Origin of the sequence: Pseudomonas sp. PICF6 (assembly GCF_009831705.1) — a bacterium.
Taxonomy (GTDB): domain Bacteria; phylum Pseudomonadota; class Gammaproteobacteria; order Pseudomonadales; family Pseudomonadaceae; genus Aquipseudomonas; species Aquipseudomonas rhizophila.
Map to the genome: position 1 here is coordinate 157,399 of NZ_WUUD01000017.1, position 43,067 is coordinate 200,465.

Annotated in this window: 38 protein-coding genes and 1 pseudogene; 17 read left to right on the forward strand and 22 right to left on the reverse strand. The window is 61.4% G+C overall.

From position 1 onward, the window contains the following. The 6 genes from GSM73_RS27210 to yghX form a co-directional block, all read left to right on the forward strand. Window positions 1-790 (forward strand): aldehyde dehydrogenase family protein (locus GSM73_RS27210; RefSeq protein WP_256676833.1); only part of this gene is annotated, 790 nt, incomplete at its 5' end. Window positions 791-1,027: 237 nt separating this feature from the next. Continuing rightward, complete coding sequence (pqqA, locus tag GSM73_RS10975; RefSeq protein ID WP_003243383.1) at window positions 1,028-1,099, forward strand: pyrroloquinoline quinone precursor peptide PqqA; 72 nt, start codon at window positions 1,028-1,030, stop codon at window positions 1,097-1,099. Between the two features lie 113 nt (window positions 1,100-1,212). Next, window positions 1,213-2,376, forward strand: a complete 1,164-nt coding sequence (gene ercA, locus GSM73_RS10980) for an alcohol dehydrogenase-like regulatory protein ErcA (protein ID WP_076385145.1) — start codon at window positions 1,213-1,215, stop codon at window positions 2,374-2,376. Next, window positions 2,360-3,730, forward strand: coding sequence for a hybrid sensor histidine kinase/response regulator (locus GSM73_RS10985; RefSeq protein ID WP_047229924.1), 1,371 nt, complete (start codon window positions 2,360-2,362; stop codon window positions 3,728-3,730). The genes ercA and GSM73_RS10985 overlap by 17 nt, the downstream gene beginning before the upstream one ends. A 485-nt stretch (window positions 3,731-4,215) precedes the next feature. Then, window positions 4,216-5,859 (forward strand): malate dehydrogenase (quinone), encoded by a 1,644-nt coding sequence (gene mqo / locus GSM73_RS10990; RefSeq protein WP_047229923.1) that lies wholly within the window; start codon window positions 4,216-4,218, stop codon window positions 5,857-5,859. A 91-nt stretch (window positions 5,860-5,950) separates the two neighbouring features. After that, on the forward strand, window positions 5,951-6,841 hold the full coding sequence (yghX, locus tag GSM73_RS10995; RefSeq protein WP_160892512.1) for a YghX family hydrolase: 891 nt from the start codon (window positions 5,951-5,953) through the stop codon (window positions 6,839-6,841). A 15-nt stretch (window positions 6,842-6,856) separates the two neighbouring features. Here the strand turns inward: yghX and GSM73_RS11000 are convergent, their stop codons facing one another. Beyond that, window positions 6,857-8,344, reverse strand: coding sequence for an aldehyde dehydrogenase family protein (locus GSM73_RS11000; RefSeq protein WP_139050444.1), 1,488 nt, complete (start codon window positions 8,342-8,344; stop codon window positions 6,857-6,859). A gap of 213 nt (window positions 8,345-8,557) precedes the next feature. Between GSM73_RS11000 and GSM73_RS28085 the strand changes: the two genes are divergently transcribed. Next, window positions 8,558-9,529: a methyl-accepting chemotaxis protein gene (locus GSM73_RS28085; RefSeq protein WP_160892514.1), complete on the forward strand. Its 972-nt coding sequence runs from the start codon at window positions 8,558-8,560 to the stop codon at window positions 9,527-9,529. Window positions 9,530-9,568: 39 nt separating this feature from the next. Here the strand turns inward: GSM73_RS28085 and GSM73_RS11010 are convergent, their stop codons facing one another. Continuing rightward, window positions 9,569-10,897 carry an alginate export family protein gene (locus tag GSM73_RS11010; protein ID WP_160892546.1) on the reverse strand — a complete coding sequence of 443 codons (1,329 nt, stop codon included), beginning with the start codon at window positions 10,895-10,897 and terminating at the stop codon, window positions 9,569-9,571. A 292-nt stretch (window positions 10,898-11,189) separates the two neighbouring features. On the opposite strand from GSM73_RS11010, the gene GSM73_RS11015 reads away from it, so the two are divergent. The 3 genes from GSM73_RS11015 to feaR all read left to right on the forward strand — a co-directional run bounded on the left by GSM73_RS11015 (window position 11,190) and on the right by feaR (window position 14,340). Further along, window positions 11,190-12,689: an APC family permease gene (locus GSM73_RS11015; RefSeq protein ID WP_160892516.1), complete on the forward strand. Its 1,500-nt coding sequence runs from the start codon at window positions 11,190-11,192 to the stop codon at window positions 12,687-12,689. Then, window positions 12,634-13,254 (forward strand): DUF3156 family protein, encoded by a 621-nt coding sequence (locus tag GSM73_RS11020; protein ID WP_160892518.1) that lies wholly within the window; start codon window positions 12,634-12,636, stop codon window positions 13,252-13,254. The genes GSM73_RS11015 and GSM73_RS11020 overlap by 56 nt, the downstream gene beginning before the upstream one ends. Before the next feature lie 123 nt (window positions 13,255-13,377). Then, window positions 13,378-14,340, forward strand: coding sequence for a transcriptional regulator FeaR (feaR, locus tag GSM73_RS11025; RefSeq protein WP_047229917.1), 963 nt, complete (start codon window positions 13,378-13,380; stop codon window positions 14,338-14,340). Window positions 14,341-14,500: 160 nt separating this feature from the next. On the opposite strand, the gene GSM73_RS11030 is transcribed toward feaR, so the two are convergent. The 6 genes from GSM73_RS11030 to GSM73_RS11055 all read right to left on the reverse strand — a co-directional run bounded on the left by GSM73_RS11030 (window position 14,501) and on the right by GSM73_RS11055 (window position 19,479). Continuing rightward, a complete protein-coding gene (locus tag GSM73_RS11030) occupies window positions 14,501-15,268 on the reverse strand; it encodes an SDR family oxidoreductase (protein WP_160892520.1) in 768 nt (255 codons plus the stop codon). Continuing rightward, window positions 15,261-16,061, reverse strand: a complete 801-nt coding sequence (locus GSM73_RS11035) for an SDR family NAD(P)-dependent oxidoreductase (protein ID WP_160892522.1) — start codon at window positions 16,059-16,061, stop codon at window positions 15,261-15,263. The genes GSM73_RS11030 and GSM73_RS11035 overlap by 8 nt, the downstream gene beginning before the upstream one ends. After that, entirely contained in the window at window positions 16,054-16,875 is an 822-nt protein-coding gene (locus tag GSM73_RS11040; protein WP_160892524.1) for a molybdenum cofactor biosynthesis F family protein, read from the reverse strand. The genes GSM73_RS11035 and GSM73_RS11040 overlap by 8 nt, the downstream gene beginning before the upstream one ends. A gap of 97 nt (window positions 16,876-16,972) precedes the next feature. After that, window positions 16,973-17,632: a helix-turn-helix transcriptional regulator gene (locus GSM73_RS11045; RefSeq protein WP_160892526.1), complete on the reverse strand. Its 660-nt coding sequence runs from the start codon at window positions 17,630-17,632 to the stop codon at window positions 16,973-16,975. 52 nt (window positions 17,633-17,684) lie between these two features. Beyond that, window positions 17,685-18,050, reverse strand: a complete 366-nt coding sequence (locus tag GSM73_RS11050; protein WP_160892528.1) for a cupin domain-containing protein — start codon at window positions 18,048-18,050, stop codon at window positions 17,685-17,687. 130 nt (window positions 18,051-18,180) lie between these two features. Continuing rightward, a complete protein-coding gene (locus GSM73_RS11055; protein ID WP_160892530.1) occupies window positions 18,181-19,479 on the reverse strand; it encodes an FAD-binding oxidoreductase in 1,299 nt (432 codons plus the stop codon). A 313-nt stretch (window positions 19,480-19,792) separates the two neighbouring features. On the opposite strand from GSM73_RS11055, the gene GSM73_RS11060 reads away from it, so the two are divergent. From GSM73_RS11060 to hpaR (GSM73_RS11070), 3 genes are all read left to right on the forward strand, one after another. Continuing rightward, window positions 19,793-20,962 (forward strand): p-hydroxyphenylacetate 3-hydroxylase oxygenase component, encoded by a 1,170-nt coding sequence (locus tag GSM73_RS11060; protein ID WP_047229910.1) that lies wholly within the window; start codon window positions 19,793-19,795, stop codon window positions 20,960-20,962. A 71-nt stretch (window positions 20,963-21,033) separates the two neighbouring features. Next, window positions 21,034-21,975 carry a p-hydroxyphenylacetate 3-hydroxylase reductase component gene (locus GSM73_RS11065; protein WP_047229909.1) on the forward strand — a complete coding sequence of 314 codons (942 nt, stop codon included), beginning with the start codon at window positions 21,034-21,036 and terminating at the stop codon, window positions 21,973-21,975. Window positions 21,976-22,108: 133 nt separating this feature from the next. Continuing rightward, entirely contained in the window at window positions 22,109-22,531 is a 423-nt protein-coding gene (gene hpaR / locus GSM73_RS11070; RefSeq protein ID WP_047229908.1) for a homoprotocatechuate degradation operon regulator HpaR, read from the forward strand. Window positions 22,532-22,670: 139 nt separating this feature from the next. Here hpaR (GSM73_RS11070) and hpaI read toward each other — a convergent pair whose 3' ends face one another. The 8 genes and pseudogenes from hpaI to GSM73_RS11110 form a co-directional block, all read right to left on the reverse strand. Continuing rightward, window positions 22,671-23,468, reverse strand: coding sequence for a 4-hydroxy-2-oxoheptanedioate aldolase (gene hpaI, locus GSM73_RS11075; RefSeq protein WP_076385127.1), 798 nt, complete (start codon window positions 23,466-23,468; stop codon window positions 22,671-22,673). 14 nt (window positions 23,469-23,482) lie between these two features. Beyond that, window positions 23,483-24,286: a 2-oxo-hept-4-ene-1,7-dioate hydratase gene (gene hpaH / locus GSM73_RS11080; protein ID WP_076385125.1), complete on the reverse strand. Its 804-nt coding sequence runs from the start codon at window positions 24,284-24,286 to the stop codon at window positions 23,483-23,485. A 12-nt stretch (window positions 24,287-24,298) separates the two neighbouring features. Continuing rightward, a pseudogene (locus tag GSM73_RS11085) lies at window positions 24,299-25,602 on the reverse strand (MFS transporter). Window positions 25,603-25,652: 50 nt separating this feature from the next. Then, entirely contained in the window at window positions 25,653-26,045 is a 393-nt protein-coding gene (locus GSM73_RS11090; protein WP_160892532.1) for a 5-carboxymethyl-2-hydroxymuconate Delta-isomerase, read from the reverse strand. A 76-nt stretch (window positions 26,046-26,121) separates the two neighbouring features. Further along, window positions 26,122-26,979 (reverse strand): 3,4-dihydroxyphenylacetate 2,3-dioxygenase, encoded by an 858-nt coding sequence (gene hpaD, locus GSM73_RS11095; RefSeq protein WP_076385123.1) that lies wholly within the window; start codon window positions 26,977-26,979, stop codon window positions 26,122-26,124. Window positions 26,980-27,208: 229 nt separating this feature from the next. Then, window positions 27,209-28,669: a 5-carboxymethyl-2-hydroxymuconate semialdehyde dehydrogenase gene (gene hpaE / locus GSM73_RS11100; RefSeq protein ID WP_076385121.1), complete on the reverse strand. Its 1,461-nt coding sequence runs from the start codon at window positions 28,667-28,669 to the stop codon at window positions 27,209-27,211. Between the two features lie 5 nt (window positions 28,670-28,674). Next, entirely contained in the window at window positions 28,675-29,445 is a 771-nt protein-coding gene (locus GSM73_RS11105; RefSeq protein ID WP_107321715.1) for a fumarylacetoacetate hydrolase family protein, read from the reverse strand. Next, window positions 29,442-30,119, reverse strand: a complete 678-nt coding sequence (locus GSM73_RS11110; protein ID WP_047229900.1) for a fumarylacetoacetate hydrolase family protein — start codon at window positions 30,117-30,119, stop codon at window positions 29,442-29,444. Before GSM73_RS11110 ends, GSM73_RS11105 begins: the two co-directional genes overlap by 4 nt. A gap of 186 nt (window positions 30,120-30,305) precedes the next feature. On the opposite strand from GSM73_RS11110, the gene hpaA reads away from it, so the two are divergent. After that, window positions 30,306-31,211 carry a 4-hydroxyphenylacetate catabolism regulatory protein HpaA gene (gene hpaA, locus GSM73_RS11115; protein ID WP_076385117.1) on the forward strand — a complete coding sequence of 302 codons (906 nt, stop codon included), beginning with the start codon at window positions 30,306-30,308 and terminating at the stop codon, window positions 31,209-31,211. A 123-nt stretch (window positions 31,212-31,334) separates the two neighbouring features. Continuing rightward, on the forward strand, window positions 31,335-31,757 hold the full coding sequence (gene hpaR / locus GSM73_RS11120) for a homoprotocatechuate degradation operon regulator HpaR (RefSeq protein WP_003201625.1): 423 nt from the start codon (window positions 31,335-31,337) through the stop codon (window positions 31,755-31,757). A 99-nt stretch (window positions 31,758-31,856) separates the two neighbouring features. On the opposite strand, the gene GSM73_RS11125 is transcribed toward hpaR (GSM73_RS11120), so the two are convergent. From GSM73_RS11125 to wecB, 6 genes are all read right to left on the reverse strand, one after another. Next, on the reverse strand, window positions 31,857-32,153 hold the full coding sequence (locus GSM73_RS11125; RefSeq protein ID WP_160892534.1) for a phage infection protein: 297 nt from the start codon (window positions 32,151-32,153) through the stop codon (window positions 31,857-31,859). 200 nt (window positions 32,154-32,353) lie between these two features. Continuing rightward, complete coding sequence (locus tag GSM73_RS11130; RefSeq protein WP_076386684.1) at window positions 32,354-33,229, reverse strand: hypothetical protein; 876 nt, start codon at window positions 33,227-33,229, stop codon at window positions 32,354-32,356. Window positions 33,230-33,268: 39 nt separating this feature from the next. Beyond that, on the reverse strand, window positions 33,269-35,074 hold the full coding sequence (locus GSM73_RS11135) for a bacteriophage N4 adsorption protein A (RefSeq protein WP_160892536.1): 1,806 nt from the start codon (window positions 35,072-35,074) through the stop codon (window positions 33,269-33,271). Further along, window positions 35,071-36,903, reverse strand: a complete 1,833-nt coding sequence (locus GSM73_RS11140; RefSeq protein WP_160892538.1) for a glycosyl transferase family protein — start codon at window positions 36,901-36,903, stop codon at window positions 35,071-35,073. Before GSM73_RS11140 ends, GSM73_RS11135 begins: the two co-directional genes overlap by 4 nt. A gap of 12 nt (window positions 36,904-36,915) precedes the next feature. Further along, window positions 36,916-39,129, reverse strand: coding sequence for a hypothetical protein (locus GSM73_RS11145; protein WP_076385111.1), 2,214 nt, complete (start codon window positions 39,127-39,129; stop codon window positions 36,916-36,918). 37 nt (window positions 39,130-39,166) lie between these two features. After that, entirely contained in the window at window positions 39,167-40,324 is a 1,158-nt protein-coding gene (gene wecB, locus GSM73_RS11150; RefSeq protein WP_047229892.1) for a non-hydrolyzing UDP-N-acetylglucosamine 2-epimerase, read from the reverse strand. 1,010 nt (window positions 40,325-41,334) lie between these two features. Here wecB and GSM73_RS11155 point away from each other — a divergent pair. Further along, the gene (locus GSM73_RS11155) at window positions 41,335-41,883 is read left to right on the forward strand and encodes a TRAP transporter small permease (protein WP_076385109.1); all 549 of its coding nucleotides are present in this window, start codon (window positions 41,335-41,337) and stop codon (window positions 41,881-41,883) included. Next, window positions 41,880-43,067: TRAP transporter large permease subunit (locus tag GSM73_RS11160; RefSeq protein WP_160892540.1), on the forward strand; the 1,188-nt coding region annotated here is incomplete at its 3' end. The genes GSM73_RS11155 and GSM73_RS11160, both read left to right, overlap by 4 nt.

Below are 43,067 nucleotides of genomic sequence, written 5' to 3' on the forward strand. Positions count from 1 at the left end.
GGGCTCGCACATCATGAAATGCGCCGCCGAGAACATCATCCCGTCCACCGTGGAGCTGGGCGGCAAGTCGCCGAACATCTTCTTCGAAGACATCATGCAGGCCGAGCCGGCGTTCATCGAAAAGGCCGCCGAAGGCCTGGTGCTGGCGTTCTTCAACCAGGGCGAAGTCTGCACCTGCCCATCACGGGCGCTGGTGCAGGAGTCGATCTACGCGCCGTTCATGGCCGAGGTCATGAAGAAGATCGCCAAGATCAAGCGCGGCAATCCGCTGGATACCGAAACCATGGTCGGCGCCCAGGCGTCCCAGCAGCAGTACGACAAGATTCTTTCGTACCTGGACATCGCCCGGGAGGAGGGCGCCGAGCTGCTCACGGGCGGCGCGGCGGAACATCTTGAAGGGGATTTGTCGAGCGGCTATTACATCCAGCCGACCCTGCTCAAGGGCCACAACAAGATGCGCGTGTTCCAGGAAGAGATCTTCGGCCCGGTGGTAGGCGTGACCACGTTCAAGGATGAAGCCGAAGCCCTGGCGATTGCCAACGACACCGAGTTCGGCCTCGGCGCCGGTCTCTGGACCCGTGACATCAATCGCGCCTACCGCATGGGTCGGGCAATCAAGGCCGGGCGTGTCTGGACCAACTGCTACCACCTGTACCCGGCCCACGCCGCGTTCGGTGGCTACAAGAAGTCTGGCGTGGGTCGTGAAACCCACAAGATGATGCTCGACCATTACCAGCAGACCAAGAACCTGCTGGTGAGCTACGACGTTAATCCGTTGGGCTTCTTCTAACCCAGAACCCCCCCTGTGGGAGCGAGCCTGCTCGCGATAGCGGTAGATCATTCAACCTCTATGTTGAATGTTCCGGCGTCATCGCGAGCAGGCTCGCTCCCACATTTGGATTTGTGTGATTGCAGCATTGCTACCAACGCACCCCACCCACCGCTTCGAAAGTAGCATTCGAACGCCGGGTACAGCGTGCATTAATGACGTTGCCGGAATGGCCCGGTACAAGAAGAGGAAAGACCCATGTGGACTAAACCCGCGTACACCGACCTGCGTATAGGCTTTGAAGTGACGATGTACTTCGCCAACCGATGAGCGCTGGCCCGGCCTGAGATGTTCAGGCCGGGCTACCCATTTGGTCTGATTGCAATCACGGTGGGATGCTTTAGGCTCAGGGTATTCCCGGAACAATAAGAACAGGCTTACCGATGAGCCAGAGTCTCAGCCCGCTGCGCAAGTTCGTTTCACCTGAAATCATGTTTGGCGCCGGTTGCCGGCACAATGTCGGCAATTACGCCAAGACGTTCGGCGCACGCAAGGTGCTGATCGTCACCGATCCCGGCGTGATCGCCGCAGGATGGGTCGCCGACGTCGAGGCCAGCCTCCAGGCCCAGGCCATCGATTACTGCATCTACAGTGCCGTCTCGCCCAATCCCCGGGTCGAAGAAGTCATGCTCGGGGCCGAGCTGTACCGGGAAAACCACTGCGATGTCATCGTCGCGGTCGGTGGCGGCAGCCCCATGGATTGCGGTAAAGGCATCGGCATCGTCGTTGCCCATGGTCGCAATATCCTGGAATTCGAAGGCGTGGACACCTTGCACGTGCCCAGCCCACCGTTGATCCTGATTCCCACCACCGCCGGCACCTCGGCGGACGTGTCGCAGTTCGTGATCATTTCCAACCAGCAAGAGCGCATGAAGTTTTCCATCGTCAGCAAGGCCGCGGTGCCGGACGTGTCGCTGATCGACCCGGAAACGACCCTGAGCATGGACCCGTTCCTGTCCGCCTGCACCGGCATCGATGCGCTGGTGCATGCCATCGAGGCGTTTGTATCCACCGGCCACGGCCCGCTCACCGACCCCCATGCGCTGGAGGCCATGCGGCTGATCAACAGCAATCTGGTGCAGATGATCGCCAACCCGGCGGATGTCGCCCTGCGGGAAAAGATCATGCTGGGCAGCATGCAGGCCGGCCTGGCGTTCTCCAACGCGATTCTCGGTGCGGTGCACGCGATGTCCCACAGCCTGGGCGGGTTCCTGGATTTGCCCCATGGCTTGTGCAACGCGGTGCTGGTGGAGCATGTGGTGGCGTTCAACTACAACTCGGCCCCCGAGCGTTTCAAGGTGATTGCCCAGACGCTGGGTATCGATTGCCGGGGCCTCAATCACCGGCAGATCCGCACCCGGCTGGTGGAACACCTGATTGCCCTCAAACGCACCATCGGCTTTCACGAAACCCTGGGGCTGCACGGGGTGAGCACTTCGGATATTCCGTTCCTGTCGCAACATGCGATGCATGATCCGTGCATTCTCACCAATCCTCGGGAGTCGAGCCAGCGGGATGTCGAGGTCGTCTATGGCGAAGCCCTCTGACGAACAGCAAAAAGCCCTGGCCGGGCTGCTGGGACTGGGCAATCACTCCACGCGCAAGAGCCACTATCCGGAACTGGCCGCGCGCCTTGATGAGCTGGAACAGGCTCGGCAACACCTGCAACAGCTCAACGATCAGTTGGAACAGCGGGTGGCCGAACGTACCGACGCGCTGCTGGAGGCCAACCGCAACCTGCAACAACAGATCACCCAACGCGAGCTGATCGAACAACAACTGCGCGACGCTCGGGACGCTGCGCAGGCGGCCAACCGCAGCAAGGACAAATACCTGGCCGCCGCCAGCCATGACCTGCTGCAACCACTCAACGCCGCACGCTTACTGATCGCCACATTACGCGAACGCTCGCTGCCCACCTCCGAACACGTGCTGGTGGAGCGTACCCACCAGGCGCTCGAAGGGGCGGAGGACCTGCTCACCGACCTGCTGGACATCTCCCGGCTGGACCAGGCTGCAGTCAGGCCGGACCTGGCGCCGTATCGGCTGGATGAGTTGCTCGCGCCGCTGGCTTCGGAGTTTCAATCGGTGGCTGGCGCTGCCGGCTTGGAGCTACGGGTACGTTTCGGCGACGAAACAGTGATGACCGACCTGCGGCTGATGACCCGGATCTTGCGCAACCTGCTCAGCAATGCCTGTCGCTACACCGCTCAGGGCGGCATCCTGTTGGCCGCGCGGCGTCGGGGCGAGCGGTTGAGCCTGGAGGTCTGGGACACGGGGCGCGGTATTGCCGCCGACTGCCTGGAGTCGATCTTCCTGGAGTTCAACCAGCTGGACGTAGGTCGCGCTGCCGATCGCAAGGGGGTCGGCCTGGGTTTGGCGATTGTCGAGCGTATCGCCCACATTCTCGGTTATCGGGTCCAGGTACGTTCCCGCCCGGGGCGCGGTTCGGTATTCAGCATCGAGGTGCCGTTGTCTGCTGAAAGACTGCTGCCCATGGCCCAGATGCCCGCCCAGGCCGTCGCCGGTAACCCGCTGCCTGGCCGCCGTCTGCTGGTCATCGACAATGAGCTGAGCATTTTGCAAAGCATGGCCGCGCTGCTGGGGCAGTGGGGGTGTGACGTGTTGACCGCCACGGACGAGGCGGGTGCCTTTGACGTGCTGCAAGGCCGCGCGCCGGAACTGATCCTGGCGGATTTCCACCTGGATCATGGCGTCGTCGGGTGCGAAGTGGTCAAGCACTTGCGCGAGCATTTTCAACAGACGATCCCGGCGGTGATCATCACCGCCGATCGCAGCGACCAGTGCCGCCGCGCCTTGCGCAAACTCAATGCGCCACTGCTCAACAAACCGGTCAAGCCCGGCAAATTGCGGGCGGTGTTGAGTCAGTTGCTCGGGTAGCGGGTGGAGAGGTGACGCCAGATTTCACCAACAATCCCTTGTGGGAGCGAGCCTGCTCGCGATAGCACTGGGTCAGCTTGCATCACTGTCTAATGCGCCACCGCCATCGCGAGCAGGCTCGCTCCCACATTTTTCAGCCAGTGCGCCATCAAAACGCCGTCATTTGGTCGGTGTTTATGCCTTGAATGAAAAAAGAGGCTTCGGTCTGTTTAGTTCATTCTGTAAACTCCCCCCGCTGCGACAATCGGGCGCGGCCATGTCTGGCCCGATTACAAGCGTTTTGCAGTGTCCCTCACCCAGCTGAAGCCAAGACCTACAAGAAGTCAGCGCCGGAGAGACATAAAAGCGAGGCCGATGATTCTCGGCCCCTGTAGGTCCGTCCTCCAGTCCCGTCTCGACCCCAGTCATGCCGTATGCCGGCCATGGCGTGGTCTATCCTTGCAGGACTGGTGGGCGGAATGGCGTTCTACCCTAGGGATACACACATGTTGAAGAGAACACACACGGCGCTGCTGGGCCTGGCGATGGCGATGGGTCTTGCGACCACGCACGCCGCCGAGGCAAAAAAAGTGGATGTCCTGCTCATTGGTGGCGGCATCATGAGCTCGACACTCGGCGTTTGGCTCAATGAGCTGGAACCGGACTGGACCATGGAAATGGTCGAGCGCCTGGACGGTGTTGCCCAAGAGAGTTCCAACGGCTGGAACAACGCCGGTACCGGCCACTCCGCGCTGGCCGAGCTGAACTACACGCCCGAAGACAAGAATGGCAAGGTCGAAATCGCCAAGGCCATCGAGATCAACGAAGCGTTCCAGGTTTCCCGTCAGTTCTGGGCCTGGCAGGTCAAGAACGGCGTGCTGAAGAACCCGCGCTCGTTCATCAACTCCACCCCGCACATGAGCTTTGTCTGGGGTGAGGACAACATCGCGTTCCTGAAGAAGCGCTACGAAGCCCTTCAGGCCAGCCCGTTGTTCGCCGGCATGCAGTACTCCGAAGATCGCGAGCAGATCAACAAGTGGGTACCGCTGATGATGCAAGGGCGTGATCCGAGCCAGAAAGTCGCGGCCACCTGGAGTCCCTTGGGCACCGACGTGAATTTCGGCGAAATCACCCGTCAGTTTGCTGCTCACCTGCAAACCAAACCGAACTTCTCCCTCAAGCTGTCCAGCGAAGTGCAGGACATCACCCGCAACGAAGACGGCACCTGGCGCGTTGCGTACAAGAACCTGAAGGACGGTAGCGAAACCGAGACCGACGCCAAGTTCGTGTTCATCGGCGCTGGCGGCGGTGCCTTGCACCTGCTGCAGGAAGCCGACATCCCCGAAGCCCGTGAATACGCCGGCTTCCCGGTAGGCGGCTCGTTCCTGGTGACCGAGAACCCGACCGTCGCCCAGATGCACCTGGCCAAGGCCTACGGCAAGGCTTCGGTTGGCGCACCGCCGATGTCGGTTCCGCACCTGGACACCCGCGTGCTCGACGGCAAGCGTGTGATTCTGTTTGGCCCGTTCGCCACTTTCTCCACCAAGTTCCTGAAGAACGGTTCGTACTTTGACCTGCTGACCAGCACCACCACCCACAACGTGTGGCCGATGACCAAGGTGGGTATCGAACAGTACCCGCTGGTTGAATACCTGGCCGGCCAGTTGATGCAGTCGGACGAAGATCGCTTCAACGCCCTGAAGGAATACTTCCCGGACGCCAAGCAGCAAGACTGGCGCCTGTGGCAGGCCGGCCAGCGCGTGCAGATCATCAAGCGTGATGAAGAGAAGGGCGGCGTTCTGAAACTGGGTACTGAAGTGGTCGCCTCCCAGGACGGCAGCATCGCCGCTCTGCTGGGTGCTTCGCCAGGTGCCTCGACTGCTGCGCCGATCATGCTGACGGTGCTTGAGAAGGTCTTCAAGGACAAGGTCGCCACCCCGGCCTGGCAGGAAAAACTGCATCAGATCGTGCCAAGCTACGGCACCAAGCTCAACGAAAGCCCTGAGCGTGTGGCTCAGGAGTGGGCTTACACCAGCGAAGTCCTGCAGCTGGACACGCCACCGACGATCGGCCAGCAGCGCACCGCGCCTGCACCGACTGCGCCGGCCGCTGCCCCGCAAAGCAACCCGGCGGCCGACATGGCGCTGTAAACCGGACGTTGTCTGGTGAATAAAAAACGCCGCTCATCGAGCGGCGTTTTTTTTCGTCTATGATTTTTCGATCCCCGAAGAGGATCAAACCATGACTCGCCTGACCGCCAAGGACTTTGCCCCCGAACTGCTCGAGCTTTACGATTTTTACGCCCACGGCCAGATATCCCGAAGGATCTTCCTGGAGCGGGCCAGTCAGTTTGCGGTGGGCGGGCTGACGGCCGGCGCACTGCTGGCGTCGTTGAGCCCCAACTATGCCCAAGCGATGCAGGTGAACTTCACCGACCCGGATATCGTGGCGCAGTACATCACTTATCCCTCTCCCAACGGTCACGGTCAGGTGCGCGGCTATCTGGTCCGGCCAGCCAAGGCTAGCGGCCCGGTGCCCGGTGTGGTGGTCGCCCATGAGAACCGTGGCTTGAACCCCTATATCGAGGACGTCGCCCGGCGTGTGGCCAAGGCCGGTTTCGTGGCGCTGGCGCCGGACGGCCTGACCTCGGTGGGCGGGTATCCGGGTAACGATGACAAGGGGCGCGAGCTTCAGCAGCAGGTTGACCCCGAGAAGCTGATGAACGATTTTTTCGCTGCTGTTGAGTTTCTGATGAAACACGACGCCATTGGCGGCAAGAAAGTCGGCATCACCGGTTTCTGCTACGGCGGCGGGGTGGCCAATGCCGCCGCCGTGGCGTATCCCGAGCTCGGCGCGGCGGTGCCATTCTACGGGCGCGGGCCCAAACCTGAGGACGTGCAGCGAATCAAAGCACCGTTGCTGATCCACTACGCCGAACTCGACACCCGCATCAACGAAGGCTGGCCGGCCTATGAAGCAGCGCTCAAGGCCGGGAAGAAGACCTATCAGGCCTATATCTATCCGGGCGTCAACCATGGCTTCCACAACGACTCGACCCCGCGCTATGACGAAGCGGCTGCCGAACTGGCGTGGGGGCGCACCCTTGAGTGGTTCAAGCGTTACCTGGGGTGAGCGCCACGTCGCGGCTCAGTAGCGAATCATCACGGACTTGAGTTCCGTGTAGTCGTCGATGAAGGCGCTGCCGAACTCCCGGCCCATCCCCGAAGACTTGCTGCCGCCAAAGGGCACGGCCGGGTCGAGCAGGGTGTGCATGTTCACCCATACGGTGCCAGCTTCGATGGCGGGCACCATGCGCAGGGCCTTGCCCAGGTCATTGGTCCAGAGGCTGGCACTCAGGCCGAACGGCGTGTCGTTCATCAGCTCCAGCAGTTCTTCTTCACTGTCGTAAGGCAAGAACGTGGCGATCGGGCCGAAGGTCTCTTCGTGAAGCAAGGTATCGCTGCGACTGTTGGCAAGGATGATGGTCGGCTCGACATAACAGCCCGGTCCGTCGATCAACTTGCCGCCGTGAATGATGGTGTTGTCTTGCGCCCGGGCCTTGGCAAAGAACTCACCGAGTTTGCGCTGATGCTGGCGGTTGGTGACCGGGCCGAACTCGGTGGCTTCGTCCAGGGGCGAGCCGATATTGAGTTTGCTCAGGCGCTGGGCCAGTTTGTCCATGATCGGTTCAAGCTGCGAACGATGGACAAAGAACCGCTCGGCCGCGGCGCAGATTTGCCCTGAGTGCAGAAAACCCGCTTCGATGATGCCGTTGACCGCCACGTCCGCCGTCACGTCCGGCAGAAAACCCGCCGCATTCTTGCCGCCCAGTTCCAGTGTGGCACGGGTCAGCCCGGCGCCCATGGCGCTCTGGCCGACGGCGAGGCCGGTTGGCACGGAACCGGTGAACGAAACCTTGTTTGTGCCAGGGTGCTCGATCAACCCTTTGCCTACTTGACCACCGCCGGTCACCACGTTGAGGGCACCCGGTGGCAGGCCCGCGTCCATGGCCAGTTCGGCGATGCGCAGGATGGTCAGCGGCGTGAACTCGCTGGGTTTGATGATGATGCTGCAGCCGGTCACCAGTGCCGAGGCGAGTTTCCAGATGGCAATCATGGTGGAGAAGTTCCACGGCACGATGCCGACCACCACGCCCACCGGTTCGCGTAGCGTGAACGCGGTGTAGCGTTCACCGGCGAAGGAGGGCAGCGACGGGGTGATGGTCTGGCCGCTGATCTTGGTGGCCCAGCCGGCGTAATAACGCAAAAAATGCGCGGCCTGGTCGACCTCGAAAGCGCGGGATATCTGGATGATCTTGCCCGACTGGCAGGTTTCGATCTGCGCCAGTTCTTCGCGATGGCGCTCCAGTAGGTCCGCCAGCTTGAGCAGCACGTGACCGCGCACGGCCGGTGCCGCCGCAGACCACTGTTTGAATCCGCGCCGCGCCGACTCCACCGCCGCATCGATATCGCCTGGCGAGGCTTCGCTGACCTGTGCGATGACCTGGCCGGTGGCGGGGTTGACGACGTCCAGCGTCTGCGCGCTTTGGCTTTGGACATAACGACCGTCGATGAACAGCGCGTGGTGTCGGGCGAGAAAAGCTTCGACCTGAGGCAGCAGGGCAATATCGCTCATGAGGGTTTCCTGATCGCGGGCAAGGGAAAGTCTGGAGGTTAATCCCTGGGGGCCGATGCGGCTTGACTGTGCCTGCCGCGGGGTATGTCTGTGGCTGCCAGTTTCCGGGAGGGGCTGGCAGCCAGGAGCAAAAGCCATTGCAGCCATGTACAAGCCAGCGCGACCGGTTTGCGTTCAGATCAGTGTTTCGACTGACGGGCAAAGGGGCGGGCGATGTTTCTCCAGACCAACAAACAGAAGCTGGCGTTGATCGCGCAAATACAACGCGCATTGGCCGGAGAGGGCGGCGACGCCCCGATGCTGGAGGTGTATCCGTCACTGCGGGACTGTCTTGAGCAACACGCACGGCAGATGACGCAGGCAAGCGAAGACCTGCACAATGCCCAGGCACAGGTGAGCGAGCAGAGCGCGCGAGGCCGGCAACGTGAGCATGAACTTGAGGTGACTCGCCAGCAGTTGGAACAGACCCTGGAGCGCGAGCATCGGCTTGACGCACGCCTGGATGAACACCGCCAGCAGTTGCAGCAACTCCAGCAGCAAGCGCACATCTGGGAGCTGCTGCAATCGACCCTGACCGAAGGCTGCTGGGACATCACGGTGGTCAATGGCGATCTGCAACACCCCGCCAGCGCCATGCGTTTTTCCAGTCAGTTTCGCTCGCTGCTGGGCTACACCGCCGATGAGTTACCCGATGGCTGGGATGCCCAGGTCAGCATCACCCACCCTGACGACCTGCCAAAGATCATGGCGATTTTCGAGCGGGAAATCCTTGGCTCCCAGGGCAGCGGCGAGTACGTATTCGAATACCGGATGCGCCATAAGAGCCGGGATTACATCTGGTGTCGCGAGCGTGGTCGGGCGTTACGGGATTCGCACGCACGCCTGGTTCGGGTCATCGGTGCGGTGCGCGATATCAGCGATGAACGCTCGGCCCAATCCACCCACCAGCGCATGCTGGAGCAGAACCAAGTGACCTACGCCCAGATTGCCACCGTGGTGGGGGTGATCAAGGGCATCGCCGAGCAGACCAATCTGCTGGCCTTGAACGCCGCCATTGAAGCGGCCAGGGCGGGCGAGGTCGGGCGCGGTTTTTCCGTGGTGGCCGATGAGGTGCGCAAACTGGCAGAAAGCACTCGCCAGGCGACCCATCAGATCCAGACCATGTTGCATCAGCACAAACAATAATCCGCCCGGGAGCTGCCTTCGGGGCAGCTCCCGGTTGCTTCAGAATGGAAACGCTACCACCAGTTGGCTGTAGACATTGGTGCCGTTGCCATTCACTTGATTGCCGCCGTTGCTCGCGTCCTTTTCCGGCTTGTACAGACCCACCAGTGGCGTGACGATCAGGTGTTCGTTCACGGCCCATTCCACATACAGGTCCAGCTCCCGTCCATCGAGATTCAGCGCGTCGCGGGTGTGCAGGGTCTTGTAGTCGAAGAATAGCGCGCCGATAGTCACTGCCTCTGTTGGCTTGAGCTTGAGCCCCAGGTGCTGGACAGCGGTGTTGCTGTTGAACGGCCCGGAATAGTTGCCGGTGACTTCGCCCTGGAACCAGGTGCCATAGCCGCGACTCGTGCCGTTGAACATCGAGTCCCAGTCCTTGGAGTAGCGGCTGTAGCGATAGGTCAGGTCCGGGGACCAGGGCAGCTCAGCGAAGGTGTAGCCGGCTTCGGTGTACCAGGCTTTCTCCGGGCCCGCGTCCTTGTCCTGCCAGGCATATTCGAAGGCAAAGTGGGCATTGTCGATGCCGGCATTCCCCGCGCCCCGCAGGCTGTAGATGTCCATGCCTTCGCGCTGCTTCTGGAACTCGCTGGCGTAGCGATCATCGACGTCGATGCCATGGATGTAGGTCAGCCCCAGTGTGCCTGGTGCGGCGCTGTATTGCAGGGTACCGGCGGCCATTTCGGTATTGGCCTGGGCGCGGTTGTCGGACTTGATCCACATCAGGCTGCCGTGTACGCCTTCCTGGCCGCCCAGGCGCAGCACGGCGGTCTTGTCGAAGGCATGACGGGCCGCCAGGTAATAGGCGCCGCCGCGGTTGAACTCACCGTCGGCCACGCCTTTGCCCAGGTTCAGACCGTCGTCATTGATGATGAAACCATCGCCGAGGGTAATGACCTGGCGACCGTAGGACAGGTCGACGCCGTCCTTGCCCAGCGCCGGGAACAGGTCCCCTGAACGCCAGCCGGCAAACGCTTCATCGAACTTGGTGGTGCGTTCGGATCCGTCGCTCAGGCCCGCGGCATCTCCGTCGCCCCAGGTACCGGAGCTGACCAGATTGGCCGTCCCGTAGACGCTGCCCATGGCACCGAGTGTCTGGTCGATACTCAGGCCATACTTGATAAAACCCTCACGCCAACTTGAGCCGCCGCGGGTGCCGTCATAGTTCTTGCGACTATTGAACATCCCGTAGACCGCCAGGAAGTTGCCGGTAACCGTGGTGTCGTCGTCGGCGTAAAGCTCATAGGCCTGGGCCGACGAATCAGCCACCAGCAGGGCGATCCCAAGGCCGATGGCGTTGCGCAGCAAAGGTGTATTGCGGGTGTGCTCCATGGTGTTTTCCCCAGTGTGATAGGACATCAGAGCGCCCATTAAGGGGAGACCGGGGCAGGGAAGTCTTTTACCTGCCTGCCAGATAATTGATCCAGCCCGCCAAGGCGCGAGCGCTGGCAGGCAGCAACAAAACCGGCGGCAGACACGGGCAAGACGCTCGGGCCGAGGGCGGCGCACAGTGATCCTGCACGCGACGCCGTTTCGATCAGGGACTGGCTGGGGAAGGCTTGAGCGCCGGCTCCTGGACGGCAGTGGCATCCATACTAAAAATCCGCTTTCGAGGATCTTCACGATGTCGATCAATGACAGGCTCACCGAGCACTTGAACCGGGGTACGGTGGGCTTTCCCACCGCGTTGGCCAGCACCATTGGCCTGATCATGGCAAGCCCGGTGATTCTCACCGCCACCATGGGCTTCGGTATTGGCGGCAGCGCCTTTGCCGTGGCGATGTTGATCGCCGTGGTCATGATGCTGGCCCAGGCGACCACCTTCGCCGAAGCCGCCTCGATCCTGCCCACCACCGGCTCGGTCTACGACTACATCAACTGTGGCATGGGACGCTTTTTTGCAATCACCGGTACGCTGTCGGCCTACCTGATTGTCCATGTGTTCGCCGGGACTGCGGAAACGATCCTGGCCGGGGTCATGGCCCTGGTGAATTTCGAGCACCTCAACACCCTGGCCGAATCGGCGGGTGGCTCCTGGCTGTTGGGCGTAGGGTTCGTCGTGGTCTTCGGCGTGCTGAACGCGTTTGGTGTCAGCGCCTTCGGCCGGGCCGAGATCATCCTCACGTTCGGCATGTGGACGACCCTGATGGTGTTCGGCGTATTGGGCTTGATCGCCGCTCCGGCGGTGGAGCTGGAGGGGTGGTTTGGCGCATCCGTGGTGGGCACCGATCTGGTGACGGTGCTGTCGCTGGTGGGCATGGCCATGTTCATGTTTGTCGGTTGCGAGTTCGTCACGCCACTGGCGCCAGACCTGCGGCGCTCGGCCACGACCATGCCGCGGGCCATGATGCTGGGGTTGTTCGGCGTTGCCACGTGCATGTTCATTTATGGCGCGGCGATGAAGCGCCAGGTCGAAAATGTACTGCTCGATGCCAACAGCGGCGTGCACTTGCTGGACACGCCCATGGCGATTCCGCGATTCGCCGAGCAGGTCATGGGCGATATCGGTCCGATGTGGCTGGGGATCGGCTTCCTGTTTGCCGGAGCGGCGACCATCAACACCCTGATGGCCGGTGTGCCGCGGATTCTGTATGGCATGGCGGTGGATGGTGCGCTGCCGCGGTTTTTCACCTATCTGCACCCGCGTTTCAAGACCCCCGTGCTGTGCATCCTTGTGGCGATGCTGATTCCCTGTCTGCACGCGCTGTGGCTCGGCGGCAATACCGACAACATCATGCATCTGGTGCTGGCTGCAGTGTGTGCCTGGAGTTTTGCCTACCTGTTGGTGACCGTGTCGGTGATCAGCCTGCGGATCCGTCGTCCGGATCTGCCACGGGCCTATCGCTCACCGTTTTTCCCGCTGCCTCAGATCCTGTCCAGTGTCGGCATCGTCATCGGCATGTGGTTCATCACTCCACCAGGCATGAATCCGGCAGACATTTACGTTCCATTCGCGGTGATGCTCGGTGGCACTGCGGCCTACGCCTTGTTCTGGACCCTGGTGGTGCAGAAGGTCAATCCATTCAAGCCCGCGTCGGTGGAAGACGTGCTGGCCAAGGAGTTTTCCCATGAGCCAGGGCAACCTGTCAGCGAGTTTGACGAACGTGCTGCGAAGACTGTCTGAGCTGTTCAGTGCCCACCGCGCCCCGGTCGGTTATCGTCCCGGGGTGACGCTGGAACACTTGCGGCGCAACCTCGGGCTGGCGCGATTCGAGATGTCCGGCCCGGTGATGGCGATGGCCGTCACCGATGATGGTTGCTTGCAGGTGGAGATCGTCGAGCGCACCGAGTCGCAGTTGTTGATGCACCTGGTGATGACCGAGTTCGTGCTGCGCGTGCCTGCGTCGAGAGAGGGCACGGCACGCGTGGAACTGCACCATGGCGGGGCCGTGCGTCGCCAGGGTATTCGTTGTCGGCTCAAGGAAGGGGACAATCAGCTGTCGGCTCGTTTGAAGACGGCGATAGAGGGCGATCCGGCGCTGTACCAAGCCCTCATGCCGCTGGACTTCAAACGCCTGCGCATCGATCTGCAAGACCACCAGTGGTGCGTGCGGCTGGAGCACATGGGCGGCAGTGAGGTGGTGAATCGGATGCCGGCCTTTCGGCGCTACATTGCTTTGAGCCGCGAGCAACGGATTGCCTTGTGGGCGGTCTTGAGAGGCTTGCAAAGGGTGCTGGGAACACTCTGATTTGTGGGCTTTGCCCTGGCATCAATTGTGCTACTGCTCTGGCGATCAGGTACTTGTTGCGTGCATATAGATAACATGTTAACTATTGCCGTACAAAAACAATAAGCCACTGCGGAGAGCGCCATGAGCATGCATCAGGTTGGGCAAGACGGGCTGGAGACCTGGAACCGGGATCTGCGCGCGACTTGCGGCCATTTCGAGACGGAACTGGCCTTTAATCGCGCGCTGTTTATCGGTGAGGTGTCGAATTTCTTCCGTGGCGGTCTTTCCCTCGCCAACTTGCGTACCAACGCTGGCTGTATCAAGCGTCACTCGCCAAATCCCGACCACGATGACGACCAGGATTGCTTCCTGGTCAGTCAGCGCAGTGGATATTCGCGCATTACTCAGAACGGCCTGAGCATCCAGCTGGCGCCCGGCGAACTGCTATTGATGGATTCGGTGGGCTCGCTCGAGATCAGCCCGTTCGGCCTGATTGAACACGCGGTGTTGTCTCTGTCCCGCCAGGATGTGTCCAGGAAACTGGGCGGGGAAACCCGGACCTTCGGCAAGATCTCCTCGCGCAAGGCTTGTGGGCGCATGTTGCACGTCTTGATGGATCAGCTGTGCAAGGACACTCCCGACGGTGAGGGCGCCACAGGAGAAGGCGAAGCCTTGCAGAATGCGTTTGTTTCGCTGCTCGGTTCGGCCCTGGAGCAGGGCACCGGATCGGAGGATGACGGCGTTGCGTTGCAAGGCAGTCACTTGCGCAGTTATGTGCAGAAAGTCATCGACGAGTCCCTGACCCAGCCCGGCTTGAGCCCGGTGGGCCTGGCCAACCGTCTGAACATTTCGGTGCGACATCTGTACCGTTTATTCGAAGAACAGGATGACAGCGTCTGCCGCTACATCCAGCGGGCCCGGCTCAAGCGCAGCGCCGATGACCTGACCAATCCGTTCCTGCGGGACGAATCCATCACTTCGATCGCCTACAAATGGGGCTTCACCGATTCGGCCCATTTCAGCCGTTCGTTCAAGAAACAGTTCGAGCTATCGCCCAAGGAATTTCGTGCCAGCCATCTGCAACAGGTACAGGGGGTGGTTTGAGTGGTGGGCGCATTCAGGGTCGGCTCAAGCTGACCCACGGCTATCGCGAGCAGGCTCGCTCCCACAGTGGATGGGGGGAGGATGGGGCTGTGGGAGCAGGGCTGCCGGTGATGACGGCTGCGTCGACATCATCGCCAGCCGACGCACCGCTCCCACACGCTCAAACCTCGGGCAAGGTCGAGCCGCCGTCCACCACCAGGGTTTGTCCGGTCACATACGCGGCCAGGTCCGATGCCAGAAAGAGCATGGCGCCGGCGATGTCGGACGGGGTGCCCAGGCGTCCCAGCGGTACCCGACGGGCGATGTCTTGATTGACCGCATCATCCCCCAGGTTCTCCATGGCCGGTGTCGCGATCATCCCGGGTTCGACGCCGTTGACCCGGATATGCTCACTCGCCAGTTCCAGTGCCGCATTGCGGATGAACCCGTTGACTCCGGCCTTGGACGCCGCATAGTGACTGAGCCCTGGATAAGCCACCCGCGGGCCGGTGACCGAGGAGGTCACCAGCACGCAGCCCTGGCCCTGCCGACGGAACATCGGCAATGCTCCCTGAGTCAGCCAGAACAGCGCCGAAAGGTTGACTGCCAGCGTGCGCTCAAGCATCGCTGGTGTGATCCCGGCAAAGGGTGTCAGGGGAAAGTACCCGGCGTTGTGCACCAGAACATCCAGCCTCCCCAGACGCTGCTCCAGATTAGCCATCAGCGTACTGATCGCCGTTGCATCGGCCAGGTCCACGCCCACGGCCTGTACCTGACAACCTGTAGCGGTCAATTCGCTCGCCACCGCCTCGGCCTGTGCCAGGTCCAGGTCAGCGATCACCACACGGCCCCCACGCCAGGCGAAGGCTTCGACGATGGCCCGGCCTATACCCTGGGCACCGCCTGTGACCAGCACCGTTTTTGCGCTGAAATCCAGATCATCAGGCATCCATGACCTCCATCCGGCTGAAGGCCAGGGTTGGTACGTCTACGATGCTGGAGCCACCGTCGACCACCAGTGCCGCGCCAGTGATGATCGAGGCTTGATTCGAGGCCAGGAAGCGACACACATGGGCAATCTCCAGCGCGCTGGCGGGCCTGCGCAATGGCACGTCCGCGCAGACCCTGTCGTAGGCCTGCTGCAGCGTTTCGCCGTGAAACTGCATCAAGACCTGCATTTCCTCATCAGCCATCGGCGTGCGCACCCAGCCCGGGCAGACGGCGTTGACCCGCACCCCGCGCGGGCCGTAATCGCGCGCCAGGGAGCGGGTCAGCCCCAGCAGCGCGTGCTTGGCGGTGGTATAGCCGCAGACTTGCGGGCCTGCCGCCAACGACGCGATAGATGCGATCAGCACAATGTTGCCAGCGCTTTCCTGCAGCAGCGGCAGGCACGCCCGGGCGCTGTAGAAGGCGCTGTCGAGATTGCTGCGCATGGCCGCTTCCCAGGCCTGCGGGCTGGTCTGGGTGGCGCTGCCCAGGCCCATACCGCCAGCGCAGGCCAGCAGCACATCGAGCCGGCCATAACGCTCGCGGATCTGTGCGACGAAGCCGTCCCAGGTCGTCGGGCATGCGGCATCGCCCACCAGCACCAGGCCGCCTATTTCCTCGGCCAGTTGCGCCAGAGGTTCGCGGCGTCGGCCGATCAGCACCAGGTTGGCGCCCTCAGCGGCATACAACCGGGCGCAGGCGGCACCGATGCCAGTGCCCGCGCCCGTGATCACGATGGTGCGCAATTCAGGCATCGGGATATTCCGTCCGGTTGAGAACCTGGCAGTAGGAACTGACGGGGAAATTGGAAAACTCATCGAAAGACGCGCCGGCATAACCGAAAATCTTGCCGTCGCTGCGGTGCTGCTGCATGTCGATCAGCACCAGGCCCAGGGTCGGGATGATCTTTTCCCGCCAGACGAACAGGTACAACTGATCGGCGATCTTGTAGGTGTCACACCGGTCGGTATCGCACAGGCCCTGTTCGACACCCTTGAGGCACTGCCAGGAATAGAACCGGTCGTTGAGATAGATGTGTTCGTAGACTTCGCTGGGGCTGTAGCGATACAGGTTGCGCAGGCCCACCAGTTCGGTGGTCGGTGCATGTGGGCACAGGCCCTGCTGCCAGGGGCGGTCGAGACTGCCGTGAAGGAACTCCACTTTCACGCCCGTCAGTGGCTGGCCGGCCAGCGCGCGGCTGTACAGACCTTCGCGAGTTTGTTCTTGCCCGGGCATGCTGCCGATCACTGCGGTGAACGCCGCGTGAGCGGTATCAAGTACCAGGCTGACCGACCAGGCTTGTGCGCCTTCGTGCTTGACGAAATCCACCAGGTAGAGGCCTGGCCGCACCGACGTGGCTCGATAAGGCGCGGTGCCGCTGGAATGGCCGTCGGCTGCGTTCCATGACAGGATTTGCTGTTCGAAGCGGTGTTCGATCTGCCAGCCATTGGCGAAATTCAGCGTGAAGGTCTTACCATTCAGGTCGGCCAGGTTCGGCAGGATGAACGCTTCAGGGGCAAAGCCGTCAGCCAGGGCGCCGACGGTGATCCAGTCTGTAGGTGTGGTCATTGCAAGACTCCGGTTGGATGAGATAGCCACCCGGATCATGGCGCCTTGCGCGGGGCTGGCCCATCAACCGAATGGTTGAACCGGCACAGGCAATGGCTTAGAGGAACAGGCTGCTGACCAGCTCGGTTCGATTGCTCACGCCGGTCTTGCGAAACAGGTTGATCAGATGCGTCTTGACCGTGGGCAGGCCGACGTCCAGCTCTCGGGCCAACTCTTTGTTACTGACGCCCTGGCGCAGCAGCAACGCTATCTGGCGTTCCTTGGGGGTCAGGCTACTGAGCGAGTCGTCCTGCGGCGGCAGGTTGGCGACGGCCAGTTGCAGTAACGCTTGCAGCGCTGCGAGCTGCGTCAGTTGCTCGCTGGTGAAGACGCCTTGCTCGGCGGTGCGCAACAAGGAAATAGCCGCTTGAGGCCGACTGCCCCGATGGGCGAAGACTTCCACCACATCCACCACGTCGTAGCGCTGTAAAAAATGGCGGTAGCGATGGCTTTCACGGATTGGCTGGCGGGCCATGGCCAGGCCAAGAGGCACCACGGCCAGGTCGCTGGAAACGTAGTTGCGCGGCTGCAACGGGTCGAACTGGCGATAGTTGTCCAGATAGTCGCGATGCATCTCGCCGCTCATGCCATGCAGGCTGAAGTCATGGGCTTGCAACTGTCGGTCGACGCAATAGAAGGCCGCTCGACTGGCGGGAACGAGCTGGGTGAACGCGTGCAGGCAATGGCCGGCGATGTCCTGGGAGGGGATGACGTACATGCTCGCAACCTTCGCCAAGAGGGCTGCCGGTGAATCCGGCAGCCGGGTCCGGTCAGACTACCGCGAAGTAGTGTTTGACAAAACTTTCGCTGACCACTTCCCACAATACCGGCGTACCTTTGGTCACGAACCAGCTGTCGCCGGCCTTGTAGCGGGTGCTCTGGCCGCTGGCTTCATCGGTCAGCACCACTTCGCCAGTGACCACGGTGGCCTGTTCGGCGAACGGATAAACCATTCGGAACTTGCCCTTGGTCGTGCCGAAGTAGGCGCTGCTGACCGCATCGGTGGGGGCGCCGAAGGTCATTTTGCCGAAGGCTTTGACTTCGCCTTCGAGAATCTGCGAACCGAGATCGGTGACGGTGCCCCAGGCGTCCAGGTCGGACAGCTGGATGTCTTTCTTGAGGTTGATAAGGGGCATGGCAGTGACTCCTGATGAGTGAAAAAAACAGCGGGTATGTATGTCTAGTACCGGTCAGTGAAGGCGCTGAATCTGTGGGAGCGGGCTTGCTCCCACAGGGGTTTCGCTTAACTGACGGGCATCAAGGCCATCAGCGACGGCCATTCCAGTAACCCGAGAGCTGGTGCCAGGACTTGCCGGCGGTCAGCAGCAGTGGACGGATGGCGTCCTTGCCGATGATGGTCGGGCGCCTGACGGAGCTGACTAGGTCGTAGCGCGCCGAGCCTTCGCTCATGCCTTCGGCCAGCACCTTGCAGATGATGTGGCTGGGGGTGACGCCAAAGCCTGAATAGCCCTGGACGAAAAACGCATTGTTGCGGCCGGGCAGGGTGCCGATCTGCGGAAACAGGTTCGGGCTGCACGCCATCGGGCCGCCCCAGGCCAGGTCGATCTTCACGTCCTTGAGGTACGGGAAAATCTTCAGCATCAGGCGCCGATTCCAGGCCTTGAGGTCCTGGGGGATGTGTTCTATCAACGGCGTCGCCGCACCGAACAGCAGGCGGTTTTCATTGGTGACGCGGTAGTAGTCGATCACCGGGCGAATATCGCTGTAGGCGCCGCGAATCGGGCTGATGCGCTGGATCAGCTCCTCCGACAATGGCTCGGTCATCATCTGGAAGGCATAGGTATTGATGGTCGAGCGATGCAGCTCCGGCTCCAGTTTGTTGAGGAAGCTGTCGCAGGCCCACAACAGCTTGCTGGCCTTGACCGAGCCACGCCCGGTGCGCACGGTGATGCGCTCGCCGTAGCTGACTTCCAGGGCCGGACTGTTCTCGAAAATCCGCACGCCGTGGCTGACCAGTGCCTTGGCTTCGCCCAGCAACAGGTTCAGCGAATGCACGTGCCCGCCGCCCATGTGCAGCAATGCACTGCTGTAGGCCTTGGACCCGATGATTTGCTGCACGTCGGAACCGCCGAGAAAGCGGATCTCATGCTTGCTGTTGATCGACTTGAAGTCTTTTTCCCAGGCCCGCAGGGTTTTTTCCTGGCGAGCGTTGAAGCCCATGTAGCCGTAGCCATGGCAGAAGTCGGCATCGATGTCGTACTTGGCGATGCGGTCCTTGATGATGTCCGCGCCCAGATCGCTGATCTCGAAGACCTGCCGCAGCCCGTCTTCTCCCACATCCTTCTTGATTTTTTCCAGGTCATGGCCGATGCCGGCCATGATCTGCCCGCCATTGCGCCCGGTGCCGCCGAACCCCAGGTAACGCGCCTCCAGCACCACGATATTGGTAATGCCTTTTTCAGCGAGTTCCAGCGCGGTATTGATGCCGGAGAAACCGCCGCCAATCACCACGACGTCGGCTTCCACGTCCTGTTCCAGGGTTGGGAAACTGAGGTTGTATTTCTTGGTAGCGGTGTAATAGGTGGGCGTTTCGATATTGATCATGACGCAACCTGACAAAGTGAAAAGAAACGCCGTGACAAGCGCCTTCGCAAGACACTGCACGCGATGGCCCTATTAAGAGCCCTGGTGCTGGCGCCTGTCTTGATCATCCGTGCCGGCGGATTTGATCGAGCGCGCCATGGCAGTGAAGGTCGCACCGTGGAAAGTACAATCTTGGGTCTGGAAGGTGCATTTTTCAGTTGCCCCGGATTACCCATACTGAACGGGCCTTAATCACTGATTCCGCCATTTCTGCAGCACCGGGTTGCCGGGCAAAGGCGGGATCGGCAGATGCCAATAATAAAAGAGCCCGTCCATGAAAAAGCCAAATCCGTTGCTCGAAGATCTCAAGCCTATCCTGCCGGTCATTGCCGCCAATGCCTTCCAGGCAGAGAAGGACCGTAGCGTTCCTGTCGAAAATATAGCCTTGCTCAAAGGTATCGGCATGCACCGGGCTTTCCAGCCGAAAAAGTACGGCGGCATGGAAATATCGCTACCGCAGTTCGCCGACTGCATCGCGTTGCTGGCCGGCTCCTGCGCCAGCACCGCCTGGGCCATGAGCCTGTTGTGCACCCACAGCCATCAATTGGCAATGTTCCCGGCCAAAACCCAGGAAGAAGTCTGGGGTGACGATCCCGATGCGACTGCCAGTAGCAGCATTGCACCTTTCGGTCGCACCGAGGAGGTCGAGGGCGGTGTGATGTTCAGCGGCGAAATGGGCTGGAGCAGCGGCTGTGACCATGCCGAGTGGGCGATCGTGGGATTTCGCCGCAAAAATGCCGAAGGAACCCAGGACTATTGCTTCGCGGTGCTGCCTCGCAGCGATTATGAAATCCGCGATGACTGGTACGCGGTAGGCATGCGCGGCAGTGGCAGCAAGACCTTGATCATCGACAACGCGTTTGTGCCGGAACACCGGATTCAGAAAGCCAAGGACATGATGGAAGGCAAATCCGCCGGGTTTGGCCTGTACCCCGACAGCAAGATTTTCTACTCGCCGTATCGCCCGTATTTCGCCAGCGGTTTCTCCACCGTGAGCCTGGGTGTGGCGGAACGCATGCTGGAGGTTTTTCGCGAGAAAACCCGAACCCGCGTGCGCGCCTACACCGGCGCGGCGGTCGGCGCCGCCACTCCAGCGCTGATGCGCCTGGCCGAGTCCACTCATCAGGTGGCGGCAGCCCGGGCGTTTCTGGAGAAAACCTGGCAAGAGCATGCCGAGCACAGTGAGCGCCACCAATACCCCAGCCGCGAAACCCTGGCGTTCTGGCGGACCAACCAGGGGTACGCCACCAAAATGTGCATTCAGGCAGTGGATCGCCTGATGGAAGCAGCCGGGGGTGGCGCCTGGTTCGAGACCAATGAACTGCAACGACTGTTCCGCGATGCCCATTTGACCGGTGCTCACGCCTACACCGACTACGACGTCTGCGCGCAGATTCTGGGCCGTGAACTGATGGGCCTGGAGCCCGACCCCACCATGGTTTGACCGCCTGCTCGCTGAGCCTGGCTCATATAAAAACAATTGAGGCCGTCGACTGAGGCGGCCGGGAGTCTTGTATGTCTGATGTGTGCGATAGCGCTTTCGACACCCGTGCGTTTCGCCGGGCCCTGGGTAACTTTGCCACTGGCGTGACCGTGGTCACTGCGGCCGCCGAAGATGGTCGCAAGGTCGGTGTGACGGCCAACAGTTTCAACTCGGTGTCCCTGGATCCGCCGCTGATTCTCTGGAGCATCGACAAGCGCTCCAGCAGTCACGGTGTGTTCGAGGCCGCCAGCCATTTTGCGGTGAACGTGCTGGCCGCCGATCAGATCGACCTGTCGAACAACTTCGCTCGGCCCAAGGAGGATCGGTTCGCCGAGATCCAGTTCGAGGCCGGGGAGGGAGGTGCTCCGGTGTTTGTCGATTGCTCGGCGCGTTTTCACTGTGAAAAATTCCAACAGGTCGATGGCGGTGATCACTGGATCATGATCGGTAAAGTCGTGGCGTTTGATGATTACGGCCGCTCACCGTTGCTCTATCACCAGGGCGCCTACTCGATGATCTTGCCCCACACCCGCATGACCAAACGGGAGGAGGGACAGTCCCCCAGCAGTCACTTCCAGGGCCGTTTGAGCCACAACCTGTATTACCTGATGACCCAGGCGCTGCGGGCCTATCAGGCCAGTTACCAGCCGCGCCAGCTGTCCACCGGGCTGCGCACCAGCGAAGCACGGATGTTGATGGTGCTGGAAAACGATGCAGGGCTGAACCTGTGCGACCTGCAACGGGAAGTGGCGATGCCGGCGCGTGAGATCGAAGAGGCCGTGGCTAACCTCAAGCGCAAGGGCCTGGTCACCGATGAGGGCGAGCGAGTGCGTCTGACCGTCAAGGGCGTGGACGAAACCGAAGGACTCTGGGCAATTGCCAAGGAGCAGCAGGACAAGGTATTCGGCCAGTTCAGCGAGCAACAGGTGGAGCATTTCAAGGCCGTGCTCAAAGGCGTCATCAAAGGCGCTTGAGTTGTTACAGGGGTTCAAGCGCGACACTCAGCCTTGTGGCGAGGAGAGAAATCCCTTCGCCCCAAGGTAACTTGGCGCCGAAGCTGTTAAGATTTAGTTAACTCATTAACTAAATTTCCTCGCGAACACACCTATGCCCAAACCGCGCCAATCCTTGACCCTCACCCTTCTACAGGCCCGTGAAGCGGCCATGGGTTTTTTCCGTCCCTCCCTCAACCAGCACGGTTTGACCGAACAGCAATGGCGAGTCATCCGTATCCTCAGCCAGCACGACGAACTGGAGATCAATCGCCTGGCTGAACTGGCCTGCATTCTCAAACCGAGCATGACCGGCGTGCTGACGCGCATGGAAGCGGCGGGCATGGTGGAACGGCGCAAGGCCGAACAGGATCAGCGGCGGGTGCTGGTGCGCCTGGCGCCGCAGGGGCAGGCGAGCTTCGATTCGATGAGCCAGAGCATGGAAGAGAATTACCAGCGTTTGCAGGGCAAGTTGGGGGAGCAGAAGTTGCAGACGTTGCTGGAGTTGCTCAATGACCTGAAAGCGATCAGGCGTTGAGATCCCGGGTTGGTTAACTTCTCTGGGAGCAAGGCTTGCCCGCGATGAAGGCACTGCGGTCTCTCAGAAACCGAGGTGCCGGTTTCGCGAGCAAGCTTTGCTCCCACAGGCCCCCTCGCCACAGAGGTTTGTGTTGCTATCAGTACACACCGCTAGCCGCAGGTTTTGGTGTGTCTTTGAACGTCGCCGCAAGGCTTTGCAAACCGCGCATCAACACGGTTGTATCCACCCCCACCGCGACAAACCCAGCGCCCAGCTCGATATAACGCCGGGCGAGCTTTTCATCGGCGCTGAGAATCCCGGCCGCTTTGCCGGCCTGGCGGATGCGGGCGATGGCGTCCTCGATGGCGGCTTGCACGGTCGGATGCCCGGGATTGCCACGAAAACCCATGGACGCGCTCAGGTCCGCCGGACCAATGAAGACCCCGTCGACACCTTCCACTGCGGCGATGGCATCCAGGTTGGCCAGGCCCTCGCGGCTTTCGATCTGCACCAGCAGGCACATCTGTTCGTCGGCCTTATCGAGGTAACCGGCAATACTGTTCCAGCGTGATGCACGGGCCAGCGCACTGCCGACGCCTCGGACGCCTTGAGGCGGGTAATGAATGGCGCGCACCAGTTCGCGAGCCTGGCCGGCGCTTTCGACCATCGGCACCAGCAAGGTTTGCACACCGATGTCGAGCACCTGCTTGATCAATGCGGTGTCGCCGACCACCGGGCGGATCACCGGTTGGCTGGGGTAGGGGGCCACGGCCTGGAGCTGGCCGAGCATCCCGCGCACATCATTGGGCGCGTGTTCGCCGTCGATCAGCAACCAGTCGAAGCCGGCGTTGGCCGCCAGTTCCGCACAGTAGGCGTCGGCCAGGCCCAGCCACAGGCCAATCTGCGCCTCACCGCTGCGCAGCCGTTGCTTGAAGGTATTGATGGGCATGTCCATGAGTCAGTCTCCGATCAGACGAAACGGCAAGCGATGGAACCGAGCATGTCGTAGTCGACATGGAAGGTATCCCCCGGGTTGGCCGCCACGGGACGGGTGAAGGAGCCGCCGAGAATGATTTGCCCCGGCTGCAGGGTGACGTCGTAGGCCGCCAGTTTGTTCGCCAGCCAGGCCACGCCTTTGGCCGGGTGATTGAGCACCGCTGCCGAGACGCCGGATTCCTCGATCACGCCGTTGCGGTAGAGCACCGCAGGCACCTTGCGCAGGTCGATTTCAGTGGGGCGCACCGCGCGCCCGCCCATGACCACGCCGGCGTTGGCGGCATTGTCTGAGATGGTGTCGAAGACTTTGCGGGTGGCCTTGCTTTGTGGATCGATCTGCTGGATGCGGGCATCAATGATTTCCAGTGCCGGGATCACCCATTCGGTGGCGTCCAGCACGTCGAATACCGTCACGTTCGGGCCTTTCAACGGCTTGCCGAGGATGAACGCCAGTTCCACTTCTACCCGGGGCACGATGAAACGCTCGAACGGGATGTCGGTGCCCTCGTCGAAGAACATGTCATCGAGCAGGGCACCATAGTCCGGCTCAGTGATGTTCGACGAGACCTGCATGGCCCGGGAGGTCAGGCCGATCTTGTGGCCGACCAGCTTGCGGCCGTCCTTGATCTTTTGCGCAACCCAGGCGCGCTGGATGGCGTAAGCGTCGTCCAGGGTGATATACGGATGGTCGAGGGAAAACTGCCGCACCTGTTCGCGCGAACGTTCTGCGTGGTCGAGGCGGGCGGCGGCCTGCTGGATGAGGTTTTGATCGAGCATGAAGAGCATCTCTTATTGAGGGTTGACGATGGCGGCCTGGGTGCGAAGCACCAGCAGGCCCCCACGGCGATGAGCAGCGCCAGCACATAAAGGGCCAGGCTGGCGCTCTGGGTGGTGTCGCGCATCCAGCCGATCAGATAGGGCGCCAGGAATGAGGCAATGCTGCCGAAGGAGCTGATCAGTGCGATGCCGGCGGCCTGGGTGCTGTTGGACAGGAAGGCCGGCGGCAGTTGCCAGAACATCGGCAACGCTGCACTGGCACCCATACCCGCGATGATCAGGCCACCCAGTACCAGGGTTGGGCTGGTGGGTGAGAGACCGGCGATGGCAATGCCTGCCGCCGCCATCAGCAGCGGTACGCAGAGGTGCCAGCGCCGTTCGCGATGGCGGTCTGACGAACGGCCGCAGCCGATCATGAAAAAGCAGCCGGCCAGATACGGCACGGCGCTGAGCAATCCAACCTGACCGTCGCTGCCGATTCCGGCGCCGTGAATCAACGTGGGCATCCAGAAAGCCAGGGTGTTCACCGCCAGCATCACGGCGAAATACACCGCCACCAGCAACCAGACCTGCGGGTTGTTGAGAATCGCCGAGAACGAGGTGATGGATTTGCGTTGTTCTTCGACGCTCAGTTGCGCGCGCAGTTGCTGTTTGGCTTGCGGTGTCAGCCAGTTGACCGTCTCGAAACTGTCCGGCAGGCACTTGAGCACCACCAGGCCGAGCAGAATCACCGGCAGCCCTTCGATGACGAACATCCACTGCCAGCCGCGCAGGCCACCGAAGTCATGGAAGTGTTCAAGGATGCCGCCCGACAAGGGCCCGCCAATCACGCCGGCCATCGGCACGGCAATGGCAAACAGCGCGGTCACCTGGGCGCGGCGTCGTGCCGGGTACCAACGGTTGAGAAAGACCAGAATGCCCGGGAAGAACCCGGCTTCGGCCACCCCCAGCAGAAAGCGCAACACGTAGAACCCGGCGGCGCTTTCGATCAGGAACATGCCGGTGGACAAAGCCCCCCAGACCACCATCAGCGTGGCGATCCAGCGGCGCGGGCCGACCCGGTCCAGGGCGATGTTGCTTGGCACGCCGAACAGCGCGTAGGCGATGAAGAACAGGCCCGCGCCGAAGCCATAGACCGTGTCGCTAAACTGCAGGTCGGCGCTCATCTGCATCTTGGCAAAGCCAATGTTGATGCGGTCCAGGTGGGCGAAAAGGTAGCAGACCAACAGCAATGGCATCAGTCGCCAGGTGACGGTGGCATGGGTGCGGTCGTGGGCGATTGTGCCGGCAGTGTCGGCGGTATTGGCTGTGCTCATGATTTTGTACTTTTTGTCAGAGAGGCCGAAGGGCGAACGGGCAGGCGGGTTTAATGGGCCTGGGTGTTGAGGAAGGCGTGAACGTTGTTGGCCTTGAAGTTGAGCTGTTCGTGCAGCTCGATCATCTCGAACGACAGCGCCAGCAAGCGCTGGGCCTGGAGTTCGGCGAAGTGCGCCGTGATCACTTCAAAGAGCTTTTGCGCCACTTTCTGGCGGGTAGCCAGGTCACGGCCATGGCCGACCTTCAAGGTCATGTGGACGAAGGCATAGTCGTGCTTGCCGTCGGCCATGCGCCAGGTATCCAGGCGCACACCACGGCTGCGGATACCACCCAGGGGAAACACACCGCTGTCACCCAGCAGGGTGTGAACCTTTTCAAACAGGCCGGGCAGATCGGCTTGTTGTTCGATGTTGTCGGTGTATTCGGCAATGAAGTGGGGCATGGAGGCCTCCTGCGTCGGCAGCTGTGAGTGGCAAGCTTCAAGCGGCAAGTCGAGGGTGGTCGGCTGCCGCTGTGGCTCAAACTGGAAAAATGGCGTTGATCTGGCCCGTACCGGAACTGCCGAAAGGTTCGGTGATGATTTCGGCGGGTTTGGCATAGTCCGGCCCACCGAGCAGCCCCAGAAGCATGGCGGTGTCATGCATCTTGCCCTCACCGAAACAGTGCTCGGCGTAATCGGGCAGCATGGCGCAGAACTCTTTCCAGCGACCCTGGCGCCACAGCTCCACGACATGCAGGTCGACCTGTTTGTCGAACTCGCGCGTCCAGTTGTGGATGTTGGCTTCGGCATTGCGATCATCGGAAAAGCGGTGCGACAGCGAGCCGGAAGCCAGCACCAGCACCTTGCGATCACTTTTTTCGATGGCCCGGCGCACGGCGGCACCGAAGGTGAAGCTGTCTTGCAGACGGTGCCAGGCGCACCAGGCGGCAACCGACACCACGTCGAATTTCTGGTCTTGCGGAACATCCATGTGCATGTAGCGCATGGGCACCAGCGTGCCGTATTCCAGCTCCAGGCTCGGGATGTTGTGGGCCAGGGTGCGCACGTCGGCGGCATTGGCCTCGGCGGCGATCAATTCGCCCAGTTCCGGAGCGCCGGAGTATTCGTACTCCATGTTCTTGATGAAGTGCGGCAACTCGTTGCTGGTGTAGATGCCTTTGAAGTGCGTGCCACTGTTGACGTGGTAGGCGCTGTTGACCAGCCAGTGCACGTCAAACACCACGGCGGTGTCGGCGCCCAGTTCACGGGCGCGGCGACCGATTTCCTTATGGCCGGCAATGGCCGCTGCGCGGCAGCCGTGGTGTTTGCCCGGCAGCTCCGACAGGTACATCGAGGGAACGTGGCAGATTTTCGCAGCCAGGACGACTTCGCCCATGATGATTCTCCTGAAAAATTGTTCTTGTTGAATCTCGGATAACGGGTGAATCGGGTCTTGATGCTCTGGGTGGATCACTGCATTTGTGGCGAGGGGATTTATCCCCGCTGGGGCGCGGAGCGGCCCCTCAATAGGCCTGACACACCGAGTCGTCGGGTGTAGGGCTGCTGTGCAGCCCAGCGGGGATAAATCCCCTCGCCACAAGGTTAATCACCCGATTTGTCTGTGATCATGCCCCCCAGCGCGGAATGTGATGCCCGCCCATGGAGATGCAGACGTTCTTGATCTCGGCGAAGACTTCAAAGCTGTACTGTCCACCTTCGCGGCCGGTTCCGGAACCCTTCACGCCGCCGAAAGGCTGGCGCAGGTCGCGCACGTTCTGGCTGTTGATGAACACCATGCCGGCCTCGATGCCATGGGCCAGGCGATGGGCCTTGCCGATGTCCTGGGTCCAGATGTACGAGGCCAGCCCATAGTCAGTCTCGTTGGCCAGTTGCAAGGCTTGTGCTTCGTCCTTGAACGGGATCAGGCACACCACCGGGCCGAAGATTTCTTCCTGGGCGATGCGCATGTTGTTGTCCACGTTGGCGAACACTGTCGGCTGGATGAACTGGCCGCGACTCAAGTGCGCCGGTAGGTTGGCCGGGCGCTCCAGGCCACCGGCCAGGAGCGTGGCGCCTTCTTCGAGGCCGATCTTGATGTAGCCGGTGACCTTGTCGTAGTGGGCCTGGGTGATCATCGAGCCGACCTGGGTTTTCGGGTCTTGCGGATCACCGACAATCAGGCGTTTGGCCCGGGCGGCGAACTCGGCCACGAACTGGGGGTAGACGCTTTCCTGGATGAAGATCCGGCTGCCGGCGGTGCAACGTTCGCCATTGAGCGAGAAGATGGTGAACAGCGCTGCGTCGAGGGCCCGTTCAAGGTCGGCGTCTTCGAAAATCAGTACCGGCGACTTGCCGCCCAGTTCCATCGAATACTTTTTCAGCCCGGCGGTCTGCATGATCTTCTTGCCGGTGGCGGTGCCGCCTGTGAAGGAAATCGCCCGCACATCCGGATGACGCACCAACGCGTCGCCGGCCGTGGCGCCATAACCCTGGATCACGTTCAACACACCGTTGGGAATGCCGGCTTCCACCGCCAGGCGCCCCAGCTCGTTCGCGGTCAGCGGCGACAGCTCGGACATTTTCAGCACGGCGGTGTTGCCCAGCGACAGGCACGGCGCGGTCTTCCACGTTGCAGTCATGAACGGCACGTTCCAGGGCGAGACCAATGCACAGACACCCACCGGTTGGTACAGGGTGTAGTTAAGCATCTGGTCGTCGACCGGATAGGTGTGGCCGTCCATCCGCGTGCAGACTTCGGCGAAAAAGTCGAAGTTGTGGGAGGCGCGCGGGATCAGCACGTTCTTGGTCTGATGAATCGGCAAGCCAGTGTCGAGGGTTTCCAGTTCGGCCAGTTTCGGCACGTTCTGCTCGATCAGTTCACCGAGCTTGCGCATCAGTCGGGCGCGCTCCTTGGCCGGCGTGTTGGCCCACTTCGGGAAAGCGTCCTTGGCCGCGGCCACGGCCTGGGCAACTTCTTCGGCGCCGCCGCTGGCAACTTCGCCAATGGCATCACCGGTGGCCGGGTTGTAGTTGACGAACACATCTTTGCTTTCGACCTCACGGCCGTTGATCCAGTGCTTGATCATGCTGCTCACGCCTCTTTACGGGATGCGAAGAACTCGGCTTCGCTGACAATTCGATTGACCAGGCGGCCGACGCCTTCCACTTCCACGACTACTTCATCACCGGGCACCACGTCCGCCAGGCCTTCGGGCGTGCCGGTGGCGATCATGTCGCCGGGTTGCAGGGTCATGAAGCTGGACAGGTATTCGATCAGGTAGGGGATGTCGAAAATCATGTCGCGGGTCGAGCCTTCCTGGCGCAGTTCGCCGTTGATCCAGGTGCGCAACTTCAGGTTGCCGGGGTCCGGTACATCGGCCACATCGACCATCCACGGGCCGACAGGTGTGGTGGCATCACGGTTTTTCACCCGCAGGTTGGGGCGGTAGTAGTTTTCCAGGTAGTCGCGGATCGCATAGTCGTTGCACACGGTGTAACCGGCCAGGTAACCCAGCGCGTCCTCGCGCTTGACGTTGCGCGCGGCTTTGCCGATGACCGCCACCAGCTCGCACTCGTAGTGCATGTAGGCGACGTTGTCGGGGCGCCAGGTCATCTGGTTGTGGCCGGTGTAGGTGCCCGGGGATTTGATGAACGCCAACGGTTCGGTTGGCGGCTTGAACGCCAGTTCGGCGGCGTGATCGGCGTAGTTCAGGCCCAGGGCGAACATGCTGCCGGTGGCCGGCGGCAACCACTGGACCTGATCCTCGGCCAGCAGCCTACCGTCGGCCAGGCGAACGGCGTTGTGAGCTTCAACGGTGACCGTGTGGACCTGGCCTTCAAAACCAATGCGCGCGTGTTTCATGAACGTGCTCCTGTGTGCTCGGCCACAACGCTATTGACGAGGCGGCCCAGGCCGCTGATCTCCACTTCGACGCGATCGCCAGGCACGACATCAACCCGGCCCTCGGGCGTGCCAGTGATCAGAACGTCGCCGGCATGCAACGTCATGAACTCGCTGATCTCGGCGATCAATTGGGGAATGTTGCGAACGAAATTGGCCGTGTTGTTGTGCTGGCGCACCTCGCCGTTGACGTACAGCCTGATTGTCAGGCTATGGGGGTCGGCAACGTTGGCCGTGGGCACCAGTTCAGGCCCGATGGCACAGAAGCCGTCCCGGCACTTGGCCTTGACGGCGGGGCGGTAATAGCTGTCTTCCGGCAGGCTGAATTCATTGACCACGGTATAGCCGGCCACATAGTCCAGTGCTTCGGCGGCGCTGACACGGCTGGCCGACTTGCCCATCACCACGCCAAGCGCGGGCCCCGGTTGCAGCCGCTGGCCGTGACCTGGATGAACCACGTCGGCGTCGTGCCGGTTGCGGGTGTTGGGTGTCTTGATGAACAACACCGGTTTGACCGGCGGCTTCTGGTAAGGCGGTTGCTCGAACTCGGCGAGGCGCTGTTTCAGCAGCCCCTGATAGTTCAGTGCAACCCCAAACAGGGTGCCGGTCGCGACGTCATGCAGGGCACGGCTCATGCTTGTCTCCTGGCAGCGGCAGAGATGAGGGCTCTGCAGATATTGTTAATGTATTAACAGTTATAATTAAGATGTTAACTATCGTCAAGCGTGGCAGAATCACCGGACACTGGTTGCCCTCGGGAAATCGGCGCAGGATGAATCCAAGCCGCTGCCTGAATCAGAATAAAAAACGAGAAATGCGTGATGACTGACCGTCAGCCAATCCCCAACATCAACATTGGCCAGGTGTACGACCAGCGTTACAGCGATGCCGAGGTTCACTACGATCGGCTTGCCAACCTGGCGGGTTTCTTCGGTCGCAATATGCCGGTGCATCGGCATGACCGTTTCTTTCAGGTTCACTACGTGAAAAGCGGCGCCGTACGGGTGTATCTGGACGACCAGCAATACGTCGAATCCGGGCCTATGTTTTTCCTTACGCCACCCACCATTCCCCATTCTTTTGTGACCGAAGCCGACAGTGACGGGCATGTGTTGACCGTTCGTCAGCAATTGGTGTGGCAGTTGATCGACGCTGATCCGAGCCTGGCGCCGGCGGGTGTGCAAATGCCTGCGGCCTGCGTTGCGTTGGCGCAGTTGGGGCCGGAACAGGCGGGGGAGGTGCGGCGACTGGAGTACCTGTTCGAGGAGCTGAGCGAGGAGGTCTGTGCCGAGCGGCCGGGGCGCAGCGCGGCGCTGGACGGTTTGACGCGGCTGATCATGATCAGTCTGCTGCGTCTGTGTTCCAATTCTCTGCAGGCACGACCGGCCCGGCATGAGGACCTGAAGATTTTCCACCGCTTCAATGAGCTGATCGAAGCTCACTATCTGCAACATTGGCCGTTGTCGCGCTACGCCGAGGGCATCGGCGTCACCGAGGCGCGGCTCAACGATGTGTGCCGACGGATCGCCGACCTGCCTTCCAAGCAGCTGATCATGGAACGGCTGATGCAGGAGGCCAAGCGGTTGCTGTTGTTTACCGGCAGTTCAGCCAATGAAATCTGCTACCAGCTCGGGTTCAAGGACCCGGCGTATTTCAGTCGTTTCTTCCAGCGCTACGCCCGGCTCACACCAGGGGAGTATCGCCAGCGGCAATCGGGGTTGCGTTGAGCGTTGTTGCTGGTGGAGCACTCGCCACCGGCGTCATGCAGCCGTCCAGTGCGCGGCGTTGTTTCTTGCAGCCGCTTGTCCGCAACACTAAGCTGCCAGCTCGTCCATCCAAACAGTCCGAACATGGCCAACCCCAGACCTTCATTGACACTGACCCTGTTGCAAGCGCGCGAAGCGGCCATGGCTTTTTTCCGCCCGGCGCTGAACCAGCATGACCTTACGGAACAACAATGGCGGGTGATCCGTATCCTGCATCAGCAAGGAGAGCTGGAGAGCCACCAGCTCGCTCATCAGGCCTGCATCCTCAAACCCAGCATGACCGGTGTGCTCAGCCGTCTGGAGCGTGATGGGCTGGTGCGTCGGCAGAAGTCGAGCCAGGATCAGCGTCGGGTTTTCGTAGGGCTGACCGAGCGTGGGCAGCAGTGCTTCGTGTCGATGAGTGAGGGGATGGAAAGCAACTATCGCCGCATCGAAGAACAGTTTGGTGAAGAAAAGATGCAGCAACTGTTGGCGCTGCTCAACGAGCTGAAGAACATCAAGCCGTGAGCCAGGCAAACATTCGGGGTGAGAGGGCAAGCTCCCTCACCCCGAATAATCCATTGCGCTGAGACTTCGATCCAAACTCGGCACGGCTATCGGCAACTCTTAAGCGTTGCGTTCGCGCAGTTCCTGAAGACGATCAGCGCCACCTTCAGCCACGCGGTTTTGAAGCAGACGATCGGAGCCACCTTCAGCCACGCGGTTCTGAAGCAGACGATCGGAGCCACCCTCGGCTACGCGGTGCTGGCTCAGACGATCGGAGCCGCCTTCAACCACCAACTGTGCAGCCTGACCCTTCGCCGCTGCACTCATGGCCGTGGCCGAAGCGATGTTCGACAGGCCGAGCCCGCCCATCAGTGTCAGAGCGATTGCCAGGGACGAAACTTTCGAGAAAGTGAACATGGTGATTCTCCTTGCGCTTGATTGAGTGGGCCGGTGGCAACGGGTGTGCTGCTGTCCGGTGATCACAGTTAAACGCGAAGGTGTATCGACGTTGTGTGTCGGCAAGGCTCGAAGTCAGCGATTTCGTATCAACTCGCCGTTCATATACACAGCGATACAAATCTATGGGGCCAGGCCAGGACGAAGGCCTCGAGCCATGATCACGGCTTGGCCAAGGATTGCTCCAGCTGCTCCACCAACTCAGGCGTCAGATAATGGGGGCCGTCGAACAGGTACAGCGGATAGCCGGCATAGGCGGCCAGTTGGGGTGTGAGTTCGGCAACCGTGGCCGAGCGAAAGCCGCCGCCGAACTTGGGGCGGAAGGCTTCGACGATGATCCGCACGCGATCCTTCCCGAGCCGGTCACGCAGGGTGTCGGCGTAGTCCCGGGCCACCGGGGCGGTGCGGGCGTAGACGCCGACGCCATCCTGGAAGAACACGCCAATATCGTCCGGCAACCATTGCTTGAGCCAGTCGGCAGTGGCGGCGGGGCCGATGTTGGCGCCGTCGTAGACGCTGATCCACAACGGGCGCGGCAGCTTGGCCAGCAAGGCGGGCAGTTCCTTGGCGCGAGACCAGCTGGGATCGACCTCGGCCGGAAAGTACCACCCAGTCACGTGCAGTGGCGTCGGCAGTTGCGCAATGCGCTCCGACACCGTGGCCAGTTGCTCGATGTTGTCCCTGGAGCGGTTTTCACTGAAATGGCCGGCCAGCCCGAGGATGACATCCTGGGCCCAGGGCGCCTTGGCGATGCGCGCCCAGTCAGGCAGCAGCGGCACGCTGGGCAGGCCGGTGCCGGGCACGAAGGCCTGGTCATCCACCACCGTCCATTGCACCAGCAGCTCGCGCACCCCCAGCTTTTCCCAGTTGCCTTTGATGCCCACGGTCTGGTTGTCTGGCTGCCAGACGATGCCAACGATGTTCGGTGCAACCTCCTGGTTCATCATGTAATACGTCCCTGTGCCTGCGCCGAGGGCCGTGGCCAGCGAGAGCGCCGCCACAGCCGTGCGACTGATGATATGGCCGAAGATTTTCAAGCGAGCGTCTTCTTGCAATTGCACATCACATCAACGGCCTCAATAGGAGTAGGTCAAGCGAGCGAACACGCCTTTGGCGCGTTCCTCGCCAAATACCCTGGCCCTGTACTGCAGGGAAAAATCCACATAGGAGCGCGGGGCGTTGTAGGCGTCTTCGCGGAACCAGTAGCGTACGTTGTTGCCCACGCCGATCCCGCCGGCGTTGCCGGACGAGAAGTCACCGTCGGCGCCGCTTTTCATCTTGGAATCGTAGTCCACCGCCGCCACGACATGGGGGAAGGTCACCCAGCGCGAGCCGGTACCGCCGATGGCGTAGCTGCGTCCCACTTGCCATTCGCTGTTGAAATAATTGCGCGAGTCGTTGATGTATCGACCGACTTCGGCGTACAGCTGCGAGGTCCACCAACTGGGCGCATCGACCCGCAGGTCGGTGCCGATACTCGAACCGTAGCCCAGGCGCGCCAGCCAGTCGCCCTCGACGTTCGAGGAGCCCAGGGGAAAGGTGCGTTCAAAGGCGGCCATGATGTTGATGGAGCTGAAGGGTTTGATCCGTACCCCCAGCGCCCCTTGCAAGGCATCCGCACCGGTGTCCGAGTCGCTGTTCTTGCTCCACAGGGTGTCGGTGACGCGCCCGTAGAGTTCGACGAAACGCGCATTGCGATACCCCAGCGGCCGCCAGGACAGCTCAGTGCTGTTCTGCAGTTGATCATTGCTTTGGCTGCCGCTGTTGCTGGTGCCCGGAGCAGCGCTCAGGCCACTGGAACTGTTGCCGCGATAGCTGGTGGTGCTGGTCAAGCCCATGGTGCGTGAAATGTCGCCCACGGCACGACGGGTATCGAACAGCTGTTGTGCTGACATGGGCGACTCAGCGGTTGCCTGGGCATCGATGACGCGCTTGAAATACGCCACCGCTTCGTCGTCTTCATGAACGCGCATGGCGTTGTAAGCTGCATCCTGAGCCGCTGCCGGGGCGAGCCGGGTGCTGGCATCGGCCCTGCGGAACGCGGCGTGGGCCGCCTCGTCGTCACCGGCCCGGACTGAATCATAGGCCAGCTGCAAATCACTGACCGGTGCCTGTCCTTCGGTATTATCCGGCCGGGTGGCGCACGTCAGGCCGAAGGTACTTTCCTGGCACTCGAGAATCGGTGCGTCGCGATCCTCGGCCGTCAGCAGCGCGCTGTTGAGCAATTGCTGGTTGGCGGCGATTTCCGGAGCCCAAGCCACGGCTTGGCGAGCCTTGTCCACGGCCAGCACCGCATCGCCTTGCTGCAAGGCACGGTAGCCCTGGACCGCCAGCGGCGCCGCCAGTTGACGACGAATCGCCGTTCGACGCATCAGGAGCGCGTCATCGTTGGCGAAGACCCTGAGCGCTTCGCCCACAGCCTGGTCGGCTTCGACCAGAAGATGCTGGCGCTGCAAGGCGTCGATCAGCAATAGCCGGTACTCCCGGCGACGGGGAGCCTGGGCAATCGCCTCGCGAGCCGATTGCGCAGCCAGACCGAACCGTTCGCGATCATAGGCCCTGTACCCTTGGGTGGCGGCCATGAAACCCGGTGCCGCGGCCACGGCGGACGAAGCGGCGGTCCGGGGCTGGTCGCGCAGTTTCTTGTCACGTTCGGCCATGGCGATCAGGGTGTGCAGACGCGTCACGTCGGCGCGCAGTCGCAGGGCCTCGCGCGCCTTGGCGATGGCCAGGTCGTAGTCCTTGCGCTCGTAGGCGCTGTAGGCTTGGTTGGCGGCGGTGTAGGCCGGGCCGGACAACGGCAATGGCAAGGTTTCGGCAGCAGCCACGGCCGGTATCAGGCTCAGCCCCGTGGCCAAGAGGGTCAGAAGGGCGCGGTTCATGCCGGAAGCTCCATGGGGTAGACGCTGTGCTGACGCGCCACCACCTGTTCGATAGTGGCCCGGGGCAGCACACCGCTGTCGACCAGGTAATCGCCGATCCGACCGTGGTGCTGCGGTCGATACTGCAACATGGCGCGGCTGAACTGATCGCGATCGAGCAGGCCCATTTCGATCAGCAAGTCACCCAGTAGCGGTGCACTGGCATTCGGTACGGCGTGGCCGTTGCGTTCCGGCAATTGGCGCAACAGCGCGAGAATTTCACTTTCCCTGGCAATCAGTTGCACCGGCTCGCTGCCCAGTTCGGCGGCGATCTGTTGCAGGCCTTCGTCGGACAGGGGGTTGGCAACGGCGATCTGTTCGCAGCCGTCAGCGTTGCGGCCCAGGGGAATGACCCGCCAGCGCAGGGCAAACTCGCCGGTCAGTGACGAGGTCGAGGCGGCGGCTTTTTGCGACACGTCGAAGACCCGGGGCAGGTCATTCTGGAACGCGATGGCTTCGGCCAGGGTTTCGTCGTCCAGCCAGCCGTTGTTGAGCAAAATGCGCCCCAGGGGCATGTTGCGTGATTGTTGCTGGTCCAGGGCACTCTGCAGGTGGGTGTCGGTAATGGCCTGCCAGGACAGCAACACGCTGCCCAGGCGGCGGGGCGCGATGGCCACCAGGTCGGTGGAAGGGAAGTCGTGCATGGTCTTGTCCCAGACCAGTTTGCGATTCATCACCTTGCCCACCAGGAACATCCGCCAGGCTCTGGACGCGGCCATGAAGTTGACGAAGTTACCCACCAGCATGCGCGGGATTGACAGCAAGCCATGCTGCCAGCCGTACAGCACGGTGGTGAAATAACAACGGTGCAGGATCCGCCAGAGCAGGGCAATGCCATTGGCCACCAGCAGGTATTTGATCAGGTCGTTGGTTTCAAAGGGCGTTGGGAAGGTGACGTCCCACCAGCCGCTGTTGCGCAGAATGATCAAGCCCAGCAGCTGCACCAGAATCACGTAGGCGATGATGCTGACGAACGCCGTCACCACGCCCTTGCGGTCGCGAAACAGCAGGTAGCGGTTGGCCAACGAGCCGCTCCAGCCCATCTGTTCCCAGCCTTGCAGGCCGATGCCCAGAGTCCAGCGGGCCTTTTGTCGGAACGCCGTGCGGAAGGTGTCCGGGAAGAACTCGCGCACGCACAGTGGCATCGTCAGGGTCGATTCGTAGGGCTTGCGGAACCAGGATTTGCGCAGCACCCGAAACTGCACCGGGAAACGCACGAAGATGGCGTTCATGCCGACCTTGGCCAGCCGCGCGCCGACGTCGTAGTCCTCGGTGAGGCTGTCGGTGTTGAACGGCTGGTTTTCGGTTTCGCCGGCCAGTACCCGCAACGCGCGATGGGAGAAACAGGTGCCGACGCCGGCCGAGGGCACGGTGTCGGTCATGCTTTCACGCACCACCAGGTCCTTGCCGTGCCATTCGGCGAACTCGTCCATGTAGACGCCCGCCACCCATTCGTACCAGTTGCGCTCCAGCGACACCACGGGCAACTGGATCATGTCCTTGCGCGGCAGCAGGTAGTTGAACAGCCGCAATTCCAATGGATGCAGCACGTCTTCGCTGTCGTGCAACACCACCCCGGCGAAGGTCATGCCATGGGTTTTCTCGTGCAGGAAGATCGCCTGGATCACCCAGTTCAGACAGTCGGCCTTGCAGGTCGGTCCGGCATGGGGCACTTCCACGCGGTGCAGTTGCTTGTAGCGCCGGCGCATCCGCTCGACTTCGTCGATGGTCGCCGCTTCCAGGTAGTTGTAGTAGTGGGCCAGCCAATAGGGCCAATAAAGCGACGTCATCGAAGGGTACCGTTACTGGCGATTGCGACGGGCGCTACGGCCAGCCAGCAACAGGAGAAGGAACAACACAATGGCGCCAGGGATCAGCCAGAGCAGCGAGGGTTTACGCCAGGCATCCAGCCCTTTGGGTTCTTCACGGCCGAGCAACCGACTGCCGCTGGGGTCCTTGCTGTCGATGATCGTCACCGCGCCGCTGTCGCCGAGAATCGCCACATCGCCACGGGTCAGTACAATCGGCTGGGCGAAGTCGGGCGCTTGGCTGCCCAGGGTCCGATACACCAGGCCATGCTGTCCCGAGGCTTGCACCACTTGTAGCGAAGCCAGTTGGTTGAGGGGCTGCACATCCAGCAGCAAGTGATCTTCATGGTTGATGCGCAGACGTCCCTGTTCATCGACCAGGACCGATTCCTTGCTGTCCTCAAGCGGCAACTCGAACGCCAGGAAGGCTTTGTCCGGGCTGACCACGGCTTTGGGATCGGAGCTGACGTTCAACTGCGCGCGCAACGGTGAAACACCGGCGGCATCGGCCACCGAGATCACCCGGGCCAGACTGGCGGCCGGTCGGTCGAGGTATGCCTGGGGAACGAGGATCTGGGTCGCCACGGCGAAGCGCGCGGCCATGCCGGAGAAACCGTCGCCCAAGGCAATTTTGTCCAGCACGATATGGCTGCTCGGCAGCACCGCTACCGGGAAGGCCTGGGGTGTTTCCAGGCAGCGATCGCTGACAGGCTGGCGCTGGAACGAGACGCGCAATACGTTTTTTGAACCCAGGGCATAGCTGGGGATATGGGCCTGGATGCGTTGTGACTGACCATCGGTGGTCAACTGCTGGGCCCCGATCAGGAAATCGTTAAAAAACAGCGAGGCCACGGGCGGGGTGTGTGAAGCCCCCGGTGCTGCGGACAGGTCCACCACGGCTGTCACCGGCAAGCGACCGTCATACGCCACGCTGCCCAAGGGGAACGAAGTGCTCCAGTCGAATCGGGAGGCCACGTCATAGGTGCCAGGTGCGCCGCCCAGTCGCGACAGGGCCACGCGGCCATCGTTGCTCAAAGGCGTTTGCGCTTGGCTGATGGTCAACTGACGGCTGCGCGCCAGTTTGTTCCACGCTGAACCAAGCAGCGACAGGGCTTTGCCGGTGGCGTGCGGGGCGATCATCAGGACCGGGCGAGTACCCAGCAGCGCCAGGCGCACATCGTCTGGACCGGCGCCTGCCGTGGCTGCGTTGACGTGTTGTGCGCGCCATTGGGTCAATGCACTGGCCGCCGTTGGGTCGACGCTTTGGACCTGACTCTGCAACGCATCCAGGGACTGATTGATGGCCTGGAGCAATTGCGGGTCGTTGATGGCCAGATCGGCCTGTACATTCGGGGTTTGCCCCAGCATCAGCAGCGCGCCGATCTCAGCCGGGTTGGCCAGGCTGTGCTGACCCTTCGCGTTGAGGCTGGCGAAGGCCGGGAGGCTCAACAGTTCGGCCGGGATGCGCAGAGCGCTCAAATCCACACTGTCTTGTACGGCAGGGAACGGCAGGATGCGGCTGTGCTTGCCCATTCGCTCCAGGGCCACGCCCAATCGCCAGGCCGCGTCATAGCTGTCGGCGGACAACGAACCGGGTGCAACCAGGATCCCGGGTTGAGCAGGCAATGCCGTCCAGGCGGCACCGACATCCTGCAGTTGGCTGGCGTCGTAGCTGTAGTTCAGGCGTGTGTCGGGCTGGATGCGCAGCACGTTGCCGATGACTCGGTCGTCTTCGCACAACGGCCGGGAGACCACCGAAGACCAGGCAATGCCCAGCCGCACCAGGCCGTTGTCGCGCGCAGCCTTGTCGACGCCCAGTGTGGCGCTGGCACTGCCCTGAGGTTCGCTGAGTCCTTCGGCGCGCACCGGATAGCCATCGAGCGACAGCAGCAGGGTGTTGCGGCCCCCTTCGCCATTGAGATAGCTGGCGTCCAGTTGCAGGGTCGCCTCATTGAGGGCAACCCCGGCCGGCACGGGTAGATACAGTTCCCGTCGGGAATCGCTGGCGCCCAGCAGGATCGGCGCACTGATGCCCAGGTCGCTCAAGCGGACTTCGCGCTCCTGGCGGGTATCGGCGTTGAGCCGATGGATTGCCTGGGTAAGCGGGCTATCGGCAGCCAAGGCAAAGGTTGGCATGAGCGCAAGCAGGCTCAGGCCACAGGCAAGGGCGCTGAGCGCACCCGTAGAGATGGCAACGGAAGGCTTCATTCAGGTAAATCTCGATTCTGATAAGGGGGAGCAGCGATTAGGAGGCGAGCAACTGGCGTGGCGCGTACATCGGTGGGTGAGCCCAGCCTTGGGGCAATTGCGACTGGCCCACGAGAAATTCGTCCATCGGGCGCCCCATCAGGGTATCGACGATGCGCTGGCTGGCCTTGCCATCACCATAGGGGTTGGCTGCCTGAGACGCGCGGCGCCACAAGGCCTTGTCGTCGAACAGTGCGTCCACGCCGGCAATGATCGAGGCCGGGGAGGTGCCGACCAGACGCACCGTGCCCGCAGCTACGGCTTCGGGGCGTTCGGTGACGTCGCGCATCACCAGCACCGGTTTGCCCAGGGACGGCGCTTCTTCCTGCACACCACCGGAGTCCGTGAGGATGACGTGGGCGTGTTGCATCAGGCGCACGAACGCCAGGTAATCCAGGGGCTTGATCAGGTGCACGTTGAGCAGGTCACCCAGTTGTTCCGTCACCGGGCCCAGTACGCTGGGATTGAGGTGCACCGGGTAGACGATCTGGATGTCGGGACGCTGGGCCAAGTGACGCAAGGCCTTGCAGATGTCCAGGAAGCCTTCGCCAAAGTTCTCCCGGCGGTGGCCGGTGACCAGCAGCAGCTTGCGTCCGGTTTGCAGGAACGGGAACTGTTGGTCCAGTGTTTGTCGCAGTTGTGCATCCTGCTCGATGCGCCGGGCGGTCATCTGCAACGCATCGATGACGGTATTGCCGGTCACCAGGCAGCGGCCCTGCAGACGTTCGTCCAGCAGGTTATCGCGAGATTGTGCGGTGGGGGCAAACAGCAGGTCGGCGCTGAGGTCGATGCAACGACGGTTCATTTCTTCCGGCCATGGGCTGTAGATATCGCCGGTGCGCAGCCCAGCTTCCACATGGCCCACGGGAATGCGTCGATGAAAGGAGGCCATCGAAGCCACCATGGCCGAGGTGGTGTCGCCGTGGACCAGCACCCGATCCGGCCGGGTCTGTTCCAGCACCGGGTCGATCGCGCCGTACAACGCAGCCGTCAGCGAGTTGAGCGTCTGGTGCGGCGTCATCACGTTGAGGGTGAAATGGGCCTTGAGATCGAACAGGTCCAGCACCTGCTCAAGCATGCTCTGATGCTGGCCGGTGACACAGATCAGCGACTCAATGCCCGGTTCGGCGGCGAGGGCCTTGACCAAAGGTGCCATCTTGATGGCTTCCGGACGGGTACCGAAGATCGAAAGAATCCTGATCCGTGACTGATGAGTAGCGATGACGCCCTTCCTCGCGCAGTTTGCTGCGCTGCACAGCCGTTCGCCCAAGCGCGATCATGCGTTTGAGTAAACAAGCAAGTTGAATTAAGTGGGATCCAATATCAGGCAGGCGCGTTACGCACGCGGAAAGTTGCGTAATGGCCTATTGCAGTTTGGAACGGCGAAGTAATAACACCAAAGAACACGGGCGCAAAGTTTTATTTGAAAGGTATTTTGTTGTTTTGATTAAGAAGTGTTGAGGGGGGGTGGAAAGTTGCGCTCTTATTCTGAAATAAAAATCGTTTAAGATTTTGAATAATAAGGTTTTTTTGTGATTTATTGAGTGCTGGAAAGGGCGTCTTGATCACGCCAAGTCCATCGAGGTCTTATTTCTGGCGCCGCTTTATATAAAGGTGCCTGGATGTTTGTCATTGAAATGACGCCTGTTTGTTGTCGAGGTTGGAAGTATTATCGCGTTGGCGGGTTGCCGGTGAAGTGCAGAAATTAAATAAGGTTCAATTTTATTATTGGATTTTCAGATCGGCGGAGTTGAACAGTTTTGCGCAGTGCTAGTTCATAAATAAAGTTGGCTGTTGATAAATAAAAAAACGCACTCGGGCACGGTGTCGAACAGGAAAAATACCGGATAAGCCGGCCCACACGCTTATCCGATAATCGCACGCTTTGTGTGGGCCTCCCGCCAAGGTGATTGACCGAACTAACCGGTTGGTACATTTTAGGCGCAACACCTCTTGCTCAGCTTGACCAAGACCATAATAAAAAATTGAGGAACCCCCATGCGTACCCGTCTGCAAGCGCTCAGCCCCTATCCCTCGCTTCGTTGCTCCGGTCCCGGAACAACGCTCAGCTGCTGTGTCCTGACCCGATAGCTCCCGCCCATCGTTGCGGTCCTATCGCGCCGGTTGCTGGATGCCGGCGCTCGACAAGTCCGGGAGGTCTTCAAGATGACAAAGGTCGTCGATCTGTATTTCAAACTGCTCAAACTGCTGATTGTGCTGTGCATGGTCGCAATGATCGTGCTGGTGTTCGGCAATGTGGTGCTGCGTTATGCCTTCAACTCAGGCATCAGCGTCTCGGAGGAACTGTCGCGCTGGTTCTTCGTCTGGATGATTTTTCTCGGCGCCTTGGTAGCGCTCAAGGACCGTGCCCATCTGGGGCTCGACAGTCTGGTCAAACGCCTGCCTCCGGCCGGCAAGCGCCTCTGCCTGGTCATCGGGCACCTGATGATGTTGTACATCTGCTGGCTGATCTTCAGCGGCAGCTGGCAGCAGGCGGTCATCAACCTGGATGTGGTCGCGCCAGCCTCGGGTATGTCGATGGCCGTGTTCTACGCTGCCGGCCTGGTGTTCGGCGCCAGCGCCGCCGCCATCCTGGTCTATGAGCTCTACCTGGCGCTGTTCGGCAAGCTCAGGGATGACGAAATGGTCATGGTCAAGGACAACGACGCCGCCGAAGTGATCGCCCATAACCCCATCAAGAGTACCCGCCCATGACACTGGTTATTTTCCTCGGGTCATTGATAGGCAGCATGGCGTTGGGCATTCCCATTGCCTTTGCCTTGCTGGTGGTCAGTGTGGCGTTGATGTTTTATCTGGATCTGTTTGACGCACAAATCATCGCCCAGAATCTGCTTAACGGTGCCGACAGTTTTCCGTTGATGGCTGTGCCGTTCTTCATGCTGGCCGGCGAAGTGATGAACTCCGGCGGCCTGTCCAAACGCATCGTCAACATCGCCATGGCGCTGGTGGGACACAAACGTGGCGGCCTGGGTTACGTGGCGATCATCGCGTCCTGCCTGTTGGCATCGCTTTCGGGGTCGGCGGTGGCCGACGCGGCGGCGCTGGCGGCCTTGCTGGTGCCGATGATGGTGCTGGCGGGGCACAACCGGGCGCGTTCGGCCGGCTTGATTGCCGCCGGAGGCATCATTGCCCCGGTCATTCCGCCGAGCATTGGCTTCATTGTGTTTGGCGTGGCGTCCGGGGTATCGATTTCCAAGCTGTTTTTGGCCGGGATCGTGCCGGGTCTGATGCTCGGTGTCGCCCTGGCCATCGCCTGGTGGTTCATCTCCCGCAGCGAGCATGTGCAGACACCACCCAAGCGCTCGCGGGCCGAAGTGATGCGGGCCCTGGTCGAGGGCAGTTGGGCCATGGGCCTGCCGCTGATCATCATCCTGGGTCTCAAGTTCGGCATTTTCACCCCGACGGAAGCAGCGGTGGTGGCAGCGGTCTATTCGTTGTTTGTGTCCTTGGTCATCTACCGGGAAATGAAAGTCAGCCAGCTGTACGAAGTGATCCTGTCCTCGGCCAAGACCACCTCGGTGGTGATGCTCCTGGTGGCGGCGGCCATGGTGTCCTCGTGGCTGGTGACCATTGCCGACTTGCCGGGCCAGTTGGCGGCAGTGCTCGAACCGTTCATGGACAGTCCGACCTTGCTCCTGGTGGTGATCATGCTGTTGATCATCATGGTCGGTACGGTCATGGACATGACGCCCACCATCCTCATCCTCACCCCGGTGCTGATGCCAGCGGTGACCCAGGCGGGTATCGATCCGGTTTATTTCGGCGTGCTGTTTCTCATCAACACTGCCATCGGCCTGATTACGCCACCGGTGGGTACCGTGCTCAATGTGGTGAGCGGGGTTTCGAAACTCAATATCGAAGAAATCGTTCGTGGCGTG

What these genes read in the sequence shown, in the direction of transcription:
- ercA (WP_076385145.1), top strand. Translation starts at nt 1,213, where the DNA reads ATGAGCCAGAGTCTCAGCCCGCTGCGCAAGTTCGTTTCACCTGAAATC.
- GSM73_RS10985 (WP_047229924.1), top strand. Translation starts at nt 2,360, where the DNA reads ATGGCGAAGCCCTCTGACGAACAGCAAAAAGCCCTGGCCGGGCTGCTG.
- mqo (WP_047229923.1), top strand. Translation starts at nt 4,216, where the DNA reads ATGTTGAAGAGAACACACACGGCGCTGCTGGGCCTGGCGATGGCGATG.
- yghX (WP_160892512.1), top strand. Translation starts at nt 5,951, where the DNA reads ATGACTCGCCTGACCGCCAAGGACTTTGCCCCCGAACTGCTCGAGCTT.
- GSM73_RS11000 (WP_139050444.1), bottom strand. Translation starts at nt 8,344, where the DNA reads ATGAGCGATATTGCCCTGCTGCCTCAGGTCGAAGCTTTTCTCGCCCGA.
- GSM73_RS28085 (WP_160892514.1), top strand. Translation starts at nt 8,558, where the DNA reads ATGTTTCTCCAGACCAACAAACAGAAGCTGGCGTTGATCGCGCAAATA.
- GSM73_RS11010 (WP_160892546.1), bottom strand. Translation starts at nt 10,897, where the DNA reads ATGGAGCACACCCGCAATACACCTTTGCTGCGCAACGCCATCGGCCTT.
- GSM73_RS11015 (WP_160892516.1), top strand. Translation starts at nt 11,190, where the DNA reads ATGTCGATCAATGACAGGCTCACCGAGCACTTGAACCGGGGTACGGTG.
- GSM73_RS11020 (WP_160892518.1), top strand. Translation starts at nt 12,634, where the DNA reads ATGAGCCAGGGCAACCTGTCAGCGAGTTTGACGAACGTGCTGCGAAGA.
- feaR (WP_047229917.1), top strand. Translation starts at nt 13,378, where the DNA reads ATGAGCATGCATCAGGTTGGGCAAGACGGGCTGGAGACCTGGAACCGG.
- GSM73_RS11030 (WP_160892520.1), bottom strand. Translation starts at nt 15,268, where the DNA reads ATGCCTGATGATCTGGATTTCAGCGCAAAAACGGTGCTGGTCACAGGC.
- GSM73_RS11035 (WP_160892522.1), bottom strand. Translation starts at nt 16,061, where the DNA reads ATGCCTGAATTGCGCACCATCGTGATCACGGGCGCGGGCACTGGCATC.
- GSM73_RS11040 (WP_160892524.1), bottom strand. Translation starts at nt 16,875, where the DNA reads ATGACCACACCTACAGACTGGATCACCGTCGGCGCCCTGGCTGACGGC.
- GSM73_RS11045 (WP_160892526.1), bottom strand. Translation starts at nt 17,632, where the DNA reads ATGTACGTCATCCCCTCCCAGGACATCGCCGGCCATTGCCTGCACGCG.
- GSM73_RS11050 (WP_160892528.1), bottom strand. Translation starts at nt 18,050, where the DNA reads ATGCCCCTTATCAACCTCAAGAAAGACATCCAGCTGTCCGACCTGGAC.
- GSM73_RS11055 (WP_160892530.1), bottom strand. Translation starts at nt 19,479, where the DNA reads ATGATCAATATCGAAACGCCCACCTATTACACCGCTACCAAGAAATAC.
- GSM73_RS11060 (WP_047229910.1), top strand. Translation starts at nt 19,793, where the DNA reads ATGAAAAAGCCAAATCCGTTGCTCGAAGATCTCAAGCCTATCCTGCCG.
- GSM73_RS11065 (WP_047229909.1), top strand. Translation starts at nt 21,034, where the DNA reads ATGTCTGATGTGTGCGATAGCGCTTTCGACACCCGTGCGTTTCGCCGG.
- hpaR (WP_047229908.1), top strand. Translation starts at nt 22,109, where the DNA reads ATGCCCAAACCGCGCCAATCCTTGACCCTCACCCTTCTACAGGCCCGT.
- hpaI (WP_076385127.1), bottom strand. Translation starts at nt 23,468, where the DNA reads ATGGACATGCCCATCAATACCTTCAAGCAACGGCTGCGCAGCGGTGAG.
- hpaH (WP_076385125.1), bottom strand. Translation starts at nt 24,286, where the DNA reads ATGCTCGATCAAAACCTCATCCAGCAGGCCGCCGCCCGCCTCGACCAC.
- GSM73_RS11090 (WP_160892532.1), bottom strand. Translation starts at nt 26,045, where the DNA reads ATGCCCCACTTCATTGCCGAATACACCGACAACATCGAACAACAAGCC.
- hpaD (WP_076385123.1), bottom strand. Translation starts at nt 26,979, where the DNA reads ATGGGCGAAGTCGTCCTGGCTGCGAAAATCTGCCACGTTCCCTCGATG.
- hpaE (WP_076385121.1), bottom strand. Translation starts at nt 28,669, where the DNA reads ATGATCAAGCACTGGATCAACGGCCGTGAGGTCGAAAGCAAAGATGTG.
- GSM73_RS11105 (WP_107321715.1), bottom strand. Translation starts at nt 29,445, where the DNA reads ATGAAACACGCGCGCATTGGTTTTGAAGGCCAGGTCCACACGGTCACC.
- GSM73_RS11110 (WP_047229900.1), bottom strand. Translation starts at nt 30,119, where the DNA reads ATGAGCCGTGCCCTGCATGACGTCGCGACCGGCACCCTGTTTGGGGTT.
- hpaA (WP_076385117.1), top strand. Translation starts at nt 30,306, where the DNA reads ATGACTGACCGTCAGCCAATCCCCAACATCAACATTGGCCAGGTGTAC.
- hpaR (WP_003201625.1), top strand. Translation starts at nt 31,335, where the DNA reads ATGGCCAACCCCAGACCTTCATTGACACTGACCCTGTTGCAAGCGCGC.
- GSM73_RS11125 (WP_160892534.1), bottom strand. Translation starts at nt 32,153, where the DNA reads ATGTTCACTTTCTCGAAAGTTTCGTCCCTGGCAATCGCTCTGACACTG.
- GSM73_RS11135 (WP_160892536.1), bottom strand. Translation starts at nt 35,074, where the DNA reads ATGAACCGCGCCCTTCTGACCCTCTTGGCCACGGGGCTGAGCCTGATA.
- GSM73_RS11140 (WP_160892538.1), bottom strand. Translation starts at nt 36,903, where the DNA reads ATGACGTCGCTTTATTGGCCCTATTGGCTGGCCCACTACTACAACTAC.
- GSM73_RS11145 (WP_076385111.1), bottom strand. Translation starts at nt 39,129, where the DNA reads ATGAAGCCTTCCGTTGCCATCTCTACGGGTGCGCTCAGCGCCCTTGCC.
- wecB (WP_047229892.1), bottom strand. Translation starts at nt 40,324, where the DNA reads ATGGCACCTTTGGTCAAGGCCCTCGCCGCCGAACCGGGCATTGAGTCG.
- GSM73_RS11155 (WP_076385109.1), top strand. Translation starts at nt 41,335, where the DNA reads ATGACAAAGGTCGTCGATCTGTATTTCAAACTGCTCAAACTGCTGATT.